This window comes from Thauera sp. WH-1 (assembly GCF_047806685.1).
In the GTDB taxonomy this organism is placed as follows: Bacteria; Pseudomonadota; Gammaproteobacteria; order Burkholderiales; family Rhodocyclaceae; genus Thauera.
On record NZ_JBLQGP010000021.1, the window covers coordinates 1 to 57,453 of the forward strand.

General features: G+C 67.3%; 47 protein-coding genes and 2 pseudogenes (1 of these 49 only partly in view). 30 read left to right on the plus strand and 19 right to left on the minus strand.

Annotation, left to right across the window (positions count from 1 at the left end; all coding sequences use genetic code 11):
- From ACMV5O_RS17415 to ACMV5O_RS17460, 10 genes and pseudogenes are all read left to right on the plus strand, one after another.
- Positions 1–837: electron transfer flavoprotein subunit alpha/FixB family protein (locus ACMV5O_RS17415; RefSeq protein ID WP_416164661.1), on the plus strand; the 837-nt coding region annotated here is incomplete at its 5' end.
- A gap of 252 nt (positions 838–1,089) precedes the next feature.
- Positions 1,090–3,597, plus strand: coding sequence for an N-6 DNA methylase (locus ACMV5O_RS17420; protein ID WP_416164662.1), 2,508 nt, complete (start codon positions 1,090–1,092; stop codon positions 3,595–3,597).
- A gap of 152 nt (positions 3,598–3,749) precedes the next feature.
- The gene (locus ACMV5O_RS17425) at positions 3,750–5,120 is read left to right on the plus strand and encodes a restriction endonuclease subunit S (RefSeq protein ID WP_416164663.1); all 1,371 of its coding nucleotides are present in this window, start codon (positions 3,750–3,752) and stop codon (positions 5,118–5,120) included.
- A 1-nt stretch (position 5,121) separates the two neighbouring features.
- Positions 5,122–6,777, plus strand: coding sequence for an ATP-binding protein (locus ACMV5O_RS17430; protein ID WP_416164664.1), 1,656 nt, complete (start codon positions 5,122–5,124; stop codon positions 6,775–6,777).
- A 100-nt stretch (positions 6,778–6,877) separates the two neighbouring features.
- Positions 6,878–7,876, plus strand: a complete 999-nt coding sequence (locus ACMV5O_RS17435) for a type I restriction endonuclease (RefSeq protein ID WP_416164665.1) — start codon at positions 6,878–6,880, stop codon at positions 7,874–7,876.
- A gap of 12 nt (positions 7,877–7,888) precedes the next feature.
- Positions 7,889–8,548 (plus strand): annotated as a pseudogene (locus ACMV5O_RS17440) (DEAD/DEAH box helicase family protein); the annotation flags it as partial.
- A gap of 288 nt (positions 8,549–8,836) precedes the next feature.
- On the plus strand, positions 8,837–10,210 hold the full coding sequence (locus ACMV5O_RS17445; protein ID WP_416164717.1) for a type I restriction enzyme subunit R domain-containing protein: 1,374 nt from the start codon (positions 8,837–8,839) through the stop codon (positions 10,208–10,210).
- 2 nt (positions 10,211–10,212) lie between these two features.
- Entirely contained in the window at positions 10,213–10,899 is a 687-nt protein-coding gene (locus tag ACMV5O_RS17450) for a M48 family metallopeptidase (RefSeq protein WP_416164666.1), read from the plus strand.
- A gap of 4 nt (positions 10,900–10,903) precedes the next feature.
- Positions 10,904–12,751, plus strand: coding sequence for an McrB family protein (locus ACMV5O_RS17455; protein ID WP_416164667.1), 1,848 nt, complete (start codon positions 10,904–10,906; stop codon positions 12,749–12,751).
- 14 nt (positions 12,752–12,765) lie between these two features.
- Entirely contained in the window at positions 12,766–14,103 is a 1,338-nt protein-coding gene (locus ACMV5O_RS17460; RefSeq protein ID WP_416164668.1) for an McrC family protein, read from the plus strand.
- Between the two features lie 139 nt (positions 14,104–14,242).
- Here ACMV5O_RS17460 and ACMV5O_RS17465 read toward each other — a convergent pair whose 3' ends face one another.
- The 6 genes from ACMV5O_RS17465 to ACMV5O_RS17490 all read right to left on the minus strand — a co-directional run bounded on the left by ACMV5O_RS17465 (position 14,243) and on the right by ACMV5O_RS17490 (position 20,929).
- Complete coding sequence (locus ACMV5O_RS17465; protein WP_416164669.1) at positions 14,243–14,518, minus strand: cell filamentation protein Fic; 276 nt, start codon at positions 14,516–14,518, stop codon at positions 14,243–14,245.
- Between the two features lie 266 nt (positions 14,519–14,784).
- The gene (locus ACMV5O_RS17470) at positions 14,785–16,113 is read right to left on the minus strand and encodes an NAD(P)/FAD-dependent oxidoreductase (protein ID WP_416164670.1); all 1,329 of its coding nucleotides are present in this window, start codon (positions 16,111–16,113) and stop codon (positions 14,785–14,787) included.
- Between the two features lie 70 nt (positions 16,114–16,183).
- A complete protein-coding gene (locus tag ACMV5O_RS17475; protein WP_416164671.1) occupies positions 16,184–17,821 on the minus strand; it encodes an electron transfer flavoprotein-ubiquinone oxidoreductase in 1,638 nt (545 codons plus the stop codon).
- 85 nt (positions 17,822–17,906) lie between these two features.
- Positions 17,907–19,541, minus strand: a complete 1,635-nt coding sequence (gene aliA, locus ACMV5O_RS17480) for a cyclohexanecarboxylate-CoA ligase (protein WP_416164672.1) — start codon at positions 19,539–19,541, stop codon at positions 17,907–17,909.
- Positions 19,542–19,880: 339 nt separating this feature from the next.
- Positions 19,881–20,351 carry a MarR family transcriptional regulator gene (locus ACMV5O_RS17485; protein WP_324541411.1) on the minus strand — a complete coding sequence of 157 codons (471 nt, stop codon included), beginning with the start codon at positions 20,349–20,351 and terminating at the stop codon, positions 19,881–19,883.
- A gap of 131 nt (positions 20,352–20,482) precedes the next feature.
- A complete protein-coding gene (locus ACMV5O_RS17490; RefSeq protein ID WP_416164673.1) occupies positions 20,483–20,929 on the minus strand; it encodes an acyl-CoA thioesterase in 447 nt (148 codons plus the stop codon).
- A 258-nt stretch (positions 20,930–21,187) separates the two neighbouring features.
- Here ACMV5O_RS17490 and ACMV5O_RS17495 point away from each other — a divergent pair, with 258 nt between their 5' ends.
- The 3 genes and pseudogenes from ACMV5O_RS17495 to ACMV5O_RS17505 form a co-directional block, all read left to right on the plus strand.
- Positions 21,188–21,958, plus strand: a complete 771-nt coding sequence (locus tag ACMV5O_RS17495) for an enoyl-CoA hydratase (RefSeq protein ID WP_416164674.1) — start codon at positions 21,188–21,190, stop codon at positions 21,956–21,958.
- 1 nt (position 21,959) lies between these two features.
- Positions 21,960–23,480: a 3-hydroxyacyl-CoA dehydrogenase gene (locus ACMV5O_RS17500; RefSeq protein WP_416164675.1), complete on the plus strand. Its 1,521-nt coding sequence runs from the start codon at positions 21,960–21,962 to the stop codon at positions 23,478–23,480.
- Positions 23,481–23,582: 102 nt separating this feature from the next.
- Positions 23,583–23,984 (plus strand): annotated as a pseudogene (locus ACMV5O_RS17505) (3-oxoadipyl-CoA thiolase); the annotation flags it as partial.
- A gap of 59 nt (positions 23,985–24,043) precedes the next feature.
- Here ACMV5O_RS17505 and ACMV5O_RS17510 read toward each other — a convergent pair.
- Complete coding sequence (locus tag ACMV5O_RS17510) at positions 24,044–24,568, minus strand: DUF302 domain-containing protein (RefSeq protein ID WP_416164676.1); 525 nt, start codon at positions 24,566–24,568, stop codon at positions 24,044–24,046.
- A 67-nt stretch (positions 24,569–24,635) separates the two neighbouring features.
- On the opposite strand from ACMV5O_RS17510, the gene ACMV5O_RS17515 reads away from it, so the two are divergent.
- Complete coding sequence (locus ACMV5O_RS17515) at positions 24,636–25,094, plus strand: tetratricopeptide repeat protein (RefSeq protein WP_416164677.1); 459 nt, start codon at positions 24,636–24,638, stop codon at positions 25,092–25,094.
- 9 nt (positions 25,095–25,103) lie between these two features.
- Here the strand turns inward: ACMV5O_RS17515 and ACMV5O_RS17520 are convergent, their stop codons facing one another.
- The gene (locus ACMV5O_RS17520; protein ID WP_416164678.1) at positions 25,104–26,057 is read right to left on the minus strand and encodes a quinoprotein relay system zinc metallohydrolase 1; all 954 of its coding nucleotides are present in this window, start codon (positions 26,055–26,057) and stop codon (positions 25,104–25,106) included.
- Positions 26,054–26,851 (minus strand): quinoprotein dehydrogenase-associated SoxYZ-like carrier, encoded by a 798-nt coding sequence (locus ACMV5O_RS17525; protein ID WP_416164679.1) that lies wholly within the window; start codon positions 26,849–26,851, stop codon positions 26,054–26,056. Before ACMV5O_RS17525 ends, ACMV5O_RS17520 begins: the two co-directional genes overlap by 4 nt.
- A gap of 358 nt (positions 26,852–27,209) precedes the next feature.
- On the opposite strand from ACMV5O_RS17525, the gene ACMV5O_RS17530 reads away from it, so the two are divergent.
- Complete coding sequence (locus ACMV5O_RS17530; protein ID WP_416164680.1) at positions 27,210–29,006, plus strand: methanol/ethanol family PQQ-dependent dehydrogenase; 1,797 nt, start codon at positions 27,210–27,212, stop codon at positions 29,004–29,006.
- Positions 29,007–29,122: 116 nt separating this feature from the next.
- Here ACMV5O_RS17530 and ACMV5O_RS17535 read toward each other — a convergent pair whose 3' ends face one another.
- The 3 genes from ACMV5O_RS17535 to ACMV5O_RS17545 are packed head-to-tail and all read right to left on the minus strand — an operon-like array spanning position 29,123 to position 32,128.
- Positions 29,123–29,578, minus strand: a complete 456-nt coding sequence (locus tag ACMV5O_RS17535; RefSeq protein WP_416164681.1) for a c-type cytochrome — start codon at positions 29,576–29,578, stop codon at positions 29,123–29,125.
- Positions 29,560–30,165: a pentapeptide repeat-containing protein gene (locus ACMV5O_RS17540; protein WP_416164682.1), complete on the minus strand. Its 606-nt coding sequence runs from the start codon at positions 30,163–30,165 to the stop codon at positions 29,560–29,562. Before ACMV5O_RS17540 ends, ACMV5O_RS17535 begins: the two co-directional genes overlap by 19 nt.
- Before the next feature lie 58 nt (positions 30,166–30,223).
- Positions 30,224–32,128: a methanol/ethanol family PQQ-dependent dehydrogenase gene (locus ACMV5O_RS17545; RefSeq protein WP_416164683.1), complete on the minus strand. Its 1,905-nt coding sequence runs from the start codon at positions 32,126–32,128 to the stop codon at positions 30,224–30,226.
- Positions 32,129–32,312: 184 nt separating this feature from the next.
- On the opposite strand from ACMV5O_RS17545, the gene ACMV5O_RS17550 reads away from it, so the two are divergent.
- The 3 genes from ACMV5O_RS17550 to ACMV5O_RS17560 all read left to right on the plus strand — a co-directional run bounded on the left by ACMV5O_RS17550 (position 32,313) and on the right by ACMV5O_RS17560 (position 35,280).
- Positions 32,313–33,605: a sensor histidine kinase gene (locus ACMV5O_RS17550; protein ID WP_416164684.1), complete on the plus strand. Its 1,293-nt coding sequence runs from the start codon at positions 32,313–32,315 to the stop codon at positions 33,603–33,605.
- A complete protein-coding gene (locus tag ACMV5O_RS17555; protein WP_416164685.1) occupies positions 33,602–34,249 on the plus strand; it encodes a response regulator in 648 nt (215 codons plus the stop codon). The genes ACMV5O_RS17550 and ACMV5O_RS17555 overlap by 4 nt, the downstream gene beginning before the upstream one ends.
- Positions 34,250–34,419: 170 nt before the next feature.
- Positions 34,420–35,280 (plus strand): cache domain-containing protein, encoded by an 861-nt coding sequence (locus ACMV5O_RS17560; RefSeq protein ID WP_416164686.1) that lies wholly within the window; start codon positions 34,420–34,422, stop codon positions 35,278–35,280.
- A 77-nt stretch (positions 35,281–35,357) separates the two neighbouring features.
- Here the strand turns inward: ACMV5O_RS17560 and ACMV5O_RS17565 are convergent, their stop codons facing one another.
- A complete protein-coding gene (locus tag ACMV5O_RS17565; protein WP_416164687.1) occupies positions 35,358–36,209 on the minus strand; it encodes a substrate-binding periplasmic protein in 852 nt (283 codons plus the stop codon).
- Complete coding sequence (gene pedF / locus ACMV5O_RS17570; RefSeq protein WP_416164688.1) at positions 36,196–36,645, minus strand: cytochrome c-550 PedF; 450 nt, start codon at positions 36,643–36,645, stop codon at positions 36,196–36,198. Before pedF ends, ACMV5O_RS17565 begins: the two co-directional genes overlap by 14 nt.
- 290 nt (positions 36,646–36,935) lie before the next feature.
- Between pedF and ACMV5O_RS17575 the strand changes: the two genes are divergently transcribed.
- The 8 genes from ACMV5O_RS17575 to ACMV5O_RS17610 all read left to right on the plus strand — a co-directional run bounded on the left by ACMV5O_RS17575 (position 36,936) and on the right by ACMV5O_RS17610 (position 44,934).
- Positions 36,936–38,993 (plus strand): sigma-54-dependent Fis family transcriptional regulator, encoded by a 2,058-nt coding sequence (locus ACMV5O_RS17575; RefSeq protein WP_416164689.1) that lies wholly within the window; start codon positions 36,936–36,938, stop codon positions 38,991–38,993.
- A gap of 141 nt (positions 38,994–39,134) precedes the next feature.
- Positions 39,135–39,614 carry a 4Fe-4S dicluster domain-containing protein gene (locus ACMV5O_RS17580; RefSeq protein ID WP_345792408.1) on the plus strand — a complete coding sequence of 160 codons (480 nt, stop codon included), beginning with the start codon at positions 39,135–39,137 and terminating at the stop codon, positions 39,612–39,614.
- 12 nt (positions 39,615–39,626) lie between these two features.
- Entirely contained in the window at positions 39,627–41,474 is a 1,848-nt protein-coding gene (locus ACMV5O_RS17585; protein ID WP_416164690.1) for an aldehyde ferredoxin oxidoreductase family protein, read from the plus strand.
- Positions 41,475–41,533: 59 nt separating this feature from the next.
- Positions 41,534–42,826, plus strand: coding sequence for an NAD(P)/FAD-dependent oxidoreductase (locus ACMV5O_RS17590; RefSeq protein ID WP_416164691.1), 1,293 nt, complete (start codon positions 41,534–41,536; stop codon positions 42,824–42,826).
- Between the two features lie 21 nt (positions 42,827–42,847).
- Positions 42,848–43,105: a sulfur carrier protein ThiS gene (gene thiS / locus ACMV5O_RS17595; RefSeq protein ID WP_416164692.1), complete on the plus strand. Its 258-nt coding sequence runs from the start codon at positions 42,848–42,850 to the stop codon at positions 43,103–43,105.
- A gap of 3 nt (positions 43,106–43,108) precedes the next feature.
- Positions 43,109–43,417, plus strand: a complete 309-nt coding sequence (locus ACMV5O_RS17600; RefSeq protein ID WP_416164693.1) for a hypothetical protein — start codon at positions 43,109–43,111, stop codon at positions 43,415–43,417.
- Positions 43,418–43,486: 69 nt separating this feature from the next.
- A complete protein-coding gene (locus ACMV5O_RS17605) occupies positions 43,487–44,191 on the plus strand; it encodes an ABC transporter permease (protein WP_416164694.1) in 705 nt (234 codons plus the stop codon).
- Positions 44,192–44,199: 8 nt separating this feature from the next.
- Positions 44,200–44,934: an ATP-binding cassette domain-containing protein gene (locus tag ACMV5O_RS17610; RefSeq protein WP_416164695.1), complete on the plus strand. Its 735-nt coding sequence runs from the start codon at positions 44,200–44,202 to the stop codon at positions 44,932–44,934.
- 83 nt (positions 44,935–45,017) lie between these two features.
- Here the strand turns inward: ACMV5O_RS17610 and chrA are convergent, their stop codons facing one another.
- Complete coding sequence (chrA, locus tag ACMV5O_RS17615; RefSeq protein WP_416164696.1) at positions 45,018–46,223, minus strand: chromate efflux transporter; 1,206 nt, start codon at positions 46,221–46,223, stop codon at positions 45,018–45,020.
- 168 nt (positions 46,224–46,391) lie between these two features.
- On the opposite strand from chrA, the gene putP reads away from it, so the two are divergent.
- Complete coding sequence (gene putP / locus ACMV5O_RS17620) at positions 46,392–47,882, plus strand: sodium/proline symporter PutP (RefSeq protein WP_416164697.1); 1,491 nt, start codon at positions 46,392–46,394, stop codon at positions 47,880–47,882.
- Between the two features lie 130 nt (positions 47,883–48,012).
- Positions 48,013–51,678: a bifunctional proline dehydrogenase/L-glutamate gamma-semialdehyde dehydrogenase PutA gene (putA, locus tag ACMV5O_RS17625; protein WP_416164698.1), complete on the plus strand. Its 3,666-nt coding sequence runs from the start codon at positions 48,013–48,015 to the stop codon at positions 51,676–51,678.
- A gap of 220 nt (positions 51,679–51,898) precedes the next feature.
- Here the strand turns inward: putA and ACMV5O_RS17630 are convergent, their stop codons facing one another.
- The 3 genes from ACMV5O_RS17630 to moaC all read right to left on the minus strand — a co-directional run bounded on the left by ACMV5O_RS17630 (position 51,899) and on the right by moaC (position 53,718).
- On the minus strand, positions 51,899–52,192 hold the full coding sequence (locus tag ACMV5O_RS17630) for a YnfA family protein (RefSeq protein ID WP_416164699.1): 294 nt from the start codon (positions 52,190–52,192) through the stop codon (positions 51,899–51,901).
- Positions 52,193–52,232: 40 nt separating this feature from the next.
- Entirely contained in the window at positions 52,233–52,739 is a 507-nt protein-coding gene (locus tag ACMV5O_RS17635) for a hypothetical protein (protein ID WP_416164700.1), read from the minus strand.
- A gap of 490 nt (positions 52,740–53,229) precedes the next feature.
- The gene (gene moaC / locus ACMV5O_RS17640; protein ID WP_416164701.1) at positions 53,230–53,718 is read right to left on the minus strand and encodes a cyclic pyranopterin monophosphate synthase MoaC; all 489 of its coding nucleotides are present in this window, start codon (positions 53,716–53,718) and stop codon (positions 53,230–53,232) included.
- Between the two features lie 124 nt (positions 53,719–53,842).
- Here moaC and ACMV5O_RS17645 point away from each other — a divergent pair, with 124 nt between their 5' ends.
- On the plus strand, positions 53,843–55,282 hold the full coding sequence (locus tag ACMV5O_RS17645; RefSeq protein ID WP_416164702.1) for a M48 family metalloprotease: 1,440 nt from the start codon (positions 53,843–53,845) through the stop codon (positions 55,280–55,282).
- Positions 55,283–55,423: 141 nt separating this feature from the next.
- Complete coding sequence (locus tag ACMV5O_RS17650) at positions 55,424–55,654, plus strand: sulfurtransferase TusA family protein (protein WP_416164703.1); 231 nt, start codon at positions 55,424–55,426, stop codon at positions 55,652–55,654.
- 95 nt (positions 55,655–55,749) lie between these two features.
- On the opposite strand, the gene ACMV5O_RS17655 is transcribed toward ACMV5O_RS17650, so the two are convergent.
- Positions 55,750–57,453: the 3' portion of a valine--tRNA ligase gene (locus tag ACMV5O_RS17655; protein ID WP_416164704.1), read on the minus strand. Its footprint extends 1,386 nt past the window's final position; the window shows 1,704 of its 3,090 coding nt (coding positions 1,387–3,090); its start codon lies off the right edge, out of view; the stop codon is at positions 55,750–55,752.

Here is a 57,453-nt window from a genome sequence, read left to right on the forward strand (position 1 = left end):
GTCCACGTGCTGGTGGCCGGTGCCGGCTGCGGCGCAGTCGCCGAAGCCGCGGCCAAGGTGGCCGGTGTGGCCAAGGTACGGGTGTGCGACGCCGCACACTACGAAGCCCAGACCGCCGAGAACGTCGCCGAACTGGTGAAGGGCCTGGCGGGCGAATACAGCCACGTGCTCGCCCCCGCGACCCCGGCGGGCAAGAACATGCTGCCGCGCGTCGCCGCGCTGCTCGACGTGGCGCAGATCAGCGACATCGTCGCGATCGAGGCTCCCGACACCTTCGTGCGCCCGATCTACGCCGGCAATGCGCTGGCCACCGTGAAGAGCGCCGATGCGATCAAGGTCATCACCGTGCGCACCACCGCGTTCGACGCCGCGGGCGAGGGCAATGCGGCTGCCATCGAGGCGGTCGCCGCAGGCGCCGACCTGGGTGCGACCGCGCTGGTCGGTCGCGAGATCGTCAAGAGCGCTCGTCCCGAACTCGGCGCGGCCAAGATCATCGTCTCCGGCGGCCGCGGCCTGGGCAGCGGCGACGCCTACCACCAGCTGCTCGAGCCGCTCGCCGACAAGCTCGGCGCCGCGCTCGGCGCCAGCCGCGCCGCGGTCGATGCGGGCTATGTGCCCAACGACTACCAGGTCGGCCAGACCGGCAAGATCGTCGCCCCGCAGCTCTACATCGCGATCGGCATCTCGGGCGCGATCCAGCACCTGGCGGGCATGAAGGACTCCAAGGTGATCGTGGCGATCAACAAGGATCCGGAGGCGCCGATCTTCCAGGTTGCGGATTACGGCCTGGTGGGCGATCTGTTCCAGGTGGTGCCGGAGCTGAGCGCGGCGGTCTGAAGCATCGGCCCTGTCCCGGGTGGGGCAGGGCAGTGTGTCCCCCGGCAGGCAGCCTCTCCCTCTTCTCCTCTATAGATGCTTGCTGGACTTGCTGCCGGTCTGACGCCACGCGCCAGACCGGCTTTTTTTTTGCCAGCGACTTGGGGGTATGGCGGCGGATATCATATGCATCCCGCGCCACCGCCCTGCGCGACGCCGCACGCGCCAAGCCTTGCGCAGCGGGTCCGCCACGAACCCCCAGACGCTGACTGTATGCCCCTGACCCTCCCCCAACTGGAACGCCACCTCTTCAAGGCGGCCGACATCCTGCGCGGCAAGATGGACGCCTCCGAGTTCAAGGAATACATCTTCGGGATGCTGTTCCTCAAGCGCTGCTCCGACGTGTTCGAGCAACGGCGCGAGGAGGTCATGCGCCTCGAGCGGGACGCGGGCAAGAGCGAGGCCGAGGCGCAGCAGTCAGCCGAGAACCCGCGCTGGTACAAGAAGGAAGGCTCATTCTGGGTGCCGCCGCACTCCCGCTACAGCTTCCTGCTCAACGACGCGCACCAGAACGTCGGTGACTTCCTCAACAAGGCGCTCACCGGCATCGAAACGGCCAACACCAGCCTGTACGACGTGCTGGAGCACATCGACTTCACGCGCAAGGTCGGCCAGAGCAAGATCCCCGACATCAAGCTGCGCCAGCTCATCACCCACTTCGGCACCTACCGCCTGCGCAACGAGGACTTCGAGTTCCCCGACCTGCTGGGCGCCGCCTACGAATACCTGATCGGCGAGTTCGCCGACTCGGCGGGCAAGAAGGGCGGCGAGTTCTACACCCCGCGCTCGGTCGTGCGCATGATGGTGCGGCTGATCAAGCCCACGCTCGCCCACGACATCTACGACCCCTGCTGCGGCTCCGGCGGCATGCTGATCGCGGCCAAGGAATACATCGACGAGCACGGCGAGGACGGGCGCAAGGCCAACCTGTTCGGGCAGGAATTCAACGGCACGGTGTGGTCCATCGCCAAGATGAACATGCTGCTGCACGGTATCAGCACCGCCAACCTGCAGAACGACGACACCCTGGCCGAGCCGCAGCACGTCGAAGGCGGCGAGCTGATGCGCTTCGACCGCGTGCTCACCAATCCGCCGTTCTCGATCAACTGGGGCAACACCGAGAAGGCCGCCGACGGCACGCCCGCCTGGGCGCCGAAGTTTCCCGAGCGCTTCCGCTACGGCCAGGTGCCGCTAGGCGCCAAGAAGGCCGACCTGATGTTCCTGCAGCACATGCTGGCCGTCACCCGCGACGGCGGCATGGTCGCCACCGTCATGCCCCACGGCGTGCTGTTCCGCGGCGGCGAGGAAAAGGCCATCCGCGCCGGCATCATCGACGACGACCTCCTCGAGGCGGTGATCGGCGTCGCACCCAACCTGTTCTACGGCACCGGCATCCCAGCCAGCATCCTGGTGCTGCGCCAGCAGGTGCACAACGGCGCCCACCGTGTCAGCGGCAAGCCGCCAGAACGCCAGGGCAAGGTGCTGTTCATCAACGCCGACCGCGAGTTCTACGAGGGCAGGGCGCAGAACCACCTGCTGCCCGAGCACATCGAGAAGATCGTCACCACCTTCGACGAATTCCGCGCGATCGACGGCTTCTCGGCCCTCGTCGACAACGCCACGCTCGCAGCCAACGACTACAACCTCAACATCCGCCGCTACGCCGACAACGCCCCACCGCCCGAGCCGCAGGACGTGCGCGCCCATCTGGTGGGCGGCGTGCCCAAGACCGAGGTGGCGGACAAGGCGGCGCTGTTCCAGGCCCACGGCCTGAACCCGCTCGATCTGTTCGTCGAACGCGATGCGAAGTACTTCGACTTCAAGCCAGAGCTGACCAAGCGCCAGGACCTCAAGCCCGCCATCGAAGGCAACGCCGGGCTGGTCGCCAAGGAAGCCGCCATCCGCGCGGCCTTCGAGCAGTGGTGGCAAGCGCACAGCGCCCGCATCACCGCGCTGGCCGGGCAGATGCAGAACGACAACGATGGCGCGGCCAGCCTCGTCGCCCTCCGCAACGACCTGCTGGCCAGCTTCAGCACTTCGCTGGAAGCCATCGGCTTGCTCGACCCCTTCCAGGTGCGCGGCATCGTCGCCGGCTTCTGGTACCAGACCAAGTACGACTTCCTCACCCTGATGGCACGCGGCGCCAAGGGCGTGGCCGACGCCTGGCGCACCAGCATCGTCACCGCGCTGGAAGACAAGGCCAGCAAGGAGAGCCCGCTGGAGCACAAGCTCGTCAAGTTCCTGATGAGCGACTTCGTCGAGGCCATCAATGAGCTGGAGGCGAAGAAGGCCGAATTGGACAGCCAGATCAAGGCGGCCAGCCCGAAGGATGCCGAGGGCGAGGATGGAGAATCCGCCGAGGCCGCGGAAGACGGCGACGACGAGAGCGCCGTCAGCGAGGAACAGCTCAAGGCCTGGAAGAAGGAACTCAGCGCCGTCAAGAAGCAGCTCAAGACCAAGAAGGAGAGCTTTGCGGCGCACATCAACGCCGCCGTTGACGGCCTGTCAGCCGAGCAGTCCGCCGAACTGCTGCTGACCATCCTGCACGACGACATGGGCGCCATCGTCGAGCGCTACATCGCCGCCCAGCGCAAGGCCATCGTCGCCGCGTTCGAGAACTGGTGGGACAAGTACCGCGTGACGCTGACCGAGATCGAGGGCAAGCGCGATGCGGCGGCGCAGGCGCTGCAGGGGTTCTTGAAGGGGTTGGGGTATGTCTGAGCAGATGGATTTTCAGCATTGTGCTGCCGACCTGGATATTCGGAAATCGCTGATTTCCAAGTTCCGTAAATGAGTGAGCACAGTGCAGCCAAAGATGACCTTACGTGATGCGGCGGCGCGGGTTTTGCCGGTGTTTTGGGAGGGGTTGCGGTATGTCTGACTGGCTCGAGGGTTGTCTTGCCGATTCGATCGCATCCCTCGATGCCGGCGTAAGCGTCAACGCTGAGGATCGTCCGCACGGTGCGGGCGAGATCGGTGTGCTCAAGACCAGCGCCGTCAGTGGTGGAACGTTCCATCCCGAGCAGAACAAGACCGTCGTTGAGCGTGAGCGACACCTGGTGGCCGAGCCAGTGCAGGGTGACTCGATTTTGGTGAGTCGCATGAATACACCGGCGCTCGTGGGGGAGTCATGCTACGTGCGGGATCCGCAACCGTCTTTATTCCTGCCCGATCGACTCTGGCAACTGAAGCCGAAGAATCGCTCGATCGTCGACATGCGATGGCTGTCGTTCACGCTGCAATCTGCCGCATGCCGCCGCCATGTCGAGATTCATGCGACGGGCACCAGCGGCAGCATGAAGAACTTGCCGAAGTCCAAACTGCTCGCACTGCCCGTCCGCTACCCGGCGCCCGAGGAACAGGTGAGGATCGCCCAAATCCTGGACACCCTAGACACCGCCATCCACGACACCGAGTCGATCATCGCCAAGCTCAAGGCCGTCAAGCAGGGCCTGCTGCACGACCTGCTGACGCGCGGAATCGACGCCAACGGCGAACTGCGCCTGGCCCAGGCCGAGGTGCCGCATCTCTACAAGGAGTCGCCGCTGGGGTGGATTCCGAAGGCGTGGAATGCATCGGTCGTAGATATCGAGTTTACGGTGGATTCCGGCATCACACTGGGCGCGCACCGAGCACCGCGAAGCCATCCCAGGAAATACCTTCGGGTTGCCAACGTGCACCGCGCGAGGCTCGTGCTTGATGACATTGCCGAGCTTGAGGCTTCGGATTCTGAGACTGCGGTACGGGCGCTAGAACCCGGCGATCTGCTGGTCGTGGAAGGACATGCAAGCACGGACGAAATCGGCCGATGCGCCATCGCCGATGAGTCCGTCCGTGGCATGCTGTTCCAGAACCATCTCTTCCGATTGCGCCCAAAGCGCCTGCTACCGTCATACGCCTTACTCTGGATGAATTCGGCATTCGTTCGAGCCTACTGGCGCTGCGAAGCAGCCACCAGTTCGGGGTTGAACACGATAAATCGATCCAAGCTGCGTCGCTTGAGGGTTGCCGTTCCGACGCCGGAGGAGCAGGAGATGATCGCTGGTCGTGAGGCGTGCCTGGCATCCCGGATCAAAGAGGAAACACGAGTACTGGGCAAACTGAAAACGGAGAAATCCGGCCTCATGGACGATCTCCTCACCGGCCGCGTCCGCGTCACACCCTTGCTCGAAAGCACCGCTCCACTCATGCATCAGCCCACTGCACCAATCGTCCAGCAACCCGCTGCACAAACCAGAGGCTGACATGACTCTTCGCCTCCCGCCCGCCGAATCCCTCACCGTCGAGTTCAAGAGCGACCTGAAGAAGCTCCCCGACCGCGAGCTGGTCGAGGCCCTGGTCTGCCTCGCCAATACCGAGGGCGGCGAGCTGTGGCTGGGCGTGGAGGACGACGGCAAGCCCACCGGCCTGCACCCCGAGCATCGCCTGCTGAGCGGGCTGGCCGGCATGGTGGCGGCGCGCACCTCGCCGTCGCTGCTCGTGCACGCCGAGGCGGTCGACATGGGCGGCGTGACCGTGGCGCGCATCCGGGTACCCAAGCGGGCCGAGGTGGCGACCAACAGCGGTGTTTACCTGCGCCGTCGCATCAAGTTCGACGGCACGCCGGAGTGCGCGCCGATGCTGCCGCACGATCGCACCAGCCGAGCGTCGAGCATGGGCATGCTCGACGTCTCCGCGCAGGCGGTCGAAGGCGCGACGCTGGCCGACTTCGACCCGCTGGAACGCGAACGCCTGCGCCAGGCGGTGCAGCAGTACGGCGGCGATCAGGTGCTGCTGGAGCTGAGCGACGAAGCGGTCGACGGCGCGCTCGGCTTTACCGTGCGCCAGCCGGACGGCAGTCGCGTACCCACCTTGACCGGCCTCCTGGTGATCGGCCGCGAGGCCTCGCTGCGCCAGTGGGTGCCCACCCACGAATTCGCGTTCCAGGTGCTCGCCGAACAGGCGGTCCGGTTCAACGAGTTCCGCAACTTCCCCTTGCTGAAGGCTATCGACTGGCTGGAAACCAATTTCCGCCCCTACAACCCGGAAGACGAACTGCAGGTCGGGCTGTTCCGGGTGCCGGTGCCCAAGGTGGACATGGGCGCCTTCCGCGAGTCGGTGGCCAATGCGCTGATACATCGCGACTACTACCGCCTGGGGGCGGTGCATGTGCGCCTGGAAAACGACGCGCTCGTCGTCAGCAATCCCGGCGGCCTGGTGGACGGCGTGACGCTGGACAACCTGCTCACCACCGAGCCGCGGCCGCGCAATCGCGTGCTGGCGGATGCGCTGAAGCGCATCGGCGTGGTCGAGCGCTCGGGCCGTGGCGTGGACAAGATCTATCGTGGCTTGCTGAAGTTCGGCCGTCCGGCGCCGGATTACAGCCGCACCGACATGAACAGCGTGGTGGTGCGCTTGCCGACGGCGGCGGCAGACCTCGATTTCCGGCGCATGGTCGTCGAGCAGGAGCGGGGCAGCAACGCCGAACTGCCGATCGACAGCCTGATTGCGCTGGCCGCCTTGCGGGAACTGAAGCGCCTGACCGCGAAGGCGCTGTCCGCCCGCATCCAGCGCGATGAGCTGAGCGCGCGGGCTACCTTGGAGGCGCTGGTGGAGGCCGGACTGGTGGAGGCGCATGGCGCCACCCGGGGGCGGACGTACACCCTCTCGCTGGCGGTCTACCAGGCCGAGGGACGCAAGGCGGCGTATACGCGGCAGGCGGGGTTCACGCCCCTGCAGCATGAGCAGATGGTGCTGAACTATGTGCGTCAGCATGGCCAGATCAGGCGGGCGGATGTGATGGACCTTTGCCACCTGACCGGCGATCAAGCGTGGAAGTTGCTCAAGCGCCTGATGGAGCAAGGAAAAATACAGCAGCATGGGGCCCGCAAGGGGGCGTTTTATACGGCGGGAGGGGCCTGATATGCGCTGGATATACGCCTTTATGCGTCGATATACGCCATGGCTCGCCAAAGGGCGTGCCACGCCCCGAGCGGGCTGGTGTATTTGAGGAGACAGGGGAATGGGGTGGGAACTGGATGACGTCGAGCGTCCCTTCGTAGAACAACTGCGAGGCCTCGGCTGGACCCACGTCGAAGGCAGCCTCGACGACCCGGCGATCACCGGCCGCAGCAGCTTCGCCGAAGTCATCCAGGAATCCGTGCTGCGCGCACAACTGCGCGGCCTGAACCCCGGCCCTGACGGCGCGCCCTGGCTGGACGATGTGCGCTTGTCCGAAGCCGTGGCGGCGATCACGCGGCTGGGCACGCACAAGCTGATGGAGGCCAACGAGAAGGCCACCGAATTGTTGATCAAGGGGCTGACCGTCGAGGGCCTACCCGGCTGGGACGGTGGGCGTGGCCAGACGATCCGCTACATCGACTGGGACACGCCGGCCAACAACCGCTTCACCGTGGTCAACCAGTACCGCGTGGAGTGTCCGCCGGGCTTCAATGCCGCCAAGGCCTTCATCGTGCCCGACCTCGTGCTGCTGGTGAATGGCCTGCCGCTGGTGGTGGTGGAGTGCAAGAGTCCATCCATCCCCGAGCCGCTGGCGGAAGCGGTCGACCAGTTGCGCCGCTACACCAACCAGCGCAAGGCGGCTTTCGAGGTCGATGACAACGAGGGCAACGAGGCGCTGTTCGCCGCCAACCAGTTGCTGGTCGCGAGCAGCTTCGATGAGGCGCGCGTCGCTTGCGTGGGGGCGGCGTTCGAGCACTTCGCGCAGTGGAAAACCGTGGTCGGCCCGGATGGCAGCGGGTCTGAGATCGAGGCGGCGCAGGCGCTGGGCAAGTCCGGCCTGTCTGAGCAGGAGCGGCTGATTGCCGGCTTGTTGAAGCCGGCGCATCTGCTCGACGTGGTGAAGCACTTCCTGCTCTTCATGCAGGTGGGCGGGCAGACGATCAAATCGGTGTGCCGCTACCAGCAGTACCGCGCGGTGAACCGCGCGATCGCCCGGCTCAAGACCGGGCAGACGCGTTTGCAGCATGGCGAGCGCGACCAGCGCGGCGGCATCGTCTGACACACCCAGGGCTCGGGCAAGTCGCTGACGATGGTGTTCCTGGTGCGCAAGATGCGCGCAGATGCGCAACTGCGGCGCTTCAAGGTGATCGTCGTCACCGACCGCAAGGACCTGCAGCGCCAGCTTTCGGTCACCGCGACACTGACCGGCGAAGTGGTGGAGGTGGCCGGCAGCACCGCGGGCGTGCAGGCGCTGGCGCGGCGCAAGGGGCCGGGCCTGATCTTCGCCACCATCCAGAAATACCGGGATAGCGACACGGCGGGTGATGCACCGCTGACGGCCGATGACCTACCCAAATTGGAGCAACCGGCGGCGAAGGAGCCGGACGCGCGCTACAAGGCCGGCGAGCAGTTCGAGGTGCTGAACGACGACGACAGCATCCTGGTGCTGGTGGACGAGGCCCACCGTACCCAGGCTGGCGACCTGCACGCCAAGCTGCTGGCCGGGCTGCCGAACTGCGCGCGCATCGGCTTCACCGGCACGCCGATCATCATGGGCGAGAAGAAGCGCACCCACGAGATCTTCGGCGAGTTCATCGACCGCTACACGATCAAGGAAGCCGAGGCCGACGGCGCCACGGTGCCGGTGCTCTACGAGGGACGCACCGCCAACGGTGCGATCAAGGACGGCGCCAGCCTCGACGAGCTGTTCGAAGACCTGTTCCGCCAGCACACACCCGAGGAGCTGGAGGCGATCAGGCAGAAGTACGCGACCCGGGGCCACATCTTCGAGGCCCCGGCGCTGATCGCCGACAAGGCGCGCGACATCCTGCGCCACTACATCACCCACATCCTGCCCAACGGCTACAAGGCGCAGGTGGTGGCTTACAGCCGGCTGGCGGCGATCCGCTATTTCGATGCGCTGGGCGCGGCCCGCGACGAGCTGCTCGCCGAGGCCCATGCCTTGCCCGCCGCGGACAAGGCGCTGGACGACGAGGCCCTGTGCCTGCGTCCGCCCAAGGTGCAGGCACAGGTCCAGGCCTGGCGCTACCGCGACACGCTGGCCCGCATCGAGTTCGCGCCCATCATCTCGGGCAGCAACAACGACGATCCGGCCTGGAAGCCGTGGACCGACAGCACAGCGCAGGACGGACTGATCCAGCGCTTCAAGAAGCCGCTGTTCAGTGCCAACCCGGACAAGACCGATGCGCTGGCCTTCCTGGTGGTGAAGTCGATGCTGCTCACCGGCTTCGACGCCCCCATCGAGGGCGTGATGTACCTGGATCGGCCGATCCGCGAAGCCGAACTGCTGCAGGCAATTGCCCGCGTCAATCGCACCGGCTTCGGCAAGCGCTGCGGCATCGTGGTGGACTACTACGGCGTCGCGCAGCACCTGAAGGAGGCCCTGGCCGCCTACGCCGACGAGGACGTGGAAGGCGCGCTGGCCAGCCTGAAGGACGAGGTGCCGGTGCTGCGTGACCGCCATTTACGCGTGGTGGACCTGTTCCGCCAGCGCGGCATCGAGTCGCTGGACGATACCGAGGCCTGCGTCGAGGCCCTGGGCAGCGAACGCCTGCGCGCCGAGTTTTCGGTCAAGCTCAAGGCCTTCCTGGCGTCGCTGGACACCGTGCTGCCGCGCCCCGAGGGCCTGCCGTATTCGGGCGACGCAAAGCGGCTGGCCTACCTCTACGCGCGGGCGCGCAACCGCTACAAGGACACGCCGGTTCTCGGCAAGGACGTTGGCGCCAAGGTGCGCAAGCTGATCGACGACCATGTGATCTCGCTCGGCATCGACCCCAGGATCCCGCCGATCCAGCTCACCGATGCCGAGTTCGACACCCAGGTGGCGCGCGCGGCCAACGATCGGGCGAAGGCATCGGAGATGGAACATGCCATCCGCTCGCACATCCGCAAGCACGTCGATGAAGATCCGGTGCTGTATCGCAAGCTGTCCGAGCGCTTGAGCGACATCCTGCGTACGCTCGGCGAACAATGGAACGCGCTGATCGCGCAGTTGCAGCAGATCGTTGATGAATTGCGCAGCGGCAAGGCGGGCCAGGCCGATGCGCCGGGCGATTTGCCAGCGCATTGCGCGCCTTTCCTGCGCACCGTGCTGGACGTGGTGTGCGCCGGCCAGGCGCCCACGCCGGCGGAACTACTGCGCCTGAAGGACGTGACCGTCGAACTGGTGGACCTGCTGGTGCAGGAGCTGCAGAGCAACCGCAACATCTGGACCCCGTACAAGCGCGCAGCGCAGGATGCGCTGAACGGGCAGTTGTTCGATCACCTGATGCGCCTGCGTCCGCCGCTGGTGGATGCCGACAAGGCGGGCGTGCTGGCCGACAAGCTGATGGAGCAGGCCCGCGCCAACCACGACAAGCTGGTGCAGTTGTGACGATGGTGGTCGACGAGCTGAAGTTCACGGTCCAGCGCAGCGCGCGCCGCAGGACGATGCAGATTACGGTCGAACGTGACGGGGAATTGGTACTGAGCGCGCCGCCGCAGGTTGACGAGGCCGCGCTGCGCGCCTTCGTGCTCGAAAAGCGCTTCTGGATCTACACCAAGCTGGCCGAGAAGGATCGCCTGCAGCGCCAGGTGCCGCGCAAGCAATACGTCGGCGGCGAGGGATTCCTGTACCTCGGGCGCAGCCATCGGCTGAAGCTGGTCGATGATCAGGACGTGCCGTTGAAGCTAACTGCGGGCAGGTTCTGTCTGCGCCGGGACGCCTTGCCCGCCGCGTGCGAGCACTTCATCCGCTGGTACAGCGCGCGTGCCAGGGCCTGGCTGTCGACCCGGGTAGCCGAGCACCAGAGCCGGATGGAGGTAGCGCCCGCTGGCGTGAAGGTGCAGGACCTGGGCTACCGCTGGGGATCGTGCGGCAAGGGTGACTGGCTGTACTTCCACTGGAAGGCGATCCTGCTGCCGGCGCGCATCGCCGAGTACGTGGTGGTGCATGAGATGGCGCATCTGCACGAACCGCACCACACCCCGGCGTTCTGGCTGCGCGTCGAGCGCGCCATGCCGGACTACGCGCAGCGCAAGGCCTGGCTGGCCGAGCACGGAATCGATGTCGAAGGAATATAGAACGATGACCGACGAAGACCTGTTGAACCACTTCGACAGCAAGCCCGCGTTCCAGACTTTCCGCGCCTCATGGTCGCCGCAGGACAAGGCGCTGTTCTGCCGGTTGGCCAGGGCGGTCCACTCAGCCGGGCTGGACTGGTGGCACATGGGCAAGGGCATTCAGGTGCGCTTCGGACGCAAGAACCCCGGCAGTGAGCGCGCGGTGGGAGTGCTGGGCGTCGTCCGCGGAACCCGCGCCCGGAAAGTAAACTGGACCCGAGCAGTGGGGGCGGTCGCCAAGCTCAACCGCGAGCCTCTCACCGACGCCTTGGTCGCGAAGATCGAAGCGGTCCTGTCGACCGAGCGTGAATCGCTAGCCGCCTGGCTGGTGCTCGAAACTGAGCGGCCCGGCCTGTGGCCCGATCAACTTCGGGACGATCCACTCGATCCTGGCGAAGACTTGGACGACGACGAGGCCAGTGATATCGAGGAAACGCGGCCGCCCCTCAACCGCATCTACTACGGCCCGCCCGGGACAGGGAAAACCTACGAGCTGTCGAGGCTGCTCAAGCGAGAGTACGAGCAGCCCATGGCTGCGGTATCCCAAGAGGAATGGTGCCGCCAGTTCATTGCCGACAAGATCGCCCCGAGCAAATGGTGGGAGGGCGCTGTGCTGGCCTTGTACGATCTGGGAGCGAAGGCGAGTGTCAGTCAGCTCCTGGAGCACCCTTTCATCGATGCCATCGCCGACGCTAAGGGGCGCAAGGACAACCTCCGGCAGACGATCTGGACCACGCTGCAAGAGCGCGCCATCGACGAGTCCGCGACCGTCAAGCAAGAGTTGCGGTTCAGTCCCCAGGTATTCGACAAGGACGAAGAGTCGGTCTGGCGCCTGGCCGGCGATTGGCGGGAGACCTGCAGCGGGCTGGTGGCGCTGGTCGACGAATACCGCGCGGGCGCTCCATCCTCGGATGTCCTTCACCACTACAGCTTCGTCACCTTCCACCAGTCCTACGGCTACGAGGAGTTCGTCGAAGGGCTGCGGCCGGTGCTTGGCGGCGATGCGGAGGCCGGTGAAATTCAGTATGAGATCCGCTCGGGCGTATTCAAGGATCTGTGCCGCCGAGCACGGTCGGCACCAGACCAGCGCTTTGCGATGGTCATCGACGAGATCAACCGGGGCAACATCAGCAAGATTTTCGGCGAGTTGATCACCTTGATCGAGCCCGACAAGCGCGAGGGCGCCGAGAACGCCGTGTCGGTGACGCTGCCCTACTCGGGCGAGCGCTTTTCGGTGCCGGCCAACGTCGACGTCATCGGCACGATGAACACGGCAGACCGGTCCCTGGCGCTCTTGGACACCGCGCTGCGGCGCCGATTCGAGTTCGTGCCGGTGATGCCGGATGCGCGCGACGAGTCGGGCGCCCCGCTCGAGGGCTTGCGAGTGCGCTCGGGCGAGCAGGTGATCGACGTTCCCCGCATGCTCGATGCGATCAACCAGCGCGTCGAGGTGCTGTACGACCGCGACCACTGCATCGGCCACGCGTATTTCACACCGCTGGCCAAGGTGCCCGATGGCGACGAACGGCTGGTCGCCCTGCAGCAGGTCTTCAGCGCCCGCATCCTGCCCCTGCTTGAAGAGTACTTCTTCGAGGACTGGCAGAAGATTCGCCTCGTCCTGGCCGACAACCAGAAGTCGGAGGCCGCGCAGTTCGTGCGGGAAAGCGCCGATCACGAGGACGATCTCGCGCGCATGTTTGGTAGCGACCACGGCCTGGACAGCTACGCCACCAAGCGCCGCTACGCGGTGCAGGATGCCGCGTTCTCCAACCCGGATGCCTACATCGGCATCTACCAGACCTTATCGTCCTGAGTGCCGGAGCTCCGGTGAGCGGCATCACGATCTACGAGTTCGACGCGCTGATGGCAGCGGGGTCGGAGGCCGCGAGTGGCGAGGGCTTGCATCGCGTCCCGGACAAGGTTTACGGCTGGCTTGAGGACCAGTGCCTGCGGGTTGCCGAGGACGGGGAGGCGACATGGCTGCGTCTCAACCAGCGCCGTGGGCGTCGCGTGGTGCAGGTCACCAGCTTCGTCGGCGTGATCCGCGCACCCGATGGATTCCAGATCGAGGTGCTGCCCAAGGTCGGCAAGGCGATCGGCGGCGGCGCCAATGAGGCGCGTCAGCTCTTGATCGACATGCTCAGCTGCCTCCAGGCCTTTCGCCATGTAGAGACGGACAGCGCCAAGATCGCGGCAGCGCGCATGCCACTGCTGGAGGTTTTCATCGCAGAGTTCTTGCGCGCCGTAGAACACATCGTCAAGCGCGGGCTGCGCGGCGACTATTCGAGCCGGCAAGACAACCTCTTCGCCTTCCGAGGCAAGCTACTGATGGCGCCGCACTTGCATCAGAACCTGTATCGCGCCGACCGCTTCTTCACCGAGCACGACGAGTTCTCGACCGACCGGCCGGAGAACCGCCTGCTGCATGCGGCCTTGCGGCGCGCCTTGAGCTTTTCGGCGGCGCAGGCCAACCAGCAACTGGCCCGCGAGCTGGCGTTCGTGTTCGCGGACGTCCCGGTGTCGACGCAACCGCGGACCGACTTTCAGCGCGTGCGGCTGGACCGGGGCATGGGGTACTACGCGGATGCGCTGGCCTGGGCCCACATCATCCTCGACGAGGAGTCGCCCTTGACCGGCAAGGGGGGCCACCGCGCGCCGTCGCTGCTGTTCCCGATGGAGGCGGTCTTCGAGGCGTTCGTCGCCAAGCATCTGGCAAGACAACTGGCGCGGTCACTGATCCTGAAGACTCAGGCCCGCAGCCATCACCTGGTTCGCCATCGTGAGCAGTACTGGTTTCGGCTGAAGCCCGATCTGCTGATTCGGGACAGGGGCCGCGATGCCCTGGTGCTGGACACCAAGTGGAAGCTGCTGGACGGCTTGAAGGCGAGCGGCGCGGACAAGTATGGCCTCTCGCAGGGCGACTTCTACCAGTTGCAGGCCTATGGCCAGAGCTACCTGGACGGCGAGGGAGCTGTCGTTCTGATCTACCCGAAGACCGCCGCCTTCCACCAGCCGCTGCCGGTGTTCGAGTTCCCGAAGTCTGACGGGCTGCGGCTCTGGGTGTTGCCCTTCTGCCTCACGTCGCGACGGCTGGCGATCCCGCATGGGGCGCCGTTTGCCGCCGCATTCGGGGTAGGTGTGATCGAGCCGACGCCGACGCGGTGACTTCATCCATCGGGTAGCCGTGCGGACGCCGGCGCAGGCCGCTGCAATCTCAGATCGCCTTCGATACACCCTGAGAGCTTGCTGATTGCGCTGTTTCGCTTGCGCATGCTGTCGTTGGTCATGCTCGTTGATAGCCCTCTCAGGCGTAAAGCTGGAATTGGTTGTTGTCCCGGCTGAGCAGTTGCATCAGCTTGGGGTGAATGAAGAGCTTTTCCTTGCCGACCGGCATTTCACGCAGCACGCCCAGATTGGCCAGGTCGTGCAGGTAGCGTGAGGCGGCCTGGCGCTGGACGATGCCTTTGTCCACCAGGTTGCCGATGCGGCAATAAGGCTGCTCGAAGATCACGTCCACCAACTCGCGCGTGTTGATCTTGGGCAGGCGCGAGCGCACGTGTTCGGTCGCTACCGACGACACGTCACTGAAACGCGTTCCTATTTTTCAGAAACGGCGACACATATCGGGTACGTGTCGCTGTTGACGACATGGACCCGCCTTACGGGAACAAACCCGAACCCTCTCGCTCCGGACATCCTCATATGAGGACGAGGTAGGGCGCTCAGCCTGCATCAACGTGCTGGCGATGCGGATCGAAATCAATGCCGACGAGGCGACGGCGTCCCTCATTTAGCCGCACTGACCCCGGCACGCGCGGCCACCGTGTCAGATCGCCATCGCCACCCTCAGTGCAGCTTCACCTGCGGTTCCGTGCGTCGCGTCAGCGTGCGCGCCAGCGTATCCAGGATCACCTTGGCCCAGCCGTGTAGCGCCAGCTCGTGCATCTTGTAGAGCGAGGTGTACATCAGCTTGGCGTACCAGCCTTCGATGAACAGGTCGCCGCGCACCAGGCCGCCCATCATGTTGCCGACGGTGCTGAACTTGCCGAGGGAGACGAGCGAGCCGAGGTCGCGGTAGTGGTAGTCCTGCAGGGGCTTGCCGTCGAGGCGGCGGCGGATCTGCTTGAAGAGGTGCGAGGCCTGCTGGTGCGCCGCCTGGGCGCGCGGCGGGACGAAGCCGTTCTTCTCCGGCCAGGGGCAGGCGGCGCAGTCGCCCATGGCGAAGATGTCGGCGTCGAGCGTGGTCTGCAGGGTCTGGCGCACCCGCAACTGGTTGAGGCGATTGGTCTCCAGGCCGTCGAGGCGGGTGAGGAATTCCGCGGCCTTGACGCCGGCCGCCCACACGGTCAGCTCGGCGGGCAGCTCCGTGTCGTCGGCCAGGCGCACGCCATCGGCGAGCACTTCGGCGACCTTGGCGCCGGTATGCACCTCGACGCCGAGCTTGCGCAGCAGGCGCTCGGTCGAGCGCGACAGGCGCTCGGGCAGGGCGGGCAGCACGCGCGGGCCAGCCTCGATCAGTACCACCTTGATGTCGCGCTTGGCGTCGACGCGATCGAGCCCGTAGGCCACGACCTGGCGCATGGTGTGGTGCAGCTCGGCCGACAGCTCGACCCCGGTGGCGCCGGCGCCGATGATCGCCACCTTGAGCTGTTCCGGGCGCAGCGGCGTCTGCTGCGCCTGCGCGCGCACGCAGGCATGCACCATGCGCGTGTGGAAGCGGCGCGCGTCGGCCGCGGTCTCGAGCTTGAGCGCGTGTTCGCGCACCCCGGGGGTGCCGAAGTCGTTGCTCTGGCTGCCCACCGCGATGACCAGGGTGTCATAGGGGAAGGAGCGCGCCGGCGTCAGTTCGCCGCCCTTGCGGTCGGTGAAGGGGGCAACGTGCACTTCGCGCGTGATGCGGTCGATGCCGGTCATCTCGCCGATGCGAAAGCGAAAGCCGTGGCGGTGGGCGTGGGCGAGGTAGCCGACCTCGTGGTCGCCGAAGTCCATGCTGCCGGCCGCGATCTCGTGCAGCTTGGGCTTCCAGACGTGGCTGTGCTTGCGCTCGATCAGGGTGATCTCGGCCTTGCCGCGGCGACCGAGCGTGTCGCCCAGCCGGGTGGCGAGCTCGAGCCCGCCGGCGCCGCCGCCGACGATGACGATGCGGTGCGGCGTCTTGCCGTTGCTCTGGTTCATCTGTGTCCCGTTTCGTCGTGATGCGCAGAGAGAAAACGTGAGGCGGGACAGGTCGTCCGGCCTCCGTGGCTCACATCCCCTGGTAGATCGGCCCTTCGCCACCTTGCGGCACCACCCAGTTGATGTTCTGGGTCGGGTCCTTGATGTCGCAGGTCTTGCAGTGCACGCAGTTCTGGGCGTTGATCTGCAGCCGCGGTCCGGCGGCTTCCTGCACGATCTCGTACACCCCGGCCGGGCAGTAGCGCTGCTCGGGGGCATCGTACCTGGCGAGGTTCACCGCGATCGGCACCGAGGCGTCTTTGAGCTGCAGGTGGCAGGGCTGCTCTTCCTCGTGGTTGGTGTTGGACAGGAACACCGATGAGAGGCGATCGAAGGTCAGCACGCCGTCGGGCTTGGGGTAATTGATCCTTTCGCACTCGGCCGCCGGCTTGAGCTGGTCGTGGTCGGCGCTGTTGTGCAGCGTCCACGGCAGCTTGCCCTTGAACAGCACCTGGTCGATGCCGAACAGCAGCGAGCCGACCCACAGGCCCTTCTTCATGTAGGGCTTGAAGTTACGCGTCTTGTGCAGCTCGGCATGCAGCCAGGAGGCCTGGAAGGCGGCCGGATAGGCGTCGAGCGCATCGCGCTGGCGCGCCGCAGCCAGCGCCTCGAAGGCGGCCTCGGCGGCGAGCATGCCGGACTTGATCGCGGCGTGGCTGCCCTTGATGCGCGCGGCGTTGAGAAAACCCGCGTCGTCGCCGATCAGCCCGCCGCCCGGGAACACCAGCTTGGGCAGGCTCTGCAGGCCGCCGGCGGCGATCGCGCGGGCGCCGTACTGCAGGCGTTTGCCGCCCTCGAGATACTTGCGGATCTCGGGGTGGGTCTTGTAGCGCTGCATCTCCTCGAAGGGCGACAGATGCGGGTTGGCGTAGTTGAGCCCGACCACGAAGCCCACCGCCACCAGGTTGTCCTCGAGGTGATAGACGAAGCCGCCGCCATAGGTGGCCTTGTCCATCGGCCAGCCGGCGGTGTGCACCACCAGGCCCGGCTGATGCTGCTCGGGCTTCACCTCCCACAGCTCCTTGATGCCGATGCCGTAGGTCTGAGGGTCGGCGCCTTCGCGCAAGTTGAACTTGGCCTCGAGCTGCTTGCCCAGGTGGCCGCGGCAGCCCTCGGCGAACAGCGTGTATTTGGCGTGCAGCTCCATGCCCGGCTGGTGGTGCGGTCCCGGTGTGCCGTCACGGTTCAAGCCCATGTCGCCGGTGGCGACGCCCTTCACCGCGCCCGCCTCGTCGAACAGGAGCTCGGCCCCGGCGAAGCCCGGATAGACCTCCACGCCCAGCGCCTCGGCCTGCTCGCCGAGCCACTTCACCACGTTCCCGAGGCGCACGATGTAGTTGCCGTGGTTCACGAAGCAGTCGGGCAGCAAGGCATTGGGCGCTTGGCGGGCACCGGTTTCGGACAGAAACAGCACCTTGTCCTCGGTGACTTCGGTGTTGAGCGGCGCGCCGCGTTCCTTCCAGTCGGGGATCAGCTCGGTGAGCGCCTGCGGGTCCATCACCGCGCCCGACAGGATGTGGGCGCCGATCTCGGCGGCCTTCTCGATCAGGCACACCGAAATCTCCTGGCCCTTGTCGGCGGCCAGCTGCTTCAGGCGGATCGCCGCTGCCAGCCCCGCGGGGCCGCCGCCGACGATCAGCACGTCGAATTCCATCGATTCGCGTTCCATCGTTGTCTCCATTTACTTGCTCGTTCTGCAGGGCGTGGCGCGTGTGTGAGGGCCGTTGCCTTGGCTGCGGTCGATGATCTCGCCTTTACGCGGCCGCCGACTCGCCGAACTGCCTGGCCATCTCGCGCAGCTTGAACTTCTGCAGCTTGCCGCTGGGGGTCTGCGGCATCTGCTCGAGCACCTCGAGGCGCTCGGGAAAGTAGGTCCTGGTGAGCTGCTGCTCGGTCAGGTAGGCCGTCATGTCCTCGAAGCTGAAGGTGCAGCCGGGGTTCAAGGCCACGAACGCGCACACGCGCTCGCCGAAGCGGCGGTCGGGATAGCCGACCACCGCCACCAGCGAGATCGCCGGGTGCTTGTAGAGCAGGTTCTCGACCTCGACTACCGGGATGTTCTCGCCGCCGCGGATCACCACGTCCTTGCTGCGCCCGGCCATGCGGATGTAGCCCTCGGCGTCGATGAAGGCGATGTCCCCGGTGTCGAACCAGCCCTCGGCATCCACGCCGTTCAGATGCGGGCGCTTGAGGTAGCCGGCGAACAGCGAGGGCGCGCGCACCAGCAGTTCGCCCGCTTCGCCGGTCGGCAGCGATGCGCCGTTGGCATCGACCACCTTGAGCTCGACGCCGGCCAGCGGGCGGCCGTCCGAGACGGGGGTCTTCTCGAGTGCACGGGAGGGTTCGGTCACGGTGACCGCGCCCATCTCGGTCATGCCCCAGGCCGAGCTGATCGGCAGCCCCATCAGCTTGTGGGCGCGCTCGACGATGGCCGGCGGAATCGGGGCGCCGGCGCAGCTGTACTTGGTGAACTTAGGCGAGGTCGGCTCGCCGGCCTCCACTTCCTGGCACATGTCGGCAACGAAGGTCGCCGCGGACATGCTGAAGGTGACGCCCTCTTCGCGGATGATCCTGAGCGCGCGCTTGGGCTCCCACACGTCGAGCATGGCGATGGTCGAATTGAGGATGATCGGTAGCGTCGCCAGGAAGCCGTAGCCGGTGAGGTGGGCCATCGGCGAGGCGGCCAGCACGATGTCGCCGCCGCCCAGCTCCATGATCTCGATGTAGCCGTGCAGGTTGGCGAACAAGGTGTTCGAGGTGTGCATCACGCCCTTGGGCTCGCCGGTCGTGCCCGAGGTGTACATCAGCAGCATGACGTCGTCGGGCTCGAGCGCCGGCGGGGGCAGCGGCGAGCTGTCGTCGCTCAGCAGCAGCTTGGCGAAGCTGTCCGCGCCGTCGCCGTCGACCACCACGAGCTGCTTCAGGTGCGGCAGCTTGGGCAGCATGCCGCGCGCCATCGCCTCGTAGTCGAACTTGCGGAACGCCTTGGGCACGATGAAGACCTTCGATTCGCCCATGTTGAGCATGAAGTTGAGTTCGTGCTGGCGGAAGATCGGCATCACCGGGTTGGCGGCCGCGCCGATGCGGGCGCAGGCCAGGGCCAGCGCGACGAACTCCCAGCAGTTCGGCAGTTGCCAGGTGACGACGTCGCTGCGGCCCACGCCGAGCGCGATCAGCCCGCGGGCGATGCGCTCGACCTGCGTGCCGAGTTCGCGGTAGCTGAGGCGGATCGCCTCCTCACGGCCGGCGCGGTAGGACACGATCGCGGGCTTTTCCGGGCACTGCTCAAGTGCGCGCTGGAAGAACAGGTTGATGGTTTCGTCGCGCCACAGGCCCTGGGCCTTCATGGGCTGCATGCGCGAGGCGAGCAGTACCGGATCGAAGTTCACGTGCAATCTCCTGGTGGGTGCCGCTTCTGCGTGGCCTTGACGAAGCGGTCTGTGCCGGGCATGTCGGGTGCAACATGCGTTCGGGAGATAGGTTAATCAGTGAGATTTATTGCGGCAATAGATTGACGCAAAGTTTCGCTGACCCGTAAGCTTTGGTCCGTGATGGGAGTCTTGTGTGGACTAAAAAATGATGTTAATCAATAAACTGTTGGTATCGTCCTTTTGTTCGCATGCGTGCGTGAAGTATAGATAAGTAAAATGGATGATATTAATGTGGCAGGCTTCGCGCGCCGCCGGTGTGCGCCAGCGCCTGCGCGAGGGGGGCGGGTCGTGCCCGCCTCAGAGCTTCGACATGTTCTTCTGCAGCAGGCTGATGTAGTGGATGAAGGCGAGGCGGTCGTCGAAGGACAGGCCCTTCAGGGCTTCGTCGTAGAAGTGGTGGATCGGGTCGGCGAGCGCCGCCCACAGTTCCTCCCCCTTCGGCGTCAGGCGGATCTTGCGCGAGCGGCGGTCTTCCTCTCCGGTCACGCGTTCGAGGTAGCCGTCGCGTTCCAGCCGGTTGAGCAGGCCGGACAGGTTCTGGCGGCTCACGAGCAGGTAGCGCGACAGCTCGCCGACGCTCATGCCGCCCTGGGCCTTGGGGCGCGACAGGGCGCCGAGCACCGACCACTGCTGGGTGGTGACGCCGAACTCGTCCAGCGCCTGCGTGCCCTTGGTGTGCAGGGTGTTGGCAGCCTGGAAGAAGCGGAAGAACAGACGGTTGTTGATCTCGATGGAGGCGAGGCTCTTCTCGGTGGACAGATCTTTCATCGCGGCGGGGGTCATGTTTGTTCGAGCCCTATTGAAACGCACAGCCGCCATCGGCGGCAATGGGACAGGGCGCCAGAACCTGCGCGCCCTGTCGTCGTCTGCCTGCGCGCCGGGACACCGCGGCGACGTCCCTACGCCGACACCGTGCCGGCTTCGACTGAGGGCTCGGGCGCCGGCAGGTAACGCGCAAACCGCGCCCGCCAGTCGCCCTCGATGGGCATCGCGCGCAGCTCCTTCAGCGAGGCCAGCACCACGGTGAGCCGCGCGCGCAGGCGTTCACTGTCGTCTGCGCGTGCGCGCACGTCGAGCGTCATCGAACTGCGGCCGATGCGCTCGACAGCGAGGGCGAAGTTCAGCACGTCGCCACATCGGCTCGGTGCCAGGTAGTCGATCTCCAGTCGCACCGCCGGCAGTCCCAGGCCGTGGGCTTCGTGCAGTTCGCGGTAGCTCACGCCGAGGCCCTGGGCGCACCAGTCCTCGACGACCTCGTTGATGAGCTCGACGTAGCGTGGGTAGAAGCCGATGCCGGCCAGGTCGCAGTGCGCGAAGCGGAGCTGCTTGTTCTTGTGGAAGACCATCGGTGAATGCCTCCTTGTTGTGTATATAAGTAAACAGATTGATATGTAAGGGCATGGCGAGCCCATCCCGATCAAGCAGATGTCAGCGAAAAGTGCGCATTAATGCGTGATCTTATACGCAATGGTGTGCCTTTTGGGCCTTGTTCTATACTTAAATAAGTAAATATATTGACTCAAAGCCGCCCGCTCGTTATCTTCGGAGTGCTAGGCCGGCTCGCGCTTCAGGCGAGCCTCGAGGGCCGTTTCACGGAGAAGAGCATGGAAGAAGTGATCGTCGAGCGTCCACAGGCGGCTGTTGCCGTCGTCCGCCTCAACCGCCCGGAAGCCCGCAACGCGCTCAGCCAGTCGGTGCGCCAGCGCCTGGCCGAGCACTTTCACGCGCTCGGGCGCGACGAGGACATCCGCTGCATCGTGCTCACCGGCGGCGACAAGGTCTTCGCTGCCGGCGCCGACATCCGCGCCATGGTCGATGCCACCCCGATCGACATCCTGCTGCTCAACAACCAGCGCATGTGGCAGGCCATTGCGTCCTGCGCCAAGCCTGTGATCGCCGCGGTCAATGGCTTCGCCCTGGGGGGCGGCTGCGAGCTGGCGATGCACGCCGACATCATCGTCGCCGGCGAGGGCGCGAAGTTCGGCCAGCCCGAGATCCGCGTCGGCATCATCCCCGGTGCCGGCGGCACGCAGCGCCTGGCGCGTGCGGTGGGCAAGTTCAAGGCCTTCAAGATGCTGCTCACCGGGGAGCCGGTGAGCGCGCAGGAAGCCGCGGACATGGGGCTGGTGAGCGAGGTGGTAGCCGACGATCGGGTGCAGGCGCGCGCGCTGGAGCTGGCGACGACGATCGCCGCCATGCCGCCGCTGGCGGTGGCGCAGATCAAGGAAGTGCTGCTCGCCGGCCAGGACGCCTCGCTCGAGACCGCGCTGATGCTCGAGCGCAAGGCCTTCCAGCTGCTGTTCGCCAGCCAGGACAAGAAGGAAGGCATGCAGGCCTTCCTCGACAAGCGCGCTGCGCACTTCACCGGAGCCTGAGATGTTCGACCCCAATCGCAATGATCTCGTGCTGGGCATCGTCGGCGCGGGCCTGATGGGCCGCGGCATCGCCCAGATCGCCGCCCAGGCCGGGCTCAAGGTGTTGCTGCACGACGCACGGGCAGACGCGGCGACCGAGGCCTGCGAGTCGGTCGGCCTGACCCTGTCGGCGCTGGCTGCCAAGGGCAAGCTCGACCCTGCGGCCGCCAGCGCGGCAGCGGCGCGCATTTCGGTCGCCGACACCCTGCGCCAGCTCGCCGCCTGCGACATCGTCATCGAGGCCATCGTCGAGAAGCTCGACGCCAAGCGCGAGCTCTTCGAGCGCCTCGAGGCGGTGGTCGGTGGCGACTGCGTGCTGGTCACCAACACCTCCTCGCTGGCGGTGACCCGCATCGCCGCCGCCTGCCGCCAGCCCGAGCGCGTCGCCGGCTTCCACTTCTTCAGCCCGGTGCCGCTGATGAAGATCGTCGAGGTCATCGACGGCGTGCTCACCGCGCCGGCGGTGGGCGACGCGCTGATGGCGCTCGCGCGGCGCATGGGCCACACCCCGGTGCGGGCGAAGGACACCCCCGGCTTCATCGTCAACCATGCCGGGCGCGGCTACCTGACCGAGTCGCTGCGCATCGTCGGCGAGGGCATCGCCGATTTCCCCGCTGTCGATCGCATCCTGCGCAGCGCGGTGGGCTTTCGCCTGGGGCCGTTCGAACTGCTCGACCTGACCGGGCTGGACGTGTCCCACCCGGTGATGGAGTCGATCTACGACCAGTACTACCAGGAGCCGCGCTATCGCCCCTCGCCGATCGCACGCCAGCGCCTGGCCGCCGGCCTGCTCGGGCGCAAGAGCGGGCGCGGCTTCTACACCTATGTGGAAGGCAAGGCCCTGGCGCCGGCACAGCCGGCCGTGCCCGCTGCCGAGCCTGTGCCACTGTGGATCGCGCCCTGCGCCTTGCCCGCCCGTGACGCGCTGCTCGCCCGCCTGGAGGCGGCCGGCGTGGCCCTGGACGGCGGCGAACGGCCAGCGGCGGGCTCGGTGTGCATCGTGCTGCCGCTGGGTGAGGACACCACGACGGCGGCGCTCGCGCTGGGGCTGGATGCGACGCACACCGTCGCCGTCGATCCGCTCTTCCTGTCGGCCCACGCCACGCTGATGACGACGCCGGTCACCACGGCGAAGGTACGCGATGCGGCCTGGGCGGCGCTGGCTGCGAGCGGGCTGGCGGTGGACGTGATCCACGACAGCAGCGGCTTCGTTGCCCAGCGCGTGCTGGCGATGATCGTCAACATCGCCTGCGACATCGCCCAGCAGCGGGTTGCCACCGCCGAGGACATCGACCGTGCGGTGACGCTCGGCCTGGGTTACCCGAAAGGGCCGCTGGCGCTGGGCGATGCGCTCGGCGCCGCGACCGTGCTGCAGATCCTCGATGCGCTGCACGGCTTTTACCGCGACCCGCGCTACCGCCCCAGCCCGTGGCTGATTCGCCGGGCACGGCTCGGCGTGTCGCTGCTGACCCCCGAGAACTGAACCCCACGCCACTGAACCCCAGGCACACGACAAGCTCAAGGAGACCCCCCCATGCTCGACGCCTACCTCTACGGCGGCCTGCGCTCGCCGATCGGCCGCGCCGCCGCGGGCGAGCGCGCGGGTGCCAGGCCGATGGCGCGCATCCTCGCCGGGGCGGTCGCCGGGGTCGAGCCGCGCATCATGGGGGTCGGCCCGGCCTACGCCATCCCCAAGGCCCTTGCGCGCGCCGGATTGAGCCTGGCCGACATGGACGTGATCGAGATCAACGAGGCCTTCGCACCCCAGGTGCTCGGCTGCCTGCAGCTGCTCGGGCTGGCCTTCGACGATGCGCGCGTCAATCCGAACGGTGGCGCCATTGCGCTGGGTCACCCGCTCGGCGCCTCCGGTGCCCGCATCCTGCTGACTGCCGTGCGCGAGCTGCAGCGGCGCGGCGGCCGCTACGCGGTCGTAAGCCTGTGCATCGGGGTGGGGCACGGCATCGCCGTCGTGGTCGAGCGCTGCTGAGCGCAATCAGCTGATCGTCGGCTGCTGCCGAGAGGCCGGCTGTCTGCCATGGCCCGCATTCACTCCAAACCGAGCAGGGCGGCGCTGCGCGCGACGATGCGGCGCAAGAGGGCGCGTGCCGCTTCGCCGCCGGCACTGTCGAGCCGCGGCGGGCGATAGGCGATCACCGCGCCAGGCCTGCCGTCGGCGGGCGCATACACCGCGATCGACAGCGGGCAGAGCGCGATGTGTTCGCGCGCTTCCACGGCCAGTCGGGCGGCGACGCCTGCGCTGCAGAAGGTGAGGATCTCGGCCTGGGCGTAGAGCCCGCGCGGGTGGCCGAGGTCGGCCGCGGTGCGATCGAGCATGTCGGCGAAGTGACTCACCACCGGTTGCGCGATGCCTTGCTCGGCGATGGCCTCGGCCAGTGCCTCGCGCACGTCGGCGAAGGCGGTGGCGTCGAAGTGGCGGGTGACGATGTCCTCGGCCTGCGCGCCGGCCTGCGCGGCCAGGCCCAGGGCAAGCAGCGCGGCGCCGATCGCGCGCTGCGCCATCCGGCGCAGGGCGGGGGCGGTGGTGAGCGGGGCGGTCAGCAGGTCTGGCAAGCTCGGGCTCCGGGTGCGTTTGTTGCTTCCGTCACTGTATTGCCTTCTTCGCCCGGAGACGAAGCCCATGCGTCGCAGAACCTGTGTTGCCCTCGCACTGCTGATCCAGTTCGGCCTCGCCCAGGCGGTCGACGAGGCCGAGCTGGCCGCACTCGTCGAGCGTCCGTCCATCGGCCTGTACAAGGCCTATGCCGAGTTCAAGATGGCCGACTACGACAGCGCGCGCCGCATCTGGCAGGCGCTCGCCGAGCGCGACGTGGCCGAGGCCTGGTTCAATCTCGGCATCCTGGCCGAGGACGGCCTTGGCGAGCCGAAGGATGCCGCGCTCGCGCTGGCGCGCTACCGACGCGGCGCCGAGGCGGGCTCGGTCAAGGCGCAGTATCGCCTCGGCCTGCTCCACCTGGACGGTCGGCTCACCGCGGTGGATGCCGTCCAGGCCCGGCACTGGTTCGCTGCCGCTGCCGCGGCGGGCGATGCGGAAGCCGCGCGCAGGCTCGAGGCGCTCGACGTCACGCATCTGCGCTGAAGCGGGGCCTCAGTCGCGCTGAGCGCGGGCCAGGGCGGCCTGCTCGGCGGCCGGGAACAGGTGCACCACCGAGCGCCGGAACTCAATCTCGACCAGGGCGAGCTGCGAGAAGCGGGCGGGGATGTCGAGCGCGAACACCTCGGTCATGTCGAGGCCGGCCTCGGCCGCGTCGCGGATGGTGGCCTGCAGCCACTCGAGGTAGTCGCGGGTTTCGTGCAGCGGCGCGAGCCGGGTGCTCACCTCGCCGTGGCCGGGCACCCAGAGGCGGGCGGGCAGGCGCGCGAGCGCCTCGAGGGCGCCGAGCCAGCGCGCGATGTCGGCGTGGGGGGTGGTCGGCGCGCGGCCGTTGAACATCAGGTCGGCGGCGTAGACGGTGCCGCTGTCGTGGTCGACCACGACGAGGTCGGCCGCGGTGTGGCCGCCCAGCGCGAGGAGTTCGACATCACGCCCGCCGATCTCCTGCCTGCCGGGCATGACGGCCCGGGCAGGCACGACCACTTCGGTGTCGCGCATCCAGTCGCCATTGAGGCGATACATGTTGTCGTTGAAGCCTTCGCCTTCGCTGCGGATGCCGGCGATCGTGTCGGGCAGCGCGGCCAGCGTGTCCTGCGGGAAAGCCTGGTTGCCGAGGAAGTGGTCCGGGTGGTGATGGCTGTTGAGCGTGAGCACGACCGGCAGCGGCGTGACGGCGCGGATGGCAGCCAGCATCTGTTCGCCGTAGCGGCGCGAGGGGCCGGTGTCGATCACGATGACCCCGCTGCGGCCGACGAGGAAGCCGGTGTTGACGATGTTGCCGCCGTTGGCGAACGAGAAATCCTCGCGCAGGCCAACGATGACGTAGGCACCGGGGGCGATCTCCTGCGCGACGAGGCCGTAGTCGAAGCTGCTGCGCTGCTGGGCCGCGAGCGGCAGCGCGAGCAATAGCGCAAACAGCAGGCTGGCGAGCGACAGGGGCAGCTTCATCGCGTCACCCAGGCGTCGATGCGGTTGCCGTTGTTGTCGCGACCGCTGACGTGCAGCCGCCCGCCGCTCGCCGTGCCGGCCAGGTCGAGGGTGAAGCTGGGGTTCTCGGCCACCGGCCCGAGCGGCTGGATGCGGCTGAGCACGTGCCCGTCCTCGTCGCTGATCACGATGTCCTCGATGTGGAAGGCGGGGATGCCGGCCGCCAGCCCGGTGTCCATGGGGTGGATGATGCGCATGCGCAGGCGCTCGCCACCGTCGATGCGCGCCCACAGCCGGCCGCTGACCTCGTTGAGCCGCTCCTGCCATTCGGGCGACCCTGAACCCACCGAGGGCAGGGTGCAGCCGCCGCCGGTGGCGGTGACCCAGGCCCCGCCCACGCGCCAGACCCCGTCTGCCGTGCGCGCCGCGACCCGCACCGGGGACGACTGCTGCAGCTTGAGGCGAAAGCCCAGGCGCGCCTGGGCCGCGCCGGGCTCGAAGCGCAGCGCCTTGAGGATGGGGTTGAAGTCGGCGAACACGATCAGCTCCTCGACCCCGGCCAGGGCGCTGGCGTCGACGGTGATCGGCACATTGAGCGAGTCCTCGGCCACCGCCGGGCCGCTGACCTTGATGCGCGGGTCGAAGACGACCTCCTGGCCGTCGAAGAAGGTCTTCAGCATGTCGCCCCAGCGCGGCGAGTCGAGCGGGTCCCTGGCGACGGTCTCGCCCGCGGCTGCGGCGAGGACAGGCGGCGTGGCGGCGGCGAGCGCGCACAGCCACAGCATGCCGGCCAGCAAGAGGGCGTGACGCTTCATGCGGTCTCCTCGATGCGCGGCGCCCCGTCCCGGATGGGGGGCGCCCTCTGTTGTGGCAGCGATGCTTGCAAGCCTCATGCCATTGCGCCGGTCTGTCCAGGCTTGCGCCGTGGCCCGGGGGCAAGCGCCCGCGCACGACCGGGTGCCCTGCAGTCTTGTTCCGAAGCGCAACGATTGTGCCCAAGCGCCACATCCGGCGGGCGCGCTTGCGCGCTATGTGGAACAGCGGGGCGCCTGGAATGGTGTCTGCCGCATTCTGGCATGGCGATTGCAGTTATTCGCCTGTCCGGTCCGAGTCCGTGCCGGAGAAGAAGTGGATCAAGAAACCATACGTCCGAGAGACACGAAGGAGGAGTCGATGATGAGCAAGAACATGCGGCAGCGTGCCCTGCCCGTGGTGCTGACGGCGCTGAGCGTGGCGCTGGCAGGTATCGGTAGCGCCCAGGCCAAGGGGGTGACCGACGAGGACATCCTCAAGGATGCGGAACTGACGCACCAGATCGTCACCCACGGGCTGGGCACCAAGGGCCAGCGCTACAGCCCGCTCAAGCAGATCAACCCCGACACGGTGCGCAACCTGGTGCCGGCCTGGGCCTTCTCCTTCGGCGGCGAGAAGCAGCGCGGCCAGCAGTCGCAGCCACTGATCCACGACGGCAAGATGTTCGTCACCGGCTCCTACAGCCGCATCTACGCGCTCGACGTCAAGACCGGGCAGAAGCTGTGGAAGTACGAGCACCGCCTGCCCGAGGGCATCATGCCCTGCTGTGACGTGATCAACCGCGGCGCGGCGATCTACGGCGACGTGGTGATCTTCGGCACGCTCGACGCGCAACTGGTGGCGCTCAACAAGGACACCGGCAAGGTCGTGTGGCGTGAGCGCATCGACGACTACAAGGCCGGCTACTCGATGACGGCGGCGCCGCAGATCGTCAAGGGCAAGCTGATCACCGGCGTGTCGGGTGGCGAGTTCGGTGTGATGGGGCGTGTCGAGGCGCGTGATCCGCTGACCGGCAAGATGATCTGGATGCGCCCGGTGGTCGAGGGCCACATGGGCTACACCTACGACAAGGACGGCAAGGCGATCGAGAACGGGGTGTCGGGCACGGTCAACGCGACCTGGCCGGGCGACCTGTGGAAGACCGGCGGCGCCGCCACCTGGCAGGCCGCCTACTACGACCCGGACGTCGACCTGATCTTCATGGGCACCGGCAACCCGGCGCCGTGGAACTCCTGGCTGCGTCCGGGCGACAACCTTTATTCGTCCGCCACGGTCGCCATCAGCCCGGATACCGGCAAGATCGTCTGGCACTACCAGAGCACCCCGCACGACGGCTGGGACTATGACGGGGTCAACGAATTCATCTCGTTCGAATACAAGGACCCGAAGACCGGCAACCTGGTCAAGGCCGGCGGCAAGGCCGACCGCAACGGCTTCTTCTTCGTCAATGACCGCGCCACCGGCAAGCTGCTCAATGCCTTCCCCTTCGTGTCCCGGATCGACTGGGCCAAGGGCATCGACATGGAGACCGGGCGCCCGATCTGGGACGACAGCAAGCGCCCGGGCAACCCCTTCGTCGAAGGGGCGGCCGAGGGCGCCAAGGGCGAGGTCGTGTTCAACGCGCCGTCCTTCCTCGGCGGCAAGAACCAGATGCCGATGGCCTTCAGCCCCGACACCGGCTACTTCTATGTGCCCGCCAATGAATGGGGCATGGACATCTGGAACGAGCCGGTGAGCTACAAGCGCGGCGCGGCCTACCTGGGTGCCGGCTTCACCATCAAGCCGCTGTACGAGGACTACATCGGCGCGATGCGCGCGGTCGATCCGGTGAGCGGCAAGATCGTGTGGGAAGTGAAGAACAACGCGCCGCTGTGGGGCGGGGTGCTGACCACCGGCGGCAACCTGGTGTTCTATGGCACGCCCGAGGGCTACCTGAAGGCGGTCAATGCCAAGACCGGCGAGGAGGTGTGGCAGTTCCAGACCGGCTCGGGCGTCATCGCGCCGCCAGTGACCTGGGACGACAACGGCGAGCAGTACGTGGCCGTGGTGTCGGGCTGGGGCGGAGCGGTGCCGCTGTGGGGGGGCGACGTCGCCAAGCGGGTGAACTTCCTCGAGCAGGGTGGCATGGTCTGGGTGTTCAAGCTGCACAAGAACTGAGCACAGGCTCACCGCCAAGGCGCGGCTCGACGGCCCGGCGGTGAAAACTGCCGGGCCGTTTTCGTTGCGCAGTGTTGAGGCGCACCGGGAGAGCATGAGATCCGGGGCGGTGCCGATCACTTGCGGCGCGACTCGACATAGGCCTGGATCGCCCACACCTGTTCGGTGGACAACTGCCCCTTCCAGCCCGGCATGTGGCGCACGTCCAGGCGCATCTTGCCTTCCTCGACCGACTTGAGAAAGTACGCATCAGCGTCCTCGGTGCAGCGTTGCTCGAGGGTGGGGTCGTCGAGGCGGCCGCAGTAGCGGCCGATCAGGCGAAGGTTGGCCGCTGGCCCGGGCTGGGTGGCCTCCTCGCCGTGGCAGCGGGCGCACGATTGCGCGTAGGCAACCGCGCCCGCGTCGATGCTGGCAGCGTCGCCACGCAAGGGGTTGGTCCATGCATCGGTTGTCCGCGTCGGTGGGGCCATGGACAGGGTGCTGCAGGCTTGAATGGTCAGTGCAAGCAGCGTGGCGAGGCCGATGCCGAGGGTGGGGCGCAGAGCGCGTTGGCTTACCAGTCGAGCGGGCATCCTGTGCAGTCCTTCATGTACGCATCGTTGAAGTTGGCGAAGCGCTTGAGGGCGCCCTCCATGTTGGTGCCGATCAGCTGCGCTCCCTGGAGCTTGGCTTCCTGGAGATCGGCACTCACCAGCCGGGCGTCCGTTAATCGAGCGTGGTTGAGGTTGGCGATCTCGAGGTGGGCAGCCGTGAAATCGGCCCCGGTGAAGTCCGAACGCATGAGGCGGGCTGCCTCGAGGTCTGCTCCGACCAGGCGGGCATGCCGGAAGATCGCGACCGGTGCGTTGACCTTGTTCAGGCGCGCCCCTCTGAGGTCGGCGCCCTCGAGGTTGGCGCCCGCGAGGTTGGCGCCGCGCAGGTCGGCACGTGCGAGGTTGGCGCCGCGCAGGTCGGCGCCGGCCAGGTTGCGACCGACAAGGTCAGCATGGCGCAGGTCGACACCAGGGCACCGGGTGTAGGGCCACAGGCCGCAGCCATTGATTTCGTGCACCGGTGTCGACTCCGCCGCTGCCGCGATGGGCAGGAGCGTGCCGGGGAGGAGGACGCATGCCACGGCCAGGCGCAGCAGCTTGTGGGTGAAGCGGGTTCGCTCCGGCATCTTCGGGACTCCATCGTGCGGGCAGGTGGCGCGCGGCCGCCTGCCCGTGATTGCAGGGTCAGCGCTGGGCAAGCTGCTTGGGCAGCTTGAACACCCACACGCTGCCGCCCTGGGTGACCTGGCGGGTCAACTCCGCCATGTCACCGCCCCACAGCGGTACCGCGCCGCCGTAGCCGGACTGGATGGCGATGTACTGCTCGCCGTCCATATCCCAGGTGATCGGGCTGGAAATGATCCCGGAGCCGGTCTGGAACTTCCACAGCTCCTTGCCGTTGCTGCTGTCGAAGGCCTTCACATAGCCGTCCGAGGTGCCGGTGAACACGAGGCCGCCGCCGGTGGTGAGGGTGCCGGCCCACAGCGGGAAGGTCTCCTTGTGCTCCCAGGCGATCTTGCCGGTGAGCGGATCCATTGCACGCAGGATGCCGACGTGGTCGCTGAACAGGCGCTTGATGCGGAAGCCCTGGCCGAGGTAGGCCGAGCCCGCCTTGTATTGCAGCTTCTCGGCCCAGTAGTCCATCGCCCAGTGGTTGGCCGGGATGTAGAACAGGCCGGTGTCGGGGCTGTAGGCCATCGGGTTCCAGTTCTTGCCGCCGAGGAAGGGCGGCGACACGAACACGGTCTCGCCCTTCTCTTGGCCTTCGGCCACGGGGGGCGGACGGTTGCCGGTCTCGATCGGCCTGCCGGTGGCGAGGTCAAAGCCTTTCGCCCAGGTGATGCCGTCAACGAAGGGCCAGGCGTTGATGAGCGCGGTGGGCTTGTTCGGATGGTCGGCGCGGGCGGAGAGCTTCTCGCGGTCGGTGACGAAGAAGAAGCCGTTGCGGTCGGCATGCGCGCCGGCCTTGATCAACTTTCCGGTCTTCGGGTCCTTGTATTCGAAAAGGACGATCTCGTTGTTGCCGGAGAAGTCCCAGGCGTCATTGGGCGTGTGCTGGTAGAAGCCCTTGAGCTCGCCGGTGGCGACGTCGACGTAGGCCTGGCCGGAGGTGAACAGGCTGTCCCAGTTCTGCGGATCGTCGCCGGGCGCGGTGCGCGCCCAGGTGTTCCAGGGCGCAGGGTTGCCGGCGCCGATCACGATCGTGTTGGTGTCGATGTCGAAGCTCGCGCTCTGCCACGGGGCGCCGCCGCCGTGGCTCCAGGCCTCGACCTTGCCGGTTTCGCGGGTGGGGTCGTCCGGCCACGACGGCGCCTTGGGGTCGCCGGTCGGGGTGCTCGGTTTGCCGTTCAGCGAGCCCATGTGACCTTCCACCAGCGGACGCTTCCAGATCTCCTCGCCGGTGTCCGGGTCGCGCGCATGGACATGGCCGACTACGCCGAATTCGTCTCCTGATTCGCCGTGGATCAGCAGTACGCGGCCCGATTCCTTGTCGCGCGCGATTGTCGGCGCGCCGGTCATGGTGTAGCCGACCTTGTGGTCGCCGAACTTCTTGCGCCAAACCACCTTCCCGGTGTTGCGGTCGAGGGCGACGATCGCCGCGTCGAGGGTGCCGAAGAAGATCTTGTCGCCATAGATCGCGGCGCCGCGGTTGACCACGTCGCAGCACGGGCGGATGTCGTCGGGAAGGCGGTGCTCGTAGCTCCACAGTTGCTTGCCGGTGCGGGCGTCGATGGCGAACAGGCGCGAATACGAGGCGGTGACATAGAGCACGCCGTCATGGACGATGGCCTGGGCCTCCTGGCCGCGCTGTTTCTCGCCGCCGAAGGAGAACGACCAGGCAGGAACGAGCCCCGCGACGTTGCGGGTGTCGATGTGCTTGAGCGGTGAGTAGCGCTGGGCCTTCAGACCCATGCCGTAGGTGAGCACGTCGGCCGTGGTCTCGTGGTCGCGAACGATGTCGTCCCACGTCACGGCGGTGACGGCGTGGGCTGCCGGGGCAAGTGCGAGGGCGACCGCGCTTGCGAGCACCGCACGCTTGATCCGGCTTGCCGGACCGCTGCTGCGGGTATTGGAAGAGTTTTGTTTCATGCCTGGTTGTCTCCTGAGTTCTTGAGTGAGCCGGCCCAGCGAGTCCTGTGCTTGGCTGACCCGCAGTCTGCGAACTCCGCGGCGCGCAGGCCACGGCGTTTGTCCCCGGAAGTCCGGGAATTTGTCCCGGGTTTGGCGTGGCACGGCGATTGCTAAAAACCTGGGGTGAATATCGGAGGAAGTGATGGATCTTCGCGTCAGGCTCATTCGCAGGTTGATCGTCTATTTCGTGCTCCTGCTCGTGCTTGCCTGCGGTTTGGTCGCCCTTGCCCTGCGCGAGGACGTGGCCGAGGAGATCGAGGCCTCGTCCCGCCTGGCCGAGTTGATGCTGGCTGTCAGCGCGCTACCCGATGGCAGGGTGGACCGCGTGCAGGCCTTGATCGAGCGTGGCGGCTTGCGTCATCTGGACGTGGCGCTTGCCGCGGGGGAAGTCCCTGCAACCCAGCCGTCCGCTATGGACTGGCTGACAGGCAGTCTCGGCCCGGGGGGTGACGCTGCGCGTGAGTGGCGTGTGGCGCTCGGTGAGGGTGTTCTGGTCGTTCGCCCCAACCCGGCGAGCGAGGTCTCCGAGATCGTCGAAGAATCCTCGCGCATGCTCGGACTCTTCGTGATCTTCATCGCGGCGGCAGCCGTGGGGACCTGGCGGACGGTGGGCGCCGCACTTCGGCCCGCTACCGAGCTCGAGGCCGGCGTGCGCCGTCTCGTCGGTGACGAGGTCCGTTCGTTGCCAACGTTCGAGCTCAAGGAATTCGACCGCATTGCGCGTACCGTCGAGGAGATTGCCGACCGCCTCTCCCGTGCGCGTGAGGCAGAGCGCCAGATGGGTGCACGGCTGATTCAGCTACAGGAGGAGGAGCGTCATGCGCTTGCACGCGAGCTTCATGACGAAATCGGACAGGCGCTGACCGCAGTGGGGTTGAGCGCGGCCTACCTCGAGCGGCATGCGGCATCGGCGGAACCCGGCGTGCTGGCCGCGTGCGCGCGCGACATCCGGATGGAGGTGGCAGAGGTGTCCAGGCAGGTGGCTGCAGTGCTCAAGCAGTTGCGACCGCATGCCCTCGATGGGCTGGGGCTGGTGGATGCGGTTCGTGATCTGACCGATTTCTGGCGGGCGCGCATGGATGCCGTGAGTCTGGACGCCCGGCTGCCCTCGGCCTTGCCGCCGCTGTCGAGCGAGGCCGGGCTGGCCTTGTACCGCACGGTGCAGGAGGCACTGACCAACATTCATCGGCATAGCGGTGCGCGACGCGTGCTGCTGCAAATGGCGGAGGTCGATGACGGCGTCGAGCTCAACGTCGAGGACGACGGCCGCGGCTGCAGTGACGCGCTCGTGCTGGAGTCGTCCGGTGGCATGCGCGGCATGTATGAGCGCGCCCGACTGGCCGGCGGACGCATCCGTTTCGGCGAATCCGGCCTGGGTGGCTTTAAGGTTGCGTTATGGGTGCCGCAAGCAACAGCGCGTGAGGAGGCCCGATGATTCGCCTGATGTTGCTCGATGACCATGCGCTCGTGCGCACTGGCTACCGCAGACTGTTCGATGCCGAGCCCGACCTGCGCGTCGTGTGCGAGGCGGCCGGCACCGACGAGGCCTGCGCCTGCCTGCGCGAGCGGGAGATCGACGTGGCCGTCGTGGACCTCAGCCTGAAGGGCGCCAGCGGAATCGAAGCGATCCGTCGCATCCTGCAGCGCAATCGTTCGATCCGCGTCCTCGTACTGTCGATGTACGACGAGCCCGGCTTTGTGCGGCAGGCCTTCCGCGCGGGGGCGCTTGGCTATCTCACCAAGAACTGCGAACCCGATGAGCTGATGCGCGCGGCGCGTAGCGTCGCCGCCGGGCGCCGCGTGCTGGGTGAGGGGCTGGCAAGTGCCGTTGTGTGCGCGGAGTATGACGCCGAGGCTTTGCTCGAACGCCTGACCCCCCGCGAGTTCGAGGTCCTGCGTCTGGCTGCGAATGGGGATGCGGCGGCGTGCATTGCGCGTTGCATGCACCTGAGCCAGAAAACGGTCGTCAACCATCTGTCTGCGGTGCGGCAGAAGCTGGGCGCGGACAACGATTTCATGCTGATGCGGCTCGCTGTGCGCCATGGGTTGGTGAGCCTCGAACAGAAGGGCCCGATCTGAGCCGTTCGACTGTTGCGCCGCGTAGCACTTGTTGCGAAATGTTGCTCCTAAGTGCGTCCGGGGCAGCGGAAAGCCCCGCAGTGGGCACGGGTCTGGTTCTTGCAGAAAGTGCGCTGCGAAGGATCGCACATCGTCTTGAACCGATGCCGAAGGCATCAATCGGAGCGAACATGAAGAAGCAGTTACGCAGGAAAACGACTCTGGCCGCGCTTGTCGTCGCGGCTTGCACCAGCCTCGGCGCCCAGGCCGCCGAGCGCGCCACCGCGCGCGAGGCCCAGGCGCTGTTCGAGCGCGCGGTCGAGTACATGAACCAGAACGGCCCCGAGCGCGCCTTCGCGGCCTTCAACGACCGCCAGGGTGCGTTCGTGCGCAAGGACCTGTATGTGTTCGTGATCGACGACAAGGGCGTCTATCACGCCAGCGGCGCGGCGCCCGAGGCGCTGGTGGGCCTGACCGTGCTCAACACCACCGATGCCGCCGGCAATGCGCTGTTCCGCGAGATGATCGACACCACCCGGGTGAATCAGGAGGGCACGGTGCGCTACATGTGGCTGAACCGGGTTACGAACAAGGTCGAGCCCAAGGTCAGCTATGTGCGCAAGGTCGGCAACTACGTGGTGGGCGTGGGCTACTCCGCGCCGCGTGCCAGCGCCGACGACGCGCGCGCCATGCTGGACCGTGCGCTCACGCTGGCGCGTGAGCAAGGCCACGCACGCGCGGCCGCGGCCTTCAACGATCGTCGCGGCGACTTCGTCAAGGACGACCTCTACGTGTTCATGATCAACATGGACAGTGGCCGCTTCGAGGCGATGGGCATGAACCCGGCGCTGTCCGACACCGATGCCCTCGGCCTGCACGACGCCGCCGGCAATGCGCTGGTTGCCGAGATGATCGCCAAGCTCAAGGAGGCCGATGAGGCCTCCGTCGATTACGTCTGGCGCAACCCGGTCACCAACGCGGTCGAGAACAAGCGCTCCTACGTACGCCGTGAAGGCCGTTCCCTGATCGGCGTCGGGCACTACATCGAGTAATACAATCCCCATGCTCCGCTGCGGAACAATTGTTCCGCAGCGGAGCATGGGGACGCGTCTTTGATGCTGGAAAGGGCTTAAGGCAGGCGGTGGCTGAGGCCGTGGTCAGCGAAAATCTTCGCCAGTGTGCCGGAGCGCTGGAGCTCGGCGAGCGCGTTCGACAAGGCATCGGCGAGCTTGCCGCTGTCCTTCCTCACGGCCATGCCCAGCGGCCACGGCCGGATGCGCAGCTCGGGCATGGACAGGGGGTCGAGGGCAATGTCGGTGCCGCCCCCGATCGCGCCCTCGAGCTCGGTCCGCGTGCCCATCGCGGCTGCGATCTCGCTGCGGCGCATGGCCTCCACCGCGGCGGCCAGGCTGGGGAAGTGCACGATGTTGGGCTTGAGCCGGCCGTCCAGGATGTGGAGCAGGAAGTCGCTCGAATGGGTGTCGAGTTCGACGCCGATCTTCTCGGTGGTGAAGGCCTCGAAGGACTCGGCCACCGAGTTCGAGGGCTGCGGGACGCGCTCGGGCAGGCGCGCAATTGCCAGCGTCTCGAGGTGGTAGGGGGCGAAGATGCGCACCTGCGGGTTGACCGAGGCAAAGTGCGTGTCCACCGGCACGTGCAGCATCACGTCGCCGGGCTTGGTGCCCAGGTAGTGGCCCCGCCACACCATGTTGCGCAGGTCATCCTTCATGTCCTCGTCGGCCGGGAACTCGACGATCTGGGGCTGCAGTCCGAGGTGTTCGGCCAGCGCGCGGCCGAGCGCCACGTCGACGCCCTTGCCGGCTGCCGAGTAGGGCGGAAAGTTGGCATACACCGCCACCCGCAGGGTGCCGGGCTGCTGCAGTTCGAGTTCTGCGGCCGCCGCGGTGGCGGACGGGATCAGGCCCGCGAGGGCCAAGGCCCCCGCAGCGCGCAGGAACCGGCGTCGCTCATTGCTGTTCATAAACCGTCTCCAGCCAGGCGCGGATGGCCCACATGGCTTCCTGCGACAGGATGCCCTCGAATGGCGGCATGTACACCGCGCCATTGCGCGTCACGCCGTTGCGCACCTTGCCGATGAAGAACTCGTCCATGTAGTCGTCGTGCTCCAGGTAGCGCAGGTCGGGGGCGATGCCGCCCGACACCGCGCCCAGGCCATGGCAGCGCGCACAGTTCTGGTTGAAGGCCGAGTCGCCGATGCGGATCGCGTCGGCGTTGCCACGGTAGGGGTTCTTCTCGACCCACTGCTCGCCCAGTTGCGGCAAGGTGCTGGTGTCGACTGCCTGCGGCACGACGTCGCCGTGCGCGTGCACCAGCGTGGCGGCAGCGATCAGGCTCAGGCCGGCCGTACCCAGGGCAAAGCGGCCAAACAGTGTCTCCTTCAAGGTTCTCGTCTTCACCTTGTCTATCCTCGTGTGTGGTTGCATCGGGTCATGAATGCCGGCGATTCCGGACAAGGTTGTCACTGCAATCGCCGTGCCAGAGATTGAGGAGCTGCCTGCAGGGTCCGCTGTTTGCGGGCTTGGGTGGACGCCCTTTACTGCAAGCGACTGGCAGGGTTCCTGCTTACGTTTCGGTCTGCGGAGCAGCGCATTTGTTTCGATCCGAATCAAGTGCTACGTTTCGAACCGAAGCACAAGAATCGATGGCAAGCCCGCAGGCCCAGGTCGCGAGGCAGCCCGGAGGAGACATGGAAACAATGGAGCATGCACTGGCGGCGCCAGCGGCGCGCGAGTATCGGCTTCGACAGGCGCGCAGCCAGTTCTTCGGCGAAGGCATTCATCCGGAGGAGGGCGTTCCGGCCCAGATCCTGGCGTCGTGGATGCGTTGCCGCGAGCTCGGGCTGGACAGCTCGAGCCGTGAAGTACGGGATCACGCCGAGCGGGCGCGCCTGTCCGAGGCGCGCGAACGCAGTGCGCGGCTGGTCGAGCACGCCAGCGGGGTGATGGAGCATGTGTTCGAGCAGATTCGCGCCTCGGGCAGCCTGGTGATCCTGTCGGACCCGAAGGGCACGATCATTCATAGCCTGGGTGACGCGGAGTTCGTCGATCGTGCGAACCGCGTCGCCCTGCAGCCGGGAGCGTGCTGGAGCGAGGAGGCGCGCGGTACCAATGCCATCGGCACCACGATCGCCGCGCGTTTGCCGACCGTGGTGCTGGGGCAGGAGCACTTCCTCGAGCACAACGGTTTCCTGTCCTGCACGGCGGCGCCCATCCTCGACTCGCGCGGCGAGCTGGCCGGGGTGCTGGACGTCTCCTGCGATCAGCGTGTGCACCAGCGGCACTCCCTGGGCCTGGTTCGGCTGTCGGTGCATTTGATCGAGAAGCGCCTGTTCGAGACCGAGTTCGCCAATGAGATCCTCGTCGCCTTCCACGAACGCCCCGAGTACGTCGGCAGCCTGCAGGAAGGCCTCATCGCCGTCACCCCCGAGGGCATCGTGGTCGGCGCCAACACGATCGCGCGCGAGTGGATGCAACGTCGCCTCGAGGTGGGCACCGGCGGCGCCTTCGCCGAGCTCTTCCGTCAAGGGCTGGGCAAGATCGCCGACCGCATGCGCAGCTCGGGCGATGCCCTGATCCGCCTCAACCTGCGCGAGGGATCTGACCTTTACGTGCAGTTGCGCTCGCTGCGCCCGCAGATTCGCAGCGTTGCCGAGGAGCCGGCGGTGGCGGTGGAGCCGGTGCGGCCGGCCCGTGTGGCCGGCCGGGCCACCAACGCGGCGGCGGGACGGACGAAGATCGTGCTCGATGCGCTCGCCACCGGCGACGCCGGCATTGCGCGCGCAGTCGATCGCGCGCGGCGCATCCTCGGCAAGGACATTCCGCTGCTGATCCAGGGCGAGTCGGGCGTGGGCAAGGAGTTGTTCGCGAGTGCCTTCCACAACAGCGGGCCACGCGCCGATGGCGCCTTCGTCGCCCTCAACTGCGCGGCGGTGCCCGAAACCCTGATCGAGTCCGAGCTGTTCGGCTACGTCGGCGGCGCCTTCACCGGGGCGCGCAAGGAAGGCGCGATCGGCAAGATCCAGCAAGCCCATGGCGGCACGCTGTTTCTCGACGAGATCGGCGACATGCCGCTCGGCATGCAGGCAAGGCTGCTGCGCGTGCTGCAGGAGCGCTGCGTGACGCCGGTCGGATCCCTGAAGTCGATCCCGGTCGATATCTCGCTCGTCTGTGCCACTCACCGCGTGCTGCGCGACTCGGTGGCACGGGGCGAGTTTCGCGAGGATCTGTACTACCGGGTCAACAGCCTCACCATCTGCCTGCCGCCGCTGCGCGAGCGCAGCGACATCCGCTGCATCGTCGAGCGCATCCTCGCCTTCGAGGCCCGCGACGCGGGGCTGGACGGGGTGAGCATCGGCGAGGAGGTCATGCGCTTCGTCGAGCGCCACAGCTGGCCGGGCAATGTGCGCCAGCTGCAGAACGTGATCCGGGTTGCGGTCGCGCTGCTCGACCCGGACGAGCGCGAGATCCTGCCGGTGCATCTGCCCGAGGAGCTTTTCATGGCCGAGCGCCCGGACGAGGCCGAGCAGGCGCCGTCGCCGCGCTGCGACGAGACCGCATCGGAGCTCGCCTTCGCGCTGCCGACAGCCGGGTCGGGCGCACGCCGGCTCGATCAGCTCGAAGTCGAGCTCATCGAGCGGGTGATGCGCGAGGTCGGCGGCAACCTTTCGGCCGCCGCCCGCACGCTCGGCGTGAGCCGTAATCGCCTGTACCGCAAGCTCGGCCGCAGCGCGCCCGGAGGTGGGTAATCCCAGGTTGACCTATGCTCGGCACAACATATGCTTGGAAGTGCATAGGCGTCTCGCGCGTAGCGGCGCCTGTGCGGCATCGGCGGTGCGCATCGGGGCGCTGGCGGTGACCGCAACCGACAACGATTCAGGAGACGATCGATGTGGAAAGCACTGCACATTGATCCCGCGAAGTGCACCGGCTGTCTGCAATGCGAGATGGCCTGTTCCTACGAGCACACCGGGGTCATCAATCCGAGCAAGTCGCGCATCAAGGTGTTCAACTTCGAGCACGAGGGCCGCAAGGTGCCCTACACCTGCACGCAGTGCACCGAGGCCTGGTGCCTGAATGCCTGTCCGGTGGACGCAATCCGCATCGATCTCACGACCGGCGCCAAGATGGTGTTCGAGGACACCTGCGTCGGCTGCAAGGTGTGCACGATCGCCTGTCCCTTCGGCACCATCAACTACAACCAGGACTCCGGCAAGGTGCAGAAGTGCGACCTGTGCGAGGGCAACCCCGCCTGCGCGAGCGCCTGTCCGACCGGCGCCATCACCTACGTCGACGCCGACTGGACCGGCATCGACAAGATGCGCGCCTGGGCCGCCAAGGCCAATACGCCGGCTTCGGCCGCTGCCTGAGGAGGACACGTCATGGGCTGGAACAGAAAGATCCTGCGGGTGAACCTCACGGCGGGCACCTGCACGGAAGAGGCGCTGAACATGCAGTGGGCCGACGACTACCTCGGCTCGCGCGGCCTGGCCACCAAGTACCTGGTGTCCGAGATCGACCCCAAGGTCGATCCGCTGGCACCCGACAACAAGATGATCATGGCCACCGGGCCCTTGACCGGCACCATGGCCTCGACCGGCGGGCGCTACACGGTCGTCACCAAGGGCCCGCTGACCGGCGCTATCGCCTGCTCGAACTCGGGCGGCTTCTTCGGCGCCGAGATGAAGTTCGCCGGCTGGGACATGGTGATCTTCGAAGGCAGGTCGGCCAAGCCGGTGTGGCTCTACATCGAGAACGACAAGGCCGAGCTGCGCGACGCCGCTGGCCTGTGGGGCAAGAGCTGCTGGGAAACCGAGGAGCACATCAAGGATGAACTGCAGGACCCGCTGGTGCGCATCTCCTCGATCGGCGTCGCCGGCGAGAACCAGGTGCTCTACGCCTGCATCGTCAATGACATGCACCGTGCGGCGGGCCGTTCCGGCGTGGGCGCGGTGATGGGCTCGAAGAACCTCAAGGCCGTCGCCATCCGTGGCACCAAGGGCGTGTCGGGCATCAAGGACTTCGGCGCCTTCCTCAAGGCCACCAACGACGCCAAGAAGGTGCTCGCCGACAACGCGGTCACCGGCCAGGGCCTGCCCAAGTACGGCACCCAGGTGCTGATGAACGTGATCAACGAGATCGGCGCGCTGCCTACCCGCAACCACCGCGACGTGCAGTTCGAGGACGCTTCCAAGATCTCCGCCGAGGCCATGCACGAGAAGCGCGAGTCGGACGGCAAGACGCATCTGGTGACCAACGCTGCCTGCTTCGGTTGCACCATTGCCTGCGGGCGCATCTCGGAGATCGACAAGGGTCACTTCACCGTCAAGAACAGCCCGAAGTACTGGGGCGCCTCCGGCGGCCTGGAATATGAAGCCGCCTGGGCGCTCGGCGCGGCCAATGGCGTGGGCGACCTTGAGGCGCTGCAGTACGCCAACCTGATCTGCAACGAGCAGGGCATGGACCCGATCTCCTTCGGCGCCACCGTCGGCGCGGCGATGGAGCTCTACGAGCTGGGCGTCCTCGATGACGAGAAGATCGGCATGGCGGCACCGTTCGGCTCGGCCGAGGCGCTGGCGAAGATGGTCGAGATGACCGCGCTGGGCGAGGGCTTCGGCCAGGAGCTCGGCCTTGGCAGCAAGCGCCTGTGCGAGAAGTACGGCCGGCCCGAGCTGTCGATGAGTGTCAAGGGCCAGGAATTCCCCGCCTACGACTCGCGCGGCATCCAGGGCATGGGCCTGGCCTACGCCACCTCCAACCGCGGCGCCTGCCACCTGCGCGGCTACACCGTGGCGTCCGAGGTGCTCGGCATCCCGGTCAAGACCGACCCGCTCACCACCGATGGCAAACCCGAGCTGGTGAAGGCCTTCCAGGATGCCACCGCGGTGTTCGACTCGGCCGGCATCTGCGTGTTCACCAGCTTCGCGTGGACCCTGGCCGACGTGCAGCCGCAGGTGGCCGCCGCCTGCGAAGGCGACTGGAGCATGGAGAAGCTGAACGAGGTGGGCGAGCGCATCTGGAACATGGAGCGCATGTTCAACAACGCCGCCGGCTTCACCGCCAAGGACGACAACCTGCCGCCGCGCCTGACCCAGGAGCCGGCCAAGACCGGCCCGGCCAAGGGCCTGGTCAACGGCCTGGCGAAGATGCTGCCGGAGTACTACCAGGTGCGCGGCTGGACGCCCGAGGGGCAGCCGACCGACGCCACCCGGGCACGCCTGGGCCTGTAATGGCATGAGCCTGAGCGGGCGCCCTGCGGGGCGCCCGCCTTCCGTTCGAGGACGTTCCAATGAAACACCTGATTCTCGGCAACGGCCCCGCCGGTGTCGTTGCCGCCGAGACGCTGCGCAAGGCCGCGCCGGCGGACGACATCCTGATGGTCGGCCACGAGGATGCGCCGCCTTATTCGCGCATGGCCATCCCCTATCTGCTGGAAGAGAACATCGACGAGTCGGGCACCTTCCTGCGCAAGGGCGCCGACCACTTCGAGCGCCTGCGCATCCGCCAGATGCGCGGCCGCGCGGTGGCGCTCAACACCGACAAGCGCACCGTGCTGTTCGACGATGGCCACTTCGAGGACTACGACCGCCTGCTGATCGCCACCGGCTCTCACCCGGTGCGCCCGCCCATCCCGGGCGTCGACCTGCCCGAAGTGCAGACCTGCTGGACACTGGCCGATGCGCGCGCGATCGCTGCGCATGCGAAGCCCGGTGCGCGCGTGCTGCAACTGGGCGCCGGCTTCATCGGCTGCATCATCATGGAGGCGCTGGCCAAGCGCGGTGTGCAACTCACCGTGGTGGAGATGGGCGACCGTATGGTGCCGCGCATGATGACGCCCAAGGCCGGCGGCATGATCAAGCGCTGGGTCGAGGAGAAGGGTATCCGTGTGCTGACCTCGGCCGGCGTACAGCGCATCGACCGTGGCAGCGAGGCGGGCAGCAGCGCGCCGCTGGCGGTGACGCTGTCGACCGGCGACCGGCTCGACTGCGACCTCGTCATCGTTGCCGCCGGGGTGGCGCCGAACGTCGGCTTCCTGGAGGAAACCCCGGTCCATGTCGCCAAAGGGGTGCTGGTGGACGACCGCATGGAGACCAGCGTGCCCGGCATCTTTGCCGCGGGTGACGTGGCCGAGGCGCCGGATCTGTTCACCGGCGCCCACCTGGTTGCCGCGATCCAGCCCAACGCCGCCGACCAGGCGCGCATCGCGGCGATGAACATGGCGCGCGGCGGCGCCGGTGGCGACACCCGGCTCAACGGCGTGCTGGCGATCAACGTGCTCGACACGCTGGGGCTGATCTCGTCGTCCTTCGGCCAGTGGTGGGGCGAGAAGCCGGAGCAGGGCGGTGCGGGCGTCGAGCTGGTCGATGAGGCGCGCTATCGCTACCTGAGCCTGCAGTTCAAGGACGACGTGCTGATCGGCGCCACCTCCATCGGTCTGACCCAGCATGTCGGGGCCTTGCGCGGCCTCATCCACGGCCGGGTCAAGCTGGGCGACTGGAAGGAGCGCCTGCTGCAGACGCCCCTGGCCTTCGTCGACGCCTACGTCGCGCGCAGCCAGCAACCGATGGCGCTGGCGCGCTGAGGGGGAGACGTGGAGACCCGCGTGACAATCCGTATCGGCTTCAAGCTCTTCGCGTCGCTGTCCGACTACCTGCCCGATGGCCATCGTGGCAACCGGCTGGAACTCATGATGGACGAGGGCACGACGGTGGCGGACGTGATCCACCGCTACCGCGTGCCCGAACGAAGCGCCCATCTGGTGCTGGTCAACGGCCACTTCGTGCCACCCTCGGAGCGCCCGAAGCGCCGCCTGCAGGACGGCGACGAGCTCGCCATCTGGCCGCCGATCGCCGGCGGCTGAACCGTGGCCTTCATCAACGGCCCGGTGCCCGAATCCTTCGCGCGCCGGGTCACGGCCACGCCCCGCGAGTTCGAGCGCGACCTGCGCCAGGCCTGGCCGGTCGTGCAGGGCAGCACCGAGGCGCTGCGCTTTGCCCTGCAGGATGGCGCCCAATCGCTTGTCATCGACATCGAACCCGCCGGCGTGCGCCGGCTTGGCCTGTTCGAACTGCCGCAACTGGACGTGCGCTACCGCTTCGGCCCCGGCGACGAAGCCAGCCGCGGCGCCTTGCTGGCGCGGCTGGATCGTGCGATGCAAAAAGGCGGGGGCTGACCGCCGCGCGGCCGCGCCTGCGCCTTTCGCGCTGCGACCCGTACGGGGTTTCGGGTATGCTCCCCGGCGATGTCTGCCTTCGCCAGCACCTTCTCCGATGCGCTGTCGCTGCTTGCCACCTTCGACCACACGGTGGCCGAGATCGTGACCTTGTCGCTGCAGGTCAGTGGTGGCGCGGTGGTGCTGGGGACGCTGATCGGGCTGCCGCTGGGTGCCTGCATCGCGGTGGGGCGCTTTCCGGGCAAAAGCACGTTGTCGGTCCTCATCAACGGCCTGATGGGCCTGCCCTCGGTGGTGGTCGGGGTGGTGGTGTACCTGCTGCTGTCGCGCTCGGGGCCGTTCGGCAGCTTCGGCCTGCTGTACACGCCGCTGGCGATGGTCATCGCCCAGACCGTGCTGGTGGTGCCGCTGATGGCGGCGATCACGCGCCAGGTGGTGGAGGACGTGTGGCAGCGCTATGCCGAGGAGCTTCAGCTGATGCGCTTTTCGTGGTGGGACAGCGTCACCACGCTGCTCTACGACTGCCGCCATTCCTTGCTGGTGGCGGTGCTGGCCGGCCTGGGACGGGCGATGAGCGAGGTCGGCGCGGTGATGATCGTGGGCGGCAACATCGACCGCGCCACCCGGGTGATGACCACCGCGATCGCGCTCGAAACCAGCAAGGGCGATCTGCCGCTCGCGATCGCGCTCGGTATCGTGCTCATCGTCCTCATCCTCGCCCTCAACGCGCTGGCCTTCGGGCTGCGCCACTGGGCGATGCGGCGTTACGGCTGAGGCGGACGATGGCGATCTTTCCCCTGCACATCCGCGACCTGCGCTACCAGCCCAATGGCCGCGCGGTGCTGGCCGGCATCGACCTGAAGCTGGGCGACGAAGGCATCACCCTGGTGCTGGGGCCCAACGGGGCGGGCAAGAGCGTGCTGCTGAGGGTGATCTGCGGCTTGGTCGAGCCCAGTGCCGGAACCATGGCCTGGGGCGACGAGGGTGCGAGCCGGCCGGCGCAGGGCGTGATGATGGTGTTCCAGCGGCCGATGATGCTGCGCGCCTCGGTGCTGCACAATGCAGCGCTGGGCTTGAAGCCGCTTGCCATGGCCGCGGCCGAACGCAGACGGCGGGCGCTGGCGGTGCTCGAGCGCGTCGGCCTCGCCGACCGCGCCGACGACAGCGCGCATCAGCTCTCCGGCGGCGAGCAGCAACGCCTTGCCCTCGCCCGCGCCTGGCTCACCGCGCCACGCCTGCTGCTGCTCGATGAGCCGACCGCGAGCCTCGATCCTTCTGCGAGTGCCGAGGTCGAGCGCATCATCCGCGAGATCCGCACCGACGGCACGCGCATCCTGATGGTGACCCACAACCTCGGCCAGGCGACCCGTCTGGGTGACGACATCGTCTTCATGTCCGCTGGCCGGGTGTGCGAACACACGCCGGTACAGCGCTTCTTCTCGCGCCCGCAGTCGGACGAGGCGCGGCTCTTCATCCAGGGGGAACTGCCCTGGCGCATGCGTTTTCCGAGTCCCTGAGGCGCAGCCCGATGCGCGCCGCGCAGTGCGGGGTGCCGCAATGCCACGACGACGCCAAGACCGAAGAGGGCTTCGCCTGGGCCTCACAGCACCGCGCTCAACAAGCCGCCCGCGACGCCGCTGCCGACCACCACCAGCCACGGCGGCAGCTTCCAGAACATCAGTGCGATCAAGGCCACGAGGGCCAGGCCGAAGTCTCGCGGCGTGTGGATCGCGCTCGTCCACACCGGTTGATAGAGCGCGGCCAGCAGCAGGCCGACCACGGCCGCGTTGATGCCCAGCAGCGCCGCCTGCGTGCGGGTGTGGCGGCGCAGACGTTCCCAGAACGGCAGCACACCCAGCACAAGCAGGAAGGAGGGCGCAAAGATCGCCAGCAGGCAGATCAGGCCACCCAGCCAGCCGGCCGGTGCCTGGTTCATCGATGCGCCAAGAAACGCCGCAAAGGTAAATAGCGGACCCGGCACGGCCTGCGCCGCACCGTAGCCCGCCAGAAAGGCGTCATTGCCGACCCAGCCATTGGGCACGACCTCGGTTTGCAGCAGCGGCAGCACGACATGCCCGCCACCAAAGACCAGGGACCCGGCCCGGTAGAAGGCATCCACCATCGACAGGGTCTGATTGGGGACCATCGCCGACAACAACGGCGAGCCCAGCAGCAGCGCAAGGAACAGCGTCAGCAGGAATATGCCAACCCGCGGCCGCGTGGCAATCGGCAAGGGCTCGTGCGTGGCCCCCTGCTGAGGCTTGAACAGCAGCAGGCCAAGGATCGCGGCAATCGCGATGACCCCCACCTGGCCCCACGCTGACGGCACCAGTAGCACGAAGCAGGCAGCCGCCGCCATCAGCGTGATGCGCGGTGCGTCTGGACAGAGATTGCGCGCCATCCCCCATACCGCTTGCGCGACCACCGCCACCGCAACCACCTTCAGCCCGTGCAGCACGCCAGAGGGCATCGCGTCGCCGTAGCTGGCGATGCCCAGCGCAAACAGGATCAGCGCAATTGCCGACGGCAGCGTGAAGCCGGCCCACGCGGCCAGGGCGCCGGCATGGCCGGCGCGGTACAGGCCGAGCGCGATGCCGACCTGACTGCTGGCCGGTCCCGGCAGGAACTGGCAGAGGGCGACCAGATCCGCATAGCTGCGCTCGGTCAGCCATTCCCGCCGCGTCACGAACTCATCGCGAAAGTAGCCCAGGTGGGCGATCGGGCCACCGAAGGAGGTCAGGCCCAGTCGGAGAAAAATCAGGAAGACAGCCCAGGGGCTGCGGTCGTCTTTGGTGCTGTCGGTCATGGTCGCATCTTGATCTCAGGCAGTGCGAGGGCAGGTTAGTCGAGATTCGTATCCGGAATACGACAAACTGATGCGACCTTGAGGGGTGCCGTTTCACCGCCTTTCCTTCAGAGAAGTCGCGGGAACCTGTCAGTGGTGGTTCCGTCCTGCATCGACTGGAGAATGCTCATGGCCATCGGTATCTGGATCAGTCTTCTTGCGTACTTTGCGCTCATGATCGTCATCGGCTTCTATGCGATGCGCAAATCGACGTCTTCGTCCGAAGACTACATGCTGGCGGGCCGAGGCCTCAGTCCGCAGGTGGCGGCCCTGTCGGCAGGCGCGTCGGACATGAGTGGATGGCTGCTGCTGGGTTTGCCCGGGGCGCTGTTCGTATCGGGTCTGGCCTCGGCCTGGATCGGTATCGGTCTGCTGGTGGGGGCGTACTTCAACTGGCTGCTGGTCGCACCACGCCTTCGCGAGCAGACGGTTCACTATGGCAATGCGATCACCATTCCAGAATTCCTGGCGAACCGGTTCCCGACCCGGGCAATGTCGATCAGGCCGGTATCCGCGATCGTCATCGTCGTCTTCTTTGCGGTGTACACCGCATCAGGCCTGGTTGCCGGCGGCAAACTGTTCGAGACGGCGTTTTCCGGGATCTTCAACTTTGGCGGTCTGAGCGACTACGCCGTCGGTATCGTGATTACCCTGGGCGTGGTGCTGGCCTACACGGTTGTCGGTGGCTTCCTGGCCGTCAGCATGACGGACTTCGTGCAAGGCTGCATCATGATGCTGGCACTGGTCATCATGCCGGCGGTCGTTCTCTTTGGCGAAGGTGGCGGCGGTTTCGCCCAGGCGTCGCAGAACCTGAATCGAGTCGATCCCGCGCTGCTTTCCTGGACGCAGGGGCTGACCTTCGTCGGCTGGTTGTCTGCGGTGACCTGGGGCCTGGGTTATTTCGGCCAACCGCACATCATCGTGCGCTTCATGGCCATCCGGGCGCTGAAGGATGTTCCAATCGCCCGCAACATCGGCATGAGCTGGATGCTCGTCTCGCTGGTCGGCGCAATCTCGGTGGGGATTTTCGGCCGGGCCTATGCGATCCGCAATGGGATGGATGTCCAGGATCCGGAAACGATCTTCATCATTCTGGCGGATCTGCTGTTCCATCCGCTGATCACCGGTTTCCTCTACGCCGCATTGCTCGCTGCGATCATGAGTACCGTTTCCAGTCAGCTGCTGGTGTCGTCATCGTCCCTGACCGAGGACTTCTATCGGCTGTTCCTGCGCAAACAAGCGACCGACAGCGAGCGCGTGACCGTGGGCCGGATTTGTGTCGTGCTGGTCGGTCTGGTCGCCGCCGTCATTGCGTCCGATCCGAACTCCCAGGTGCTGGGGCTGGTCGGTAATGCATGGGCAGGCTTCGGTGCGGCGTTTGGCCCGCTCATCATCCTGTCGCTGATGTGGCCGCGCACCAACGGCACGGGCGCGATCGCGGGGATGCTCGTGGGTGCCGCCACCGTCATGATCTGGATTTCGCTGGGCTGGAACGGATCGTTCATGGGTGGCCCCGGGGTGTACGAGATCATTCCCGGATTCATCGCCTCCTTCATTGCGATCCTGGCGGTGAGCAGTCTGACTGCCGATGCCGGCGAGTATCAGCACATCGAGCGCTGAAAGAAGCGCGCCTGCCGCACTTGTTCAAGCGGCTTCGAACAGGGTGTTCTCGTTTGCCCTGAGCGTGCAGGAGGGCAATGCCGGCTCGGGGCGTCGACGCCTTGTGTCGGATGGCCAGGAGAGATCGAGCATGAACGAAGCGAACCTTCATCCACAGCGCGAAATCGGCGCGCTCCGCTCGCGCATCCGCGACGACTGTTTCGCCGACGAGGCAGCGGTGCTGGGCAGGCTGGTCGACCGCATCAAGCTGTCGGAGCACGGTCGCCGAAAGGTGGCCGCCGTCGGCGCCGGATTCGTGGAGCGCGTGCGCAAGGAAACCTCGCCCTCGATGATGGAGGCATTCCTCGCCGAATACGGACTCTCCACCGCCGAGGGCGTCGGCCTGATGTGCCTGGCAGAGGCGCTGCTGCGCGTTCCCGATGCGGAAACCATCGACGACCTCATCCACGACAAGATCGAGCCGTCCGACTGGGGCGCACACCTCGGCAAGTCATCCTCGCCGCTGGTCAATGCTTCGACCTGGGCACTGATGCTGACCGGCAAGGTGCTCGATGACGACCCCAAGGGGCCGGTGCGGGCCTTGCGCGGCCTGGTGCGGCGGGTGGGCGAGCCGCTGGTCCGCACCGCGGTCGCCCAGTCGATGAAGATCCTCGGCCGCCAGTTCGTGCTCGGCCAGACCATCGAGGAGGGCATGAAGAACGCCCGCGAACTCGAGAAGCAGGGCTACACCTATTCGTATGACATGCTGGGCGAGGCGGCGCGGACCGATGAGGACGCCGTCCGCTATCACGCGGCCTACGCCCGGGCGATCAGCGCGATCGCCGGCCAGGCCAAGGGTGAGGTGCGATCCAGCCCCGGCATCTCGGTGAAGCTGTCGGCCCTGCATCCGCGCTACGAATACACCCACCGCGACACGGTCATCGCCGAACTCGTCCCGCGCGCGCTGGACCTGGCGAAGCAGGCGGCCAAGGCCAACATCGGCTTCAACATCGACGCCGAGGAGCAGGACCGGCTGGAACTCTCACTCGACGTGATCGAGGCGCTGCTGCCCGACCCCGCTCTCGCCGGCTGGGACGGATTCGGGATCGTGGTCCAGGCCTACGGGCGCCGCGCCGCAGCGGTGATCGAGGCGCTCTACGCCCTTGCCGAGCGGCTCGATCGCAAGATCATGGTGCGGCTGGTGAAAGGCGCCTACTGGGATAGCGAGATCAAGCTGGCGCAGGAGCTGGGCGTAGAGACTTTCCCCTTGTTCACCCGCAAGGTCAGCACCGATGTCAGCTACATGGCCTGCGCGCAGATGCTGCTCGATCGCCGTGACCGCATCTATCCGCAGTTCGCGACCCACAATGCCCATACCTGCGCCGCGGTGCTGGCCATGGCCGGCCATGACAAGGACAGCTTCGAGTTCCAGCGCCTGCACGGCATGGGCGAGTCGCTGCATCAGATCGTCAAGCAGTCGGAGGGGACGCGTTGCCGGATCTACGCGCCGGTCGGCGCGCACCGCGACCTGCTGGCCTATCTGGTGCGTCGTCTGCTGGAGAACGGGGCGAACTCCTCGTTCGTGAACCAGGTGGTGGACCCCGCCATTCCTCCCAGTGAGATCGCGCGCGACCCGGTGAGCGAGCTGCAGCGCCTGGGCGATGCCATCGCCAATCCGTCGATCCGCCCGCCCGCCGAGCTGTTCGCGCCCGAGCGCAAGAACTCGCGTGGCTACCGGATCAACGAACCCGCCTCGATCCTGCCGCTGCTGAAGGCGCGGGAGGCGTTCGCCGACGCGACCTGGACCGCCGGGCCCATGCTGGCAGGCTGCCCGGCGCCGCGGGGGCCGGCGCGCGATGTCGCGTCGCCGGCCGACCGTTCGCGGGTCGTGGGCAAGGTGCATGAGGCGACGCCGGACGAGGTGGCGGCCGCCCTCGACGCCGCCGAGGAAGGCTTCCGCGTCTGGTCGGCGCGTCCGGCGGCGGAGCGGGCCGAGGTGCTGCGCCGCACCGCCGAGCTCTACGAGGAACACGTCGCCGAGCTGATCGCGATCACCACGCGCGAGGCCGGCAAGACGCTGTCCGACAGCATTGCCGAGGTGCGCGAGGCGGTGGACTTCCTGCGCTACTACGCCAACGAGGGCGAGCGGCTGGAAGCGGAAGAGACGGGGCGTGGCCGCGGCATCTTCGTCTGCATCAGCCCGTGGAACTTTCCCCTGGCCATCACCACAGGCCAGATCGCCGCGGCGCTGGTGGCCGGCAATGCGGTGCTCGCCAAGCCCGCGGAGCAGACGCCCCTGATCGCCGCCCGTGCCGTCGAGCTGATGCGCGAGGCCGGCCTGCCGGAGGCGGCGCTGCAGCTGCTGCCCGGCGACGGGCCGACGGTAGGCGGGCCGCTGACCAGCGATCCGCGGATCGCCGGCGTCTGCTTCACCGGCTCGACCCCGGTGGCGCAGATCATCCACAAGGCCCTGGCGCAGAACGCGGGGCCGGATGCGGTGCTGATCGCCGAGACCGGCGGACTGAATGCGATGATCGTGGACTCCACCGCGCTCACCGAGCAGGCGGTGCGCGACATCCTGATCTCGTCCTTCCAGTCGGCCGGCCAGCGGTGTTCGGCGCTCAGGATGCTGTACGTCCAGGAAGAGGCGCGCGACCGGCTGCTCGACATGCTCTACGGCGCCATGGACGCGCTCACCATCGGCGACCCCTGGAACACCGCCACCGACGTGTCGCCGGTGATCGATGCCGACGCCCAGAACGACATCAGCGCCTATGTGGCGGCGCAAGAAAAGGCCGGCAAGGTGCTGAAGAAGCTGTCTGCGCCCGGCGTCGGGACCTTCGTCACCCCCGCCGTGGTCGAGGTCGGGGGCATCGAGGATCTCGAGCGCGAGATCTTCGGCCCCGTGCTGCACGTGGCCAGCTTCAAGGCACGCGACATCGACAAGGTGGTCGACGCAATCAATGCCAGGGGATTCGGGCTGACCTTCGGACTGCATACCCGGATCGACGACCGCGTGCAGCAGGTCGTCGAGCGTCTGCATGTCGGCAACGTCTACGTCAACCGCAGCCAGATCGGCGCCATCGTCGGCTCCCAGCCGTTCGGCGGCGAGGGCCTTTCAGGCACCGGGCCCAAGGCCGGCGGCCCGCACTACGTCACCCGCTTCCGCCGCACGGCCGCCGTCGAGCAGCACGACGCGCCAAAGGGGAGGGCCGTGCCACTCGGGGAGCTCCAGTCGGCCCTCGACGGGCTGGACGCAAGCAACTGGGCGGCGCGACCCGATCGCGTCGCGGTGCTGCGCAAGACGCTGAGTGGCAAGGGCGGGCTGATCCGCAAGGCCCTTAACGAGACCGCGGCCTTCGACATGACGCCGCAGACGCTTCCAGGGCCGACGGGGGAGAGCAATCGCTTGTCGCTGTATCCGAAGGGGCCCGTGCTCTGCCTCGGGCCCACCCCGGAGATCGCGCTTGCCCAGGCGGTGCAGGCCCTCGGTGCGGGCTGCGCCGCTGTGCTCGTCGCGCCGGACGTGAAGCAGTCCGTGCGCCCGCTGATCGATGCCGGGGCGCCGGTCGCCGCGCTCGACGGCGTCGTCACCGCCGAGACGCTGGGCGCGGTCCGGGGGATCGCGGCGGTGGCCGCGGCGGGCGCCAGCGACTGGACTCGCGAGCTGCGCATCGCGCTCGCCAGGCGCGACGGCGCCATCGTACCGCTCGAGACCCAGACCATCGCGCCGGAACGCTACGTGGTGGAACGCCATCTGTGCATCGACACCACCGCGGCGGGTGGCAACGCGAGCCTGCTGGCAACGGCGGGGTAGACGCCGCGTTGCCCGCAGGCTTCAGGCTCGACGGCTTGCCAGGTCGGGGGCTAGGCCATCGAACCCAAATGGCCCCAGACGGGCTGGGTGCCCTGGTTTGGAGGGGGCAGCAGGTTGCCACGGGTGGCTGACGGCAGCCGACCCTTACGGAAAGCTTTCCATAAGGGTCGGGCTGAGACGTTGGCCTCGGCGGCCTCGGGCAGCAGCAACAGTCATCCTTTCAGGGAGAGGAAGCCGGTTGCAGCGCAATGATGGCCATGCCGGCAAGCGCGACGCCGGCGCCTGCGATATCCCAGCGGGTCAGTGCAATGCCATCCACGACGCGAAGCCACACCAAGGCGACCGCGATGTACATTCCACCGTAAGCAGCATAGGTTCGCCCGGCCGCCGTCGGGTGTAGCGTCAGCAACCAGGCGAAGGCGGCCAGCGACAGCGCTGCGGGCACGAGCAGCCAGGCACTCCTGCCCTGCTTCAACACGAGCCAGGGCAGATAGCAGCCGACGATCCCGGCCATTGGTCGTCCTCGAATCCGTGGTGCGCACGGGCTAACGACGCTACGCTGCGGCGCTCGAGCGGACGGCAATGACCAGTGCGGTCAGGACGAAAGCACCGGCGACGGAGAAGGCGAGCGCGCTGACATAGCCGGGCAAGCCCAAGCCGGCGGACAGGCGAGGCAGTGTGAAGGCACCCAGCCGCATCGCCACCAGGCCGGCAACGGCCATGCGCTGGGGACCGAAGCGATCCACCAGGCGGCCGGCAGGCAGGCCCGACAGCGTGGCCACGAGGGGGCCGGACGACATCACCAGACCGACCCGCGCCGCATCCAGTTCGAACGCACTGGCGAGATAGAACGGGCCGACCACCAGCGTTGCCATCACCACCGCAGTGACGAGGGCGCTCATTGCAAACCCGGCGCTGAGCGGCCTCTGCCGGAACAGGGTCAGCCGCAGCAGCGGTGCTTGTGTCCGCGCTTCGCGCCACACGAACAGGCCGCCACCGACGATGGCCGTCAGGAGCAGCATGCCGTTGAGGAGCCTAGAACTGCCCTTGTTGATCGTCATCGCCAACGCATAGGCGGCCGCGTCAGCGCGAGTACGACGACGCCCGTCGTGTCGAAGGCCGTCCGCGGGATCGCGACCGGCCGTACATCGGCCGGGCTACGTTCGCAATGCTGGTGCCCAGCGAGGACAGCAACATTGACAGCGACAGGCCGGCCATTGCCCGCCGTACGGCCGCGTTCTGCGGCGCCATCACCACCGCCGGTGAATCCAGTCTGTTCATGCAGCGCACCGCAGGGTTCGTGAGCTCATACGGGATGGCTGCGGAACCGGCCATTGACCATGCCTGCCGAGCGGCGCGGGTTGATGTCAATCGATGCGAAGATTCAATGCGCCCGCGACGACGTCTGGAAGTACCTCCTCGGTTGATCAAGGCTCCGACCTGATCGGGGTGGGGCCAGATCGACACCCGTTTGCCGGTTCAGCGGGCGGACTCCGGCTCGGCGAGTAGGGGGCGAGCTGTCGGCCGAGCCGGATCGCCTCGGCCGACAGATCAGGCCTTCCAGTGCCCCGACTTGCCGCCCAGCTTCTCCGTCAACTGGATGCCCTCCATGCGCATGCCGCGATCGACCGCCTTGCACATGTCGTAGATGGTGAGGAGTCCCACGTTGACCGCCGTCAGCGCTTCCATCTCCACCCCGGTGCGGCCGACCGTTTCGGCGGTCACGGTGCACTGGATGGCGGAGCCGGCCTCGTCGGGCTCGAAGTCCACCGCCACCCGGGTGAGCGGAATCGGGTGGCACAGCGGGATCAGCTCGCTGGTGCGCTTGGAGGCCTGGATGGCGGCGATGCGCGCGATGCCGAGCACGTCGCCCTTCTGCGCGCTGCCCGATTTCACCATCGCGAAGGTCTCGGGGCGCATCGTGATGCGGCCGGTGGCGACCGCCACGCGGCGGGTTTCGACCTTGGCGCCGACGTCGACCATGTGGGCCTGGCCGTCGGCGTCGAAGTGGGTCAGCGGGGAGGGGGCTTGTGCATTCATGAGACCTCTGCAGGGCAGGGGCCGAGCGCGATGTGTGCCGCGTGAGTGCCAGGGCGGGACGGCAGAACACACCGATACATCGGGCAGGGGAACGGGTTCGGATCGGCGGGTATCATAGCACCCGATGATGCGCCGACCTCTTGCCCTGCTGCTCAGCCTGGCGCTGGCCCTGCCAGCGCCTCTGCCTGTACTTGCCTACGATCTGCCCGATCTGGGCGACGTCGCGGCGTCCGAGCTTTCCCCCGCCGCCGAGCGCCGGATCGGCGAGCAGATCATCAGCCAGATCCGCTGGCGCGATGCCGCTTATCTGGACGATCCCGAGGTCGAGGAATACGTCAATCGCCTCGGCCATCGGCTGGCGGCAGCCAGCAACAATCCGGCGCAGGACTTCGACTTCTTCGTCGTGCGCGACCCCACGCTCAACGCCTTTGCGCTGCCGGGCGGTTACATCGGCGTGCACACTGGCCTGCTGCTGGCGGCGCAGACCGAGTCCGAGTTCGCGTCGGTGCTGGGGCACGAGATCGCCCACGTCACCCAGCGCCACATCGCGCAGATCGTCGGCAAGCAGAGCCAGTCGGCCATGCTGATGGTGGCCTCGCTGCTGGTGGCGGTGCTGGCCGCGCGCAGCAACTCGGACGTGAGCCAGGCGGCGATCGCCGCCGGCCAGGCGGGCGCGATCCAGTCGCAGCTCGGCTACACCCGGGCCTTCGAGCGCGAGGCCGACCGTGTGGGCCTCGAGACTCTGCATGGCGCCGGGCTGGACGTGCGCGGCATGCCGAGCTTCTTCGAGCGCCTGCAGCGCGCCACGCGCATGTACGAGAACAACGCGCCGGCCTATCTGCGTACCCACCCGCTGACCACCGAGCGCATTGCCGACATGGAGAACCGCGTCACCGCGATGCCTTATCGCCAGGTGCTGGATTCGCCCGATTTCGGCTACGTGCGCGCCAAGCTGCGGGCCAGCGCCGGCCAGCCGGCGGATGCGGTGCGCGACATGGAGGACCTGCTCGCCCGCAGCCCGCAGGACGAGGCCGTCGCCTACGGCCTGGCGCGGGCCTTGCTCCGTGCGGGGCGGGCCGACGAGGCGGCGCGGCAGATCGAGGCCTTGCGCGCGCGCGCGGCGCCTTCGCCCTGGCTGGCCTCGCTCGCGGCCGAGATCAGCCTGGCGCGCAGGCAGGCCCCGGCTGCGATCCGCACGCTCGAGGCCGCGCAGCAGCAGTTTCCCGCTCATCGCAGCCTGGTCTACCTGCTTGCCGAGGCGCGCATCCAGGGCGGTCAGGCCGAGCAGGCGGCGACGGGGGTGCGGCGCATGATCGACACCCGCAGCGCCGACCCGCGCCTGTGGCAGTTGCTGTCGCGCGCCAATGCCGAGCTGGGCCGGCGCACCGCGCAGCATCGGGCCCAGGCCGAGGTCTACGTGTTGCGCGGCAGCCTGCCGGCGGCGATCGAGCAGCTCGAGATCGCGCGGCGGGCGGGCGACGGCGATTTCTACGAGCTGTCGGCCGTCGATGCGCGGCTGCGCGAGCTGCAGCAGCGCCTGCTCGAGGAGCGGCGCGAGCGCTGAGCGTGGCGGCTGCCCTGAGGGGTCTGCCGTGCTGCGCCTGGCCGCCAGCGCTGCTCGGCAAGGGCGGTGCGCGCCTTTCGGCGTATGGCGGCATCCATTAGAATCATGGGCCCGAACAGAACCCTGGACAGAGGACAAAGGATGAATTTCGACAAGGAAGTGGATGCTCGTGGGCTGAACTGTCCCCTGCCGATCCTGCGCGCGAAGAAGATGCTCGCCGAGATGCAGTCCGGTCAGGTCGTGCGCGTGCTCGCCACCGATCCTGGCTCGGTCAAGGATTTTCAGGCCTTCGCACGGCAGACGGGCAACGAGCTGGTGGGCCAGACCGAGACGGCTGACAAGTCCTTCGAGTTCTACCTCAAGCGCAAGTAGGTCGCGACAAGCCGGCGCGATCGCGGCGCCCGCAACAAAAAAACGGGCCGCGGCCCGTTTTTTGTTGGGGGCGCAGGCGTTGTGCGCGCCCGGCGTCAGCCGCCCAGCTTGGTCAGCTGCGGCTTGAGCTTGTCGAGCGTGGCCTTGAAGCCTGCCAGGCGCTCGCGCTCCTGGGCGACGACCGCGGCCGGGGCGCGGTCGACGAAGCTGGCGTTGCCGAGCTTGCCTTCAGCCTTGGCGATCTCGCCCTCGAGACGGACGATCTCCTTCTTGAGGCGTTCGCGCTCGGCGCCAACGTCGATCTCCACCTTCAGCATCAGGCGGGTTTCGCCGGCCACCGCCACCGGCGCGAGCTCCTCGGCGCCGATCTCGTCGACCACCTGTACCTCCGACAGCTTGGCCAGGCCGGCGAGGTAGGGCGCATACACCGCCAGCGCCGCCTTGTCGCCCGCGGCCACCAGCGGCAGGCGCTGGGCGGGGGAGATGTTCATCTCGCCGCGCAGGTTGCGGCAGGCGTAGATCATCGCCTTGAGTTCGGCGACTCTGGCCTCGGCGGCCTCGTCGATGCGGCCCAGGTCGGCCTGCGGGTAGCGCACGCGCATGATGCTGTCGCCGTCCTTGCGCCCGGCGAGCGGCGCCACCGTCTGCCACAGCTCCTCGGTGATGAAGGGGATCAGCGGGTGCGCGAGGCGCAGCACGGTCTCGAGCACGCGCAGCAGCGTGCGGCGGGTGGCGCGTTGTTGCTCGGGCGTACCGCTCTGGATTTGCACCTTGGCGAGCTCGAGATACCAGTCGCAGTACTCGTCCCACACGAACTCATACACCGCGCGCGCGACGAGGTCGAAGCGGTAGGCGGCGAAGTGTTCGGCCACCTCAGCCTCGGTGCGCTGCAGGCGGGAGACGATCCAGCGGTCGGCAAAGGAGAAGTCGAGGTAGCCGCCGGGCACGCACTGGTCGGCACCGTGATCGCCCAGGCCGCAGTCCTGGCCTTCGGTGTTCATCAGCACGAAGCGGGTGGCGTTCCACAGCTTGTTGCAGAAGTTGCGGTAGCCCTCGCAGCGGGCGAGGTCGAACTTGATGTCGCGGCCCGGGCTGGCCAGGCTGGCGAAGGTGAAGCGCAGCGCGTCGGTGCCGAAGGCGGGGATGCCGTCGGGGAATTCCTTGCGCGTCTTCTTCTCGATGCTCTGCGCCTGCTTGGGGTTCATCAGGCCATAGGTGCGCTTCTTGACCAGCTCGTCGAGGGCGATGCCGTCGATGAGGTCGATCGGGTCGAGCACGTTGCCCTTGGATTTCGACATCTTCTGGCCTTCCGCATCGCGGATCAGGCCGTGCACATAGACGTGCTTGAACGGGATCTTGCCGGTGATGTGCTTGGTCATCATGACCATGCGCGCCACCCAGAAGAAGATGATGTCGAAGCCGGTGACGAGCACGGTCGAGGGCAGATAGAGGTCGAGCGCGTCGTTGCTCTTCTCGGGCCACTCGGCGGTCCAGTCCAGCGTCGAGAAGGGCCACAGGGCCGAGGAATACCAGGTGTCGAGCACGTCCTCTTCCTGGCGCAGGCGGCCTTCCTCATGACGCGCGTGCAGGACCGACAGCCGCTCGGCGAGCTCGGGATAGCTTTCGGCCGTCTGGCCCTGGCGCTGGCGGGCCTGGACCTCGGCCTGGAGGCCGGCGATCTCGACTTCGAGGTCGGCCTTCCAGTGGGCGATGGCCACTTCCTCGCTCTGGGCGACGTAGATGCGGCCTTCGTCGTCATACCAGGCGGGGATGCGGTGGCCCCACCACAGCTGGCGCGA

Excerpts from the sequence above, each read along its gene's own strand:
- ACMV5O_RS17420 (WP_416164662.1), top strand. The coding sequence starts at position 1,090 with ATGCCCCTGACCCTCCCCCAACTGGAACGCCACCTCTTCAAGGCGGCC.
- ACMV5O_RS17425 (WP_416164663.1), top strand. The coding sequence starts at position 3,750 with ATGTCTGACTGGCTCGAGGGTTGTCTTGCCGATTCGATCGCATCCCTC.
- ACMV5O_RS17430 (WP_416164664.1), top strand. The coding sequence starts at position 5,122 with ATGACTCTTCGCCTCCCGCCCGCCGAATCCCTCACCGTCGAGTTCAAG.
- ACMV5O_RS17435 (WP_416164665.1), top strand. The coding sequence starts at position 6,878 with ATGGGGTGGGAACTGGATGACGTCGAGCGTCCCTTCGTAGAACAACTG.
- ACMV5O_RS17450 (WP_416164666.1), top strand. The coding sequence starts at position 10,213 with ATGGTGGTCGACGAGCTGAAGTTCACGGTCCAGCGCAGCGCGCGCCGC.
- ACMV5O_RS17455 (WP_416164667.1), top strand. The coding sequence starts at position 10,904 with ATGACCGACGAAGACCTGTTGAACCACTTCGACAGCAAGCCCGCGTTC.
- ACMV5O_RS17470 (WP_416164670.1), bottom strand. The coding sequence starts at position 16,113 with ATGAACCAGAGCAACGGCAAGACGCCGCACCGCATCGTCATCGTCGGC.
- ACMV5O_RS17475 (WP_416164671.1), bottom strand. The coding sequence starts at position 17,821 with ATGGAACGCGAATCGATGGAATTCGACGTGCTGATCGTCGGCGGCGGC.
- ACMV5O_RS17485 (WP_324541411.1), bottom strand. The coding sequence starts at position 20,351 with ATGAAAGATCTGTCCACCGAGAAGAGCCTCGCCTCCATCGAGATCAAC.
- ACMV5O_RS17490 (WP_416164673.1), bottom strand. The coding sequence starts at position 20,929 with ATGGTCTTCCACAAGAACAAGCAGCTCCGCTTCGCGCACTGCGACCTG.
- ACMV5O_RS17495 (WP_416164674.1), top strand. The coding sequence starts at position 21,188 with ATGGAAGAAGTGATCGTCGAGCGTCCACAGGCGGCTGTTGCCGTCGTC.
- ACMV5O_RS17500 (WP_416164675.1), top strand. The coding sequence starts at position 21,960 with ATGTTCGACCCCAATCGCAATGATCTCGTGCTGGGCATCGTCGGCGCG.
- ACMV5O_RS17515 (WP_416164677.1), top strand. The coding sequence starts at position 24,636 with ATGCGTCGCAGAACCTGTGTTGCCCTCGCACTGCTGATCCAGTTCGGC.
- ACMV5O_RS17520 (WP_416164678.1), bottom strand. The coding sequence starts at position 26,057 with ATGAAGCTGCCCCTGTCGCTCGCCAGCCTGCTGTTTGCGCTATTGCTC.
- ACMV5O_RS17525 (WP_416164679.1), bottom strand. The coding sequence starts at position 26,851 with ATGAAGCGTCACGCCCTCTTGCTGGCCGGCATGCTGTGGCTGTGCGCG.
- ACMV5O_RS17530 (WP_416164680.1), top strand. The coding sequence starts at position 27,210 with ATGATGAGCAAGAACATGCGGCAGCGTGCCCTGCCCGTGGTGCTGACG.
- ACMV5O_RS17535 (WP_416164681.1), bottom strand. The coding sequence starts at position 29,578 with ATGCCCGCTCGACTGGTAAGCCAACGCGCTCTGCGCCCCACCCTCGGC.
- ACMV5O_RS17540 (WP_416164682.1), bottom strand. The coding sequence starts at position 30,165 with ATGCCGGAGCGAACCCGCTTCACCCACAAGCTGCTGCGCCTGGCCGTG.
- ACMV5O_RS17545 (WP_416164683.1), bottom strand. The coding sequence starts at position 32,128 with ATGAAACAAAACTCTTCCAATACCCGCAGCAGCGGTCCGGCAAGCCGG.
- ACMV5O_RS17550 (WP_416164684.1), top strand. The coding sequence starts at position 32,313 with ATGGATCTTCGCGTCAGGCTCATTCGCAGGTTGATCGTCTATTTCGTG.
- ACMV5O_RS17555 (WP_416164685.1), top strand. The coding sequence starts at position 33,602 with ATGATTCGCCTGATGTTGCTCGATGACCATGCGCTCGTGCGCACTGGC.
- ACMV5O_RS17560 (WP_416164686.1), top strand. The coding sequence starts at position 34,420 with ATGAAGAAGCAGTTACGCAGGAAAACGACTCTGGCCGCGCTTGTCGTC.
- ACMV5O_RS17565 (WP_416164687.1), bottom strand. The coding sequence starts at position 36,209 with ATGAACAGCAATGAGCGACGCCGGTTCCTGCGCGCTGCGGGGGCCTTG.
- ACMV5O_RS17575 (WP_416164689.1), top strand. The coding sequence starts at position 36,936 with ATGGAAACAATGGAGCATGCACTGGCGGCGCCAGCGGCGCGCGAGTAT.
- ACMV5O_RS17580 (WP_345792408.1), top strand. The coding sequence starts at position 39,135 with ATGTGGAAAGCACTGCACATTGATCCCGCGAAGTGCACCGGCTGTCTG.
- ACMV5O_RS17585 (WP_416164690.1), top strand. The coding sequence starts at position 39,627 with ATGGGCTGGAACAGAAAGATCCTGCGGGTGAACCTCACGGCGGGCACC.
- ACMV5O_RS17590 (WP_416164691.1), top strand. The coding sequence starts at position 41,534 with ATGAAACACCTGATTCTCGGCAACGGCCCCGCCGGTGTCGTTGCCGCC.
- ACMV5O_RS17605 (WP_416164694.1), top strand. The coding sequence starts at position 43,487 with ATGTCTGCCTTCGCCAGCACCTTCTCCGATGCGCTGTCGCTGCTTGCC.
- ACMV5O_RS17610 (WP_416164695.1), top strand. The coding sequence starts at position 44,200 with ATGGCGATCTTTCCCCTGCACATCCGCGACCTGCGCTACCAGCCCAAT.
- chrA (WP_416164696.1), bottom strand. The coding sequence starts at position 46,223 with ATGACCGACAGCACCAAAGACGACCGCAGCCCCTGGGCTGTCTTCCTG.
- putP (WP_416164697.1), top strand. The coding sequence starts at position 46,392 with ATGGCCATCGGTATCTGGATCAGTCTTCTTGCGTACTTTGCGCTCATG.
- putA (WP_416164698.1), top strand. The coding sequence starts at position 48,013 with ATGAACGAAGCGAACCTTCATCCACAGCGCGAAATCGGCGCGCTCCGC.
- ACMV5O_RS17630 (WP_416164699.1), bottom strand. The coding sequence starts at position 52,192 with ATGGCCGGGATCGTCGGCTGCTATCTGCCCTGGCTCGTGTTGAAGCAG.
- ACMV5O_RS17635 (WP_416164700.1), bottom strand. The coding sequence starts at position 52,739 with ATGACGATCAACAAGGGCAGTTCTAGGCTCCTCAACGGCATGCTGCTC.
- moaC (WP_416164701.1), bottom strand. The coding sequence starts at position 53,718 with ATGAATGCACAAGCCCCCTCCCCGCTGACCCACTTCGACGCCGACGGC.
- ACMV5O_RS17645 (WP_416164702.1), top strand. The coding sequence starts at position 53,843 with ATGATGCGCCGACCTCTTGCCCTGCTGCTCAGCCTGGCGCTGGCCCTG.
- ACMV5O_RS17650 (WP_416164703.1), top strand. The coding sequence starts at position 55,424 with ATGAATTTCGACAAGGAAGTGGATGCTCGTGGGCTGAACTGTCCCCTG.